This window comes from Streptomyces albireticuli, assembly GCF_002192455.1.
Taxonomy (GTDB): domain Bacteria; phylum Actinomycetota; class Actinomycetes; order Streptomycetales; family Streptomycetaceae; genus Streptomyces; species Streptomyces albireticuli_B.
In genome coordinates this window covers 56,320-111,578 of record NZ_CP021744.1, presented here as the reverse complement: position 1 = coordinate 111,578, position 55,259 = coordinate 56,320, and the positions used below count along the sequence as shown (strand labels likewise).

The 55,259-nt window shown below is 73.7% G+C and carries 56 protein-coding genes, 1 tRNA gene and 1 pseudogene (1 of these 58 running past the window's edge); 29 read left to right on the top strand and 29 right to left on the bottom strand.

The window, feature by feature from the left end; all coding sequences use genetic code 11:
* From SMD11_RS35190 to SMD11_RS00535, 3 genes are all read left to right on the top strand, one after another.
* On the top strand, positions 1-398 hold the 3' portion of the coding sequence (locus tag SMD11_RS35190) for a hypothetical protein (RefSeq protein ID WP_159395155.1). It extends 715 nt beyond the left edge of the window; the window shows 398 of its 1,113 coding nt (coding positions 716-1,113); its start codon lies off the left edge, out of view; it ends in the stop codon at positions 396-398.
* A 70-nt stretch (positions 399-468) separates the two neighbouring features.
* The gene (locus SMD11_RS00540) at positions 469-1,053 is read left to right on the top strand and encodes a Uma2 family endonuclease (RefSeq protein WP_087924504.1); all 585 of its coding nucleotides are present in this window, start codon (positions 469-471) and stop codon (positions 1,051-1,053) included.
* Entirely contained in the window at positions 1,053-1,250 is a 198-nt protein-coding gene (locus SMD11_RS00535; protein ID WP_087924503.1) for a helix-turn-helix domain-containing protein, read from the top strand. Before SMD11_RS00540 ends, SMD11_RS00535 begins: the two co-directional genes overlap by 1 nt.
* Positions 1,251-1,417: 167 nt before the next feature.
* Here the strand turns inward: SMD11_RS00535 and SMD11_RS00530 are convergent, their stop codons facing one another.
* On the bottom strand, positions 1,418-1,858 hold the full coding sequence (locus SMD11_RS00530; RefSeq protein ID WP_234365822.1) for a hypothetical protein: 441 nt from the start codon (positions 1,856-1,858) through the stop codon (positions 1,418-1,420).
* 165 nt (positions 1,859-2,023) lie between these two features.
* On the opposite strand from SMD11_RS00530, the gene SMD11_RS00525 reads away from it, so the two are divergent.
* The 4 genes from SMD11_RS00525 to SMD11_RS00510 all read left to right on the top strand — a co-directional run bounded on the left by SMD11_RS00525 (position 2,024) and on the right by SMD11_RS00510 (position 4,763).
* Positions 2,024-3,283 (top strand): sensor histidine kinase, encoded by a 1,260-nt coding sequence (locus SMD11_RS00525; protein ID WP_087924502.1) that lies wholly within the window; start codon positions 2,024-2,026, stop codon positions 3,281-3,283.
* Positions 3,268-3,924: a response regulator transcription factor gene (locus SMD11_RS00520; RefSeq protein ID WP_087924501.1), complete on the top strand. Its 657-nt coding sequence runs from the start codon at positions 3,268-3,270 to the stop codon at positions 3,922-3,924. Before SMD11_RS00525 ends, SMD11_RS00520 begins: the two co-directional genes overlap by 16 nt.
* Positions 3,925-4,113: 189 nt before the next feature.
* Positions 4,114-4,320 (top strand): helix-turn-helix transcriptional regulator, encoded by a 207-nt coding sequence (locus tag SMD11_RS00515; protein ID WP_199843771.1) that lies wholly within the window; start codon positions 4,114-4,116, stop codon positions 4,318-4,320.
* Complete coding sequence (locus SMD11_RS00510) at positions 4,317-4,763, top strand: protein-tyrosine phosphatase family protein (RefSeq protein ID WP_087924499.1); 447 nt, start codon at positions 4,317-4,319, stop codon at positions 4,761-4,763. The genes SMD11_RS00515 and SMD11_RS00510 overlap by 4 nt, the downstream gene beginning before the upstream one ends.
* A 588-nt stretch (positions 4,764-5,351) precedes the next feature.
* Here the strand turns inward: SMD11_RS00510 and SMD11_RS00505 are convergent.
* From SMD11_RS00505 to SMD11_RS00480, 7 genes are all read right to left on the bottom strand, one after another.
* On the bottom strand, positions 5,352-7,232 hold the full coding sequence (locus SMD11_RS00505; RefSeq protein ID WP_234365821.1) for an ATP-binding cassette domain-containing protein: 1,881 nt from the start codon (positions 7,230-7,232) through the stop codon (positions 5,352-5,354).
* Positions 7,233-7,416: 184 nt separating this feature from the next.
* Positions 7,417-7,833: a lasso peptide biosynthesis B2 protein gene (locus SMD11_RS00500; RefSeq protein ID WP_107421912.1), complete on the bottom strand. Its 417-nt coding sequence runs from the start codon at positions 7,831-7,833 to the stop codon at positions 7,417-7,419.
* Positions 7,830-8,126 (bottom strand): PqqD family protein, encoded by a 297-nt coding sequence (locus SMD11_RS00495; RefSeq protein ID WP_087924498.1) that lies wholly within the window; start codon positions 8,124-8,126, stop codon positions 7,830-7,832. The genes SMD11_RS00500 and SMD11_RS00495 overlap by 4 nt, the downstream gene beginning before the upstream one ends.
* Positions 8,120-9,871 carry an asparagine synthase-related protein gene (locus SMD11_RS00490; protein ID WP_087924497.1) on the bottom strand — a complete coding sequence of 584 codons (1,752 nt, stop codon included), beginning with the start codon at positions 9,869-9,871 and terminating at the stop codon, positions 8,120-8,122. The genes SMD11_RS00495 and SMD11_RS00490 overlap by 7 nt, the downstream gene beginning before the upstream one ends.
* Positions 9,872-9,959: 88 nt before the next feature.
* Positions 9,960-10,121 carry a hypothetical protein gene (locus tag SMD11_RS35185; RefSeq protein ID WP_159395154.1) on the bottom strand — a complete coding sequence of 54 codons (162 nt, stop codon included), beginning with the start codon at positions 10,119-10,121 and terminating at the stop codon, positions 9,960-9,962.
* Positions 10,122-10,261: 140 nt separating this feature from the next.
* Positions 10,262-11,446, bottom strand: coding sequence for a M20 family metallopeptidase (locus SMD11_RS00485; RefSeq protein ID WP_087924496.1), 1,185 nt, complete (start codon positions 11,444-11,446; stop codon positions 10,262-10,264).
* A 15-nt stretch (positions 11,447-11,461) separates the two neighbouring features.
* Positions 11,462-12,205 (bottom strand): helix-turn-helix domain-containing protein, encoded by a 744-nt coding sequence (locus SMD11_RS00480; protein WP_234365820.1) that lies wholly within the window; start codon positions 12,203-12,205, stop codon positions 11,462-11,464.
* A gap of 333 nt (positions 12,206-12,538) precedes the next feature.
* On the opposite strand from SMD11_RS00480, the pseudogene SMD11_RS37165 reads away from it, so the two are divergent.
* Positions 12,539-12,916 (top strand): annotated as a pseudogene (locus SMD11_RS37165) (protein-L-isoaspartate(D-aspartate) O-methyltransferase); the annotation flags it as partial.
* A 245-nt stretch (positions 12,917-13,161) separates the two neighbouring features.
* A complete protein-coding gene (locus SMD11_RS36085; RefSeq protein ID WP_234365818.1) occupies positions 13,162-13,557 on the top strand; it encodes a hypothetical protein in 396 nt (131 codons plus the stop codon).
* A 70-nt stretch (positions 13,558-13,627) separates the two neighbouring features.
* On the opposite strand, the gene SMD11_RS00465 is transcribed toward SMD11_RS36085, so the two are convergent.
* Complete coding sequence (locus SMD11_RS00465) at positions 13,628-14,206, bottom strand: hypothetical protein (protein ID WP_159395153.1); 579 nt, start codon at positions 14,204-14,206, stop codon at positions 13,628-13,630.
* An 8-nt stretch (positions 14,207-14,214) separates the two neighbouring features.
* Positions 14,215-15,201, bottom strand: a complete 987-nt coding sequence (gene cynR, locus SMD11_RS00460; RefSeq protein WP_087924492.1) for a transcriptional regulator CynR — start codon at positions 15,199-15,201, stop codon at positions 14,215-14,217.
* A gap of 176 nt (positions 15,202-15,377) precedes the next feature.
* Here cynR and SMD11_RS00455 point away from each other — a divergent pair, with 176 nt between their 5' ends.
* From SMD11_RS00455 to SMD11_RS00445, 3 genes are all read left to right on the top strand, one after another.
* Entirely contained in the window at positions 15,378-15,992 is a 615-nt protein-coding gene (locus SMD11_RS00455; protein ID WP_087930202.1) for a carbonic anhydrase, read from the top strand.
* Between the two features lie 102 nt (positions 15,993-16,094).
* Positions 16,095-16,565 carry a cyanase gene (gene cynS / locus SMD11_RS00450; RefSeq protein WP_087924491.1) on the top strand — a complete coding sequence of 157 codons (471 nt, stop codon included), beginning with the start codon at positions 16,095-16,097 and terminating at the stop codon, positions 16,563-16,565.
* Positions 16,566-16,658: 93 nt separating this feature from the next.
* Positions 16,659-17,159: a nucleoside deaminase gene (locus tag SMD11_RS00445; RefSeq protein WP_087924490.1), complete on the top strand. Its 501-nt coding sequence runs from the start codon at positions 16,659-16,661 to the stop codon at positions 17,157-17,159.
* A 146-nt stretch (positions 17,160-17,305) separates the two neighbouring features.
* On the opposite strand, the gene SMD11_RS00440 is transcribed toward SMD11_RS00445, so the two are convergent.
* The gene (locus tag SMD11_RS00440) at positions 17,306-17,782 is read right to left on the bottom strand and encodes a hypothetical protein (protein ID WP_087924489.1); all 477 of its coding nucleotides are present in this window, start codon (positions 17,780-17,782) and stop codon (positions 17,306-17,308) included.
* Between the two features lie 332 nt (positions 17,783-18,114).
* On the opposite strand from SMD11_RS00440, the gene SMD11_RS00435 reads away from it, so the two are divergent.
* Complete coding sequence (locus tag SMD11_RS00435) at positions 18,115-20,019, top strand: FAD/NAD(P)-binding protein (protein ID WP_087924488.1); 1,905 nt, start codon at positions 18,115-18,117, stop codon at positions 20,017-20,019.
* Between the two features lie 116 nt (positions 20,020-20,135).
* Positions 20,136-22,553: a SpoIIE family protein phosphatase gene (locus SMD11_RS00430; protein ID WP_087930201.1), complete on the top strand. Its 2,418-nt coding sequence runs from the start codon at positions 20,136-20,138 to the stop codon at positions 22,551-22,553.
* A gap of 85 nt (positions 22,554-22,638) precedes the next feature.
* On the opposite strand, the gene SMD11_RS00425 is transcribed toward SMD11_RS00430, so the two are convergent.
* Both SMD11_RS00425 and SMD11_RS00420 read right to left on the bottom strand, forming a co-directional pair.
* A complete protein-coding gene (locus tag SMD11_RS00425) occupies positions 22,639-23,079 on the bottom strand; it encodes a GNAT family N-acetyltransferase (RefSeq protein WP_087924487.1) in 441 nt (146 codons plus the stop codon).
* A 67-nt stretch (positions 23,080-23,146) separates the two neighbouring features.
* The gene (locus tag SMD11_RS00420) at positions 23,147-24,301 is read right to left on the bottom strand and encodes a hypothetical protein (protein WP_087924486.1); all 1,155 of its coding nucleotides are present in this window, start codon (positions 24,299-24,301) and stop codon (positions 23,147-23,149) included.
* Between the two features lie 205 nt (positions 24,302-24,506).
* Here SMD11_RS00420 and SMD11_RS00415 point away from each other — a divergent pair, with 205 nt between their 5' ends.
* Positions 24,507-24,722, top strand: a complete 216-nt coding sequence (locus SMD11_RS00415) for a hypothetical protein (protein WP_087924485.1) — start codon at positions 24,507-24,509, stop codon at positions 24,720-24,722.
* A 26-nt stretch (positions 24,723-24,748) separates the two neighbouring features.
* Here the strand turns inward: SMD11_RS00415 and SMD11_RS00410 are convergent, their stop codons facing one another.
* From SMD11_RS00410 to SMD11_RS00395, 4 genes are all read right to left on the bottom strand, one after another.
* A complete protein-coding gene (locus tag SMD11_RS00410) occupies positions 24,749-25,867 on the bottom strand; it encodes a DUF5937 family protein (protein ID WP_087930200.1) in 1,119 nt (372 codons plus the stop codon).
* Between the two features lie 103 nt (positions 25,868-25,970).
* A complete protein-coding gene (locus SMD11_RS00405) occupies positions 25,971-26,582 on the bottom strand; it encodes a class I SAM-dependent methyltransferase (protein WP_087924484.1) in 612 nt (203 codons plus the stop codon).
* A gap of 58 nt (positions 26,583-26,640) precedes the next feature.
* Positions 26,641-28,110: a tetratricopeptide repeat protein gene (locus tag SMD11_RS00400; RefSeq protein ID WP_087924483.1), complete on the bottom strand. Its 1,470-nt coding sequence runs from the start codon at positions 28,108-28,110 to the stop codon at positions 26,641-26,643.
* A gap of 284 nt (positions 28,111-28,394) precedes the next feature.
* Positions 28,395-30,632, bottom strand: coding sequence for a tetratricopeptide repeat protein (locus tag SMD11_RS00395; RefSeq protein ID WP_159395152.1), 2,238 nt, complete (start codon positions 30,630-30,632; stop codon positions 28,395-28,397).
* A 179-nt stretch (positions 30,633-30,811) separates the two neighbouring features.
* Here SMD11_RS00395 and SMD11_RS00390 point away from each other — a divergent pair, with 179 nt between their 5' ends.
* The 3 genes from SMD11_RS00390 (at position 30,812) to SMD11_RS00380 (ending at position 33,277) form a co-directional block, all read left to right on the top strand.
* Positions 30,812-31,828, top strand: coding sequence for a hypothetical protein (locus tag SMD11_RS00390; protein ID WP_087924481.1), 1,017 nt, complete (start codon positions 30,812-30,814; stop codon positions 31,826-31,828).
* Between the two features lie 93 nt (positions 31,829-31,921).
* On the top strand, positions 31,922-32,290 hold the full coding sequence (gene folB, locus SMD11_RS00385) for a dihydroneopterin aldolase (RefSeq protein ID WP_087924480.1): 369 nt from the start codon (positions 31,922-31,924) through the stop codon (positions 32,288-32,290).
* Positions 32,291-32,500: 210 nt separating this feature from the next.
* The gene (locus SMD11_RS00380; protein ID WP_087924479.1) at positions 32,501-33,277 is read left to right on the top strand and encodes a hypothetical protein; all 777 of its coding nucleotides are present in this window, start codon (positions 32,501-32,503) and stop codon (positions 33,275-33,277) included.
* Between the two features lie 44 nt (positions 33,278-33,321).
* On the opposite strand, the gene SMD11_RS00375 is transcribed toward SMD11_RS00380, so the two are convergent.
* Together SMD11_RS00375 and SMD11_RS00370 are read right to left on the bottom strand one after the other, a co-directional pair.
* Positions 33,322-33,957 (bottom strand): TetR/AcrR family transcriptional regulator, encoded by a 636-nt coding sequence (locus tag SMD11_RS00375; RefSeq protein ID WP_087924478.1) that lies wholly within the window; start codon positions 33,955-33,957, stop codon positions 33,322-33,324.
* Positions 33,958-34,098: 141 nt separating this feature from the next.
* Positions 34,099-34,413 (bottom strand): hypothetical protein, encoded by a 315-nt coding sequence (locus SMD11_RS00370; protein WP_087924477.1) that lies wholly within the window; start codon positions 34,411-34,413, stop codon positions 34,099-34,101.
* Between the two features lie 263 nt (positions 34,414-34,676).
* Here SMD11_RS00370 and SMD11_RS00365 point away from each other — a divergent pair, with 263 nt between their 5' ends.
* The 4 genes from SMD11_RS00365 (at position 34,677) to SMD11_RS00350 (ending at position 38,208) form a co-directional block, all read left to right on the top strand.
* Positions 34,677-34,955 (top strand): hypothetical protein, encoded by a 279-nt coding sequence (locus SMD11_RS00365; RefSeq protein WP_087924476.1) that lies wholly within the window; start codon positions 34,677-34,679, stop codon positions 34,953-34,955.
* 597 nt (positions 34,956-35,552) lie between these two features.
* On the top strand, positions 35,553-35,936 hold the full coding sequence (locus SMD11_RS00360; protein WP_234365817.1) for a PadR family transcriptional regulator: 384 nt from the start codon (positions 35,553-35,555) through the stop codon (positions 35,934-35,936).
* Positions 35,933-36,496: a hypothetical protein gene (locus SMD11_RS00355; protein WP_087924474.1), complete on the top strand. Its 564-nt coding sequence runs from the start codon at positions 35,933-35,935 to the stop codon at positions 36,494-36,496. Before SMD11_RS00360 ends, SMD11_RS00355 begins: the two co-directional genes overlap by 4 nt.
* A gap of 326 nt (positions 36,497-36,822) precedes the next feature.
* Entirely contained in the window at positions 36,823-38,208 is a 1,386-nt protein-coding gene (locus SMD11_RS00350) for a cytochrome P450 (protein ID WP_087924473.1), read from the top strand.
* 233 nt (positions 38,209-38,441) lie between these two features.
* Here SMD11_RS00350 and SMD11_RS00345 read toward each other — a convergent pair whose 3' ends face one another.
* The 3 genes from SMD11_RS00345 to SMD11_RS36770 form a co-directional block, all read right to left on the bottom strand.
* The gene (locus tag SMD11_RS00345; protein ID WP_087924472.1) at positions 38,442-39,521 is read right to left on the bottom strand and encodes a Rieske 2Fe-2S domain-containing protein; all 1,080 of its coding nucleotides are present in this window, start codon (positions 39,519-39,521) and stop codon (positions 38,442-38,444) included.
* 3 nt (positions 39,522-39,524) lie between these two features.
* On the bottom strand, positions 39,525-40,601 hold the full coding sequence (locus SMD11_RS00340) for a terpene synthase family protein (protein WP_087924471.1): 1,077 nt from the start codon (positions 40,599-40,601) through the stop codon (positions 39,525-39,527).
* A gap of 784 nt (positions 40,602-41,385) precedes the next feature.
* Positions 41,386-41,520 carry a hypothetical protein gene (locus SMD11_RS36770; RefSeq protein WP_267896789.1) on the bottom strand — a complete coding sequence of 45 codons (135 nt, stop codon included), beginning with the start codon at positions 41,518-41,520 and terminating at the stop codon, positions 41,386-41,388.
* A 213-nt stretch (positions 41,521-41,733) separates the two neighbouring features.
* On the opposite strand from SMD11_RS36770, the gene SMD11_RS00335 reads away from it, so the two are divergent.
* Positions 41,734-42,906 (top strand): serine/threonine-protein kinase, encoded by a 1,173-nt coding sequence (locus tag SMD11_RS00335; protein WP_087924470.1) that lies wholly within the window; start codon positions 41,734-41,736, stop codon positions 42,904-42,906.
* Between the two features lie 71 nt (positions 42,907-42,977).
* Here SMD11_RS00335 and SMD11_RS00330 read toward each other — a convergent pair whose 3' ends face one another.
* The 3 genes from SMD11_RS00330 to SMD11_RS00320 form a co-directional block, all read right to left on the bottom strand.
* The gene (locus tag SMD11_RS00330) at positions 42,978-43,403 is read right to left on the bottom strand and encodes a nuclear transport factor 2 family protein (RefSeq protein WP_234365816.1); all 426 of its coding nucleotides are present in this window, start codon (positions 43,401-43,403) and stop codon (positions 42,978-42,980) included.
* A 317-nt stretch (positions 43,404-43,720) separates the two neighbouring features.
* Positions 43,721-46,039, bottom strand: coding sequence for a protein translocase subunit SecD (gene secD, locus SMD11_RS00325; protein ID WP_087924469.1), 2,319 nt, complete (start codon positions 46,037-46,039; stop codon positions 43,721-43,723).
* 131 nt (positions 46,040-46,170) lie between these two features.
* Complete coding sequence (locus tag SMD11_RS00320) at positions 46,171-46,665, bottom strand: hypothetical protein (RefSeq protein ID WP_087924468.1); 495 nt, start codon at positions 46,663-46,665, stop codon at positions 46,171-46,173.
* A gap of 558 nt (positions 46,666-47,223) precedes the next feature.
* Here SMD11_RS00320 and SMD11_RS00315 point away from each other — a divergent pair.
* Positions 47,224-47,460 (top strand): hypothetical protein, encoded by a 237-nt coding sequence (locus SMD11_RS00315; protein ID WP_087924467.1) that lies wholly within the window; start codon positions 47,224-47,226, stop codon positions 47,458-47,460.
* 186 nt (positions 47,461-47,646) lie between these two features.
* Here the strand turns inward: SMD11_RS00315 and SMD11_RS00310 are convergent, their stop codons facing one another.
* On the bottom strand, positions 47,647-48,057 hold the full coding sequence (locus tag SMD11_RS00310) for a hypothetical protein (protein WP_087930198.1): 411 nt from the start codon (positions 48,055-48,057) through the stop codon (positions 47,647-47,649).
* Positions 48,058-48,476: 419 nt separating this feature from the next.
* On the opposite strand from SMD11_RS00310, the gene SMD11_RS00305 reads away from it, so the two are divergent.
* Complete coding sequence (locus tag SMD11_RS00305) at positions 48,477-49,136, top strand: endonuclease (protein ID WP_087924466.1); 660 nt, start codon at positions 48,477-48,479, stop codon at positions 49,134-49,136.
* A gap of 250 nt (positions 49,137-49,386) precedes the next feature.
* On the opposite strand, the gene SMD11_RS00300 is transcribed toward SMD11_RS00305, so the two are convergent.
* Positions 49,387-49,968, bottom strand: a complete 582-nt coding sequence (locus SMD11_RS00300; protein WP_087924465.1) for a hemerythrin domain-containing protein — start codon at positions 49,966-49,968, stop codon at positions 49,387-49,389.
* Between the two features lie 861 nt (positions 49,969-50,829).
* Between SMD11_RS00300 and SMD11_RS00295 the strand changes: the two genes are divergently transcribed.
* The 4 genes from SMD11_RS00295 to SMD11_RS00280 all read left to right on the top strand — a co-directional run bounded on the left by SMD11_RS00295 (position 50,830) and on the right by SMD11_RS00280 (position 53,459).
* A complete protein-coding gene (locus SMD11_RS00295) occupies positions 50,830-51,117 on the top strand; it encodes an acyltransferase (RefSeq protein ID WP_087924464.1) in 288 nt (95 codons plus the stop codon).
* Entirely contained in the window at positions 51,110-52,681 is a 1,572-nt protein-coding gene (locus tag SMD11_RS00290) for a helix-turn-helix transcriptional regulator (RefSeq protein ID WP_087924463.1), read from the top strand. Before SMD11_RS00295 ends, SMD11_RS00290 begins: the two co-directional genes overlap by 8 nt.
* The gene (locus SMD11_RS00285) at positions 52,681-53,253 is read left to right on the top strand and encodes a transcriptional regulator (RefSeq protein WP_087924462.1); all 573 of its coding nucleotides are present in this window, start codon (positions 52,681-52,683) and stop codon (positions 53,251-53,253) included. Before SMD11_RS00290 ends, SMD11_RS00285 begins: the two co-directional genes overlap by 1 nt.
* Positions 53,254-53,385: 132 nt before the next feature.
* Positions 53,386-53,459 (top strand) — tRNA-Met (locus SMD11_RS00280).
* Between the two features lie 99 nt (positions 53,460-53,558).
* On the opposite strand, the gene SMD11_RS00275 is transcribed toward SMD11_RS00280, so the two are convergent.
* Together SMD11_RS00275 and SMD11_RS00270 are read right to left on the bottom strand one after the other, a co-directional pair.
* Positions 53,559-54,506, bottom strand: coding sequence for a glycosyltransferase family 2 protein (locus SMD11_RS00275; RefSeq protein WP_234365815.1), 948 nt, complete (start codon positions 54,504-54,506; stop codon positions 53,559-53,561).
* Positions 54,428-54,910 (bottom strand): glycosyltransferase, encoded by a 483-nt coding sequence (locus SMD11_RS00270; protein ID WP_087924460.1) that lies wholly within the window; start codon positions 54,908-54,910, stop codon positions 54,428-54,430. Before SMD11_RS00270 ends, SMD11_RS00275 begins: the two co-directional genes overlap by 79 nt.
* Positions 54,911-55,259: the final 349 nt, after the last annotated feature.

Genomic DNA, 55,259 nt, shown 5'->3' with positions numbered 1-55,259 from the left:
GGGCGGGGCCCACCACCTGCCCCGAGGGGCGCCGCACCGGCCTCCTGGACCTGGCCCGGGCCCGGCGCGCGCACCTGGTCCTCAAACCCAACGACGACTACGGCGGCAAAGGCGTGCTCTGCGGCTGGGAGACCACCGACCAGGCCTGGCACTCCGCCCTGGGCCGGGCCCTGCTGACCCCGCACGTCCTCCAGGAACGGGTACCGCTGCCCACCGCCCCCTACCCCGACCTCGCCGGCGGCCGGCTGCGCGTGCGGGAGTACGCCGAGAGCACCGACCCCTTCCTCTTCGGCACCGACTCCCCGGGCTGCATCTGCCGCCTCTCGCGCACCTCCTTGCTGAACGTCAGCACCGGCGCCGCCCCCGTCCCCGTCTTCCTCATCACCCCCAGCTCGTGATGAGTCCGTCCAGGTGAAGCCGGAGGAGAGACACTCGGGGTATGACGATTTCGTCATATAGGGTGGAGTCATGACGGCTGATGCCAAGCGTGAGATCTACAGGCACCTGCGTGCTCTCGTCGAGCACTTCACCCCCCCCGCGCCCTTCAGCCCCCATGTCGAGATCAGCGACGGCCAGCTCGTCATGATGATGAGCCCGGCCGGTCGTCACGATCTCGCGGCCTTGCGCATCGAGCGTCAGCTTCAGCCCCAGCTGCCCGCCGGCGTCGTGGCCACCACCTCCGGCGATATCGAGGAAGCCGACCTCGGGCAGCTGCGCCGCCCGGACGTTCTCGTTCTCCCCGAGGCGGCCATGGACACCGATGACGCCATCAGTCCTCACGCTCTTCTCGCGGCCGTCGAGATCGTCTCCCTCTCCAACCCGGAGAACGACTACGACAGCAAGCTGCGCCACTACCCGCAGCTCGGTATTCCGCACTACCTCATCGTCGATCCCCGCGACGGCACGTGCGTCCACTACTGGGCCATCGGCGACAAGGGCGGGACTCCCGTCTACGAGGGCCGTGCCCCGTACGTCTTCGGGGACAAGATCCCGTTCGGTGACTGGGTCATCGACACGGCCGAGCTGCCGCGCTACAGCCGGAGTTCAGGTTGATGGCGGCGGATCTCGTACGGGCGCGGCGCGTGCAACTGGGCATGTCGCAAGCGGAACTCGCCGCCCGCGCCGGGACCGGACAGGCGTTCGTCTCCCGCGTCGAATCCGGAAAAACCATCCCGACCCTTCCTGTTCTCCAGCGCCTCGCGACGGCACTGGAGTGCGACGTGGCCTTGGACTTCCTGCCCCATCGGTGAGTGCCCTCAAGGGCAATCACCGACCGGTGCAACCGCGTCGGACGGAACGCAGGGTGCGCTCCACGAGGGGCATGGGTGCGCGACGGCCCCCTTTGCCGCCACCCCCGGCGCAGCCGGCGCCCCGCCCCCGGGACGGCGGGCACCGGGTGTCCCCGTGCGCCGCCCGCTCAGCGCCCCTTGGCGAAGGCGGCACGCGGCGCGCGGCCGCGCAGGAGGACCGCGGCCCGCACGACGGGCACCATGCACACGGCCTGCGTCACGGCGTACCACGGCGGGCAGATGCCCGGGATCAGGTCCACGCCGACGATGGCGACCGGCAGGATGACGGTGAGGGCGCGCACGCGCTCGTAGGCCCGCCGGGAGCCGCGGGAGGCGGCGGTGGCCAGCCGGTGGAGCAGCACGGCGGCCACGGGCAGCAGGACGGCCCGCACCCCCATGAACGTGTTCACCGCACACCCGCTGCCCGCCACCGCGACGACCGCCAGCAGGGCGAGGGCGCCGAGCCCGCCGTAGAGCCTGATGCTGTTCCTCGCCGCGCCGAGGGCTTCCTGGGCGCGGGAGTCGCCGGGCAGGGACGTCCCGGCCGTGGTGTGTGTATCGGTTTCCATGCCCGCCGACGCTACGGACCGCGCGGACGCGGGCGGTATCGGTGTGGCCGTACGGGCAGGTGGGGCTGGCCCCACTCCTGACCGGGCCGGGGCCGTGCCCCCCTTCCTTCCGGTGCACAGTGGGAGCACCGGAAGGAAAAAAGATGTGGGGGCGAGGGAAGCGTCATGAGAGAGCTGGGTTCGTGGGCGGGGCGCGCCGGTGCGGGGTTCGTGCGGGCGTGTGCCGTGGCGGCGTTGAGCATGCTGGTCCCGGCCGTGTGGGCGGGGGCCGTGGCGCTGGGCATCCGGTGGGGGGCGGCGAACCCGTGGTCGTGGACGGCGCCGCTGGTGCTGGCGTGCACGGGCACGCTCGCCCTGTCCCGCCCCCTCTGCCGGGCGGTCCGCTTCCTCGTGCGCACCTGGACGGCCACCGTCCTTCCGGCCGGGTACCGGCGGGCAGGGCCGGTGACGCGGATGTCCACCGGCCAGTGGTGGAACGGCTTCTCCTACGAGCGCACCCGCCGCGATGCCCTGCGTGACCAGAAGTGGCGCCTGCGCTGGTGTGATCCCGCCACCTGGCGCGATCTGCGGTTCACCGTGATCGTCCCGTTCACCGCGGGCGTGGCCGCGGCCGTCCCGCCCGCCGGGGCCGCGGTGGCGGTCCTGTGGCTGGGCCGGCCGGCGCCCGCCGCGCGCCTTGCCGGGGCACTGGGCCTGGCGGCCGCCCTCGCCGGCGCCCCCTACGCCTGGCGGGTCCTGCCGGTGGTGGCCGCCCGTTTCCTGCGCCCCTCCCGGGCGATGGTGCTGGCGGGCCGGGTGCAGGAGCTGACGGCCCAGCGCGCGGACGCCACCCTCGCGCAGGCCGCCGAGATCCGCCGGATCGAGCGGGACCTGCACGACGGGGCCCAGGCCCGCCTGGTGGGCCTGGGCCTCTCGCTGGCGACCGCGGAGCGGCTGATGGAGAGCGACCCCGCCCGGGCCAGGGCGCTGATGCGCGACGCGCGGGCCGGCGCCGCCACCTCGCTGACCGAACTGCGCGAGCTGGTCCGGGGAATCAACCCGCCGGTCCTCAGCGACCGGGGCCTGCTGGACGCCGTGCGCGCGCTCGCCCTGGACAGCCCCCTGGAAGCGACCGTCACCGCCGGCGGGCACTTGCGCCTGGAGGCGCCGGTGGAGTCCGCCCTGTACTTCGCCACCGCCGAACTGCTCACCAACGCGGCCCGGCACGCCGGGGCCACCCGGGCGAGGATCTCCCTCGCCCACGACGGCACCCACCTCGTGGTCGAGGTCGAGGACGACGGCCACGGCGGCGCCGCCGAGCGCCCCGGCGGAGGGCTGGCGGGGCTGCGCCGCCGCCTCGCGGTCTTCGACGGCCACCTGGAGATCACCAGCCCGGCGGGCGGCCCGACCCACGTGAGAATTTTGGTCCCATGCGCATCGTCATAGCCGAAGACCTCTACCTGCTGCGGGACGGCATGGTCCGCCTCATCGCGGCGTACGGCCACCAGGTGGTGGCCACGGCCGCCACCGGCCCCGAGACCCTCGACGCCCTGCTGACATGGCGGCCGGACGTCGCCGTCGTCGACGTCCGGATGCCCCCGACCGGGACGGACGAGGGCCTGCGCGCGGCGCTGGCCGCCCGCACCGAACTCCCCGGCCTGCCCGTCCTGATCCTCTCCCAGTACGTCGAACAGCTCTACGCCCGCGAACTCCTGGCCGACGGCACCGGCGGCATCGGCTACTTCCTCAAGGAAAGCGTCTTCGACGCCGACCAGTTCATCGACGCCCTCGCACGCGTCGCCGCCGGCGGCACCGCCATGGACCCGGCCGTCATCGCCGGACTGCTCTCCAGCGGAACCTCCCACCGGCGCCTGGGACAGCTCACCGAACGCGAGCACTCCGTCCTCGCCCTGATGGCCGAAGGACTGTCCAACCAGGCCATCAGCCGCCGGCTCTACCTCAGCGAGAGCGCCATCAGCAAATACACCACCTCCCTGTTCGGGAAACTCGGCATCACCGACGACGACAGCGGCAACCGCCGCGTCCTGGCCGTCCTCACCTACCTGAACAACCCGAACAACCCCTGACCGCCCCCGGCCCCGCCCGCCGGCACACCGGGCCGGGGGACCACCACGCCCCCCGGCCGCAGGCCGTGCCCGCGAGCACCCCCCTTGCGGGCACCCCGCAGGCCCCGCGTATCGCAAAGACGCCATATACGGTGGTGGCGTGACCGAGCTCTCGATCGACCGGCACGACAGCGCCAAGGACACGCGGCAGTGACCCCGCAGGAGCCCGGAGACCCGCTCCGCGCACTACGCCTGCGACAGGGCCTGTCCCAGGCCGGACTCGCCGGCGTGACGCACAGCGTCGTCTCCCGCCTGGAAGCGGGCCGCCACTCACCCACCGTCCGGAGCCTGTCCCGGCCGGCCGAAGCGCTGGGAGCCGGCCTCGTCCTCGACCTCACCCCACCGGAGCCCCGGTGAGCGGCCTGTGGAACCCGGACACCCCCGGCGTCCTGCGCCTGCCCTCCGGCCGCCTGGTCCGCGGCCGCGGCCTGCGCCGCCCCCTGCCGGACGGCCCCGCCCCCGCCTACGCCGTCCACCTGCTCGGCACACGGCCCCCCGAGGTTCCCTGGGAGGCCAGATGGCTGCGCTGGCCGGACTTCCGGCTCCCCGCCGACCCCGCCGACGCCCGCACCGTTCTTCGTGAGGTGTGGGAGCGGGCGGCGGGGGAGCGGGTGGAGGTCGCCTGCGGCGGCGGCCGCGGCCGGACCGGCACGGCCCTGGCCTGCCTGGCCGTCCTCGACGGCGTACCGCCCGGGCGGGCGGTGGAGTTCGTCCGCCGCCACTACGACCGCCACGCCGTCGAGACCCCCTGGCAAAAACGCTACGTCCGCCGCTTCCCCGGCGGCCCCGGGGGCCGATAGCCGTCAGCGGTGGGCGATGCGCGGCCGGGCACCGTCTGTGCCGGCCGGGCACTGTGCAGAGGTGGTCAGGCGGTCCTGGGGCATGCCCGGCTCGGCGATGACTTTTCGTAACCGTCCATTGGGTTCAGTCATCGTGACCCCTCTCGGATCGTCTTCTGCGATCTCACGCCGTGCCCAACGAATCTGGCCTGTCAGGAGAGTTGAAGGAAGGGGCTGTAAACACGTTAAACACCTCTGCCGCATCCGGGGAGCAGGCGCGGGCTGGTGAGGCGTTGACTCCATGGCAGCGCTCCGGTGAAAGGCGCCGAAGTTGTGAATACCGCAAAGGGAGATGAACGCAATGGAGCCGATCTACGCCGCACCGCTCGTTCTGAACGCTGGTGATGTCAAGCAGGTGACTCTCGGTACCGAGAACTTCGGTACGGCCGACGGCTTCTCTGTCAAGTCCTGCGTGTTGCGCAGGGCCCACACAGCACAACACTTCAGCCCGCCCCCTTCCGGGAGACGGGCTGAAGTGTGTTCGGGCTGGCATTCCAGCGGGATCCCTTGGCGCTCGCCGGAATTCGATTGTGCGCGGGGATTACTGGGTCACCGGTCTTCTTGGAGTTTGAGGAGTTCGTGGAACAGCCCTTGGTGTGCCAGCTCGTCGTACGCACCCATCTGCTCGATGCGGCCGTGGTTGAGCACGATGATGCGGTCGGCGAGGCGGGTGTTGGCCAGCCGATGGGTGACGAACACGGTCGCCCGTCCCTCGGCGAGTGCCCTGAGCCGGGTGTAAATCCGGTGCTCGGCACGGGCGTCGAGGGCGGCGGTCGGCTCGTCCATCACGAGGACGGGGGCATCGCGATGGAAGGCGCGAGCGACCGCGACGCGCTGCCACTGCCCGCCGGACAGGTCATGCCCTCCCCACCAGGATCGGGCCAGTGAGGTATCCAGTCCGTGGGGCAGCGCGGCGATGACGGTGTCGGCGCCGGCTGCCTCAGCGGCGGCGCGCACGGCGGCGTCGCCGTCGGGGCGGGGCTGGCCGAGGGTGATGTTCTCGCGGGCGGCCAGCGGCCAGCGGGTGTAGTCCTGCGGCACGAGCGCCACCTTGGCGAGCACCCCGGCCGGGTCGGCGTCCGCCAGGTCCACTCCGTCCCACCGCACTGAACCGCTGGTGGGCAGGAAGAGGCCGGTCAGGATGCGGGCGAGGGTGCTCTTGCCGGCGCCGTTCTCGCCGACCAGGGCGATTACCTCACCGCGCTTGAGGTCCAGGTTGATGCCGTCGAGCGCGGGGGCGCGGGCGCCGGGGTAGGTGAAGGAGACGTCCATGGCAGTGATCACCAGCGGCCCGTCCTCGGCGATCGGGACCGAGCCGCGGCGGGTCGTCCACGGCTTGGCCACGGCCAGGAAGCGGGCCCAGTCGTCCAGGGACAGCGAGGTGCGGAACAGCCGGGCCCCGGCGCGCACCGTCGTCGCAAGAGCCGCCATAGAGGTCCTTACCGCCAAGGCTGCGGTCCCCGCGACCGCAAGCTCCATCCGGCCACTCGCTACCAGGAGCACGAGCACGCCCCAGGTCGCAGCGGTGCCAACCGCGGTGAGTGCGTCACCGATCCCCTGCACCACCAGAGCCTGCCGGGTGGCCTTGAGCTGCTCGGCCTCCAGGCGGCCGGAGACGACGCGGTACTGCCGGATGAGGAAGGCGGCCATGGTGCCCGCGCGGACCTCGTCGGCGGTGTTGCGCTCAGTGGTGTACGACCGGAACACGTTGCGGAGCCGGGAGTCGGCGAGGTTGCGGTGGTGGGCGGCGTGCTCGATCCGAGCGCCGCGTACGGCGCCCCACGCGCAGGGGACGACGGAGAGGACCAGCAAGGGGAGCATCACCGGGTGCAGAAGGGTGACGACCGTCGCTGCGGCGGCCATCCGTGCCGCCGCGGACGTGAGGAGCTGGGCGTCGAGGATGAGGTCGCCGGTCTTCTCCGCGCCGTCGGAGGCGGCGGCGTGGGCGTCCTCGAAGTCCGGGTTCTCATACGCCACCAGCTCGGCGGCGGTCGCCGTGGTGATGACCTCAAGGTCGGCCTCGCGCACGGCCTTCGGTGCGAGCCGGGCGGCGGACGCGCGGGCTGCAGCGTCCAGCAGGTAGCGGCCGGAGGCCGCGAGGGTGAGGACCACCACGGTGGTCAGGTTCTCGCGCAGGCCGGCGGCGATGTCGCCTCCGGTGAAGACGGTAGCCAGCACGCGGGTGGTGGCTGCGAGCGCGGTCGCGGTGAGGGCGGCGGCGCCGATCTGGCAGATCAGCAGGGCCAGCACGGCCCGGCGGTCGGTGCGCCAACCGAGCCGGGCCGCCTCGGCGAGGGTGTGGGGCAGACGGCGTGCTATGGCCCACGTGGACAGGTTGACGCTCGCCTCGAAGTGCCGGTCGGAGGCCAGGCACATGACCGGCGGCTGGCCCGCGGCGGCGACGGGCGGCGAGGATACGGAAGAACTCACGAACCCCATCAGGGAGCTGAACGAGGCCGCTGGGCAACGGGATTGTTCCGGCAGGCCCGCGTCGCCGCTGGTCGACCGGCCCCTGCCGTCAGCCACCCCGTGCGCTTTCATTCGATCGAGTGAATCCGTGGTCCGGGGTGGGGAGGCTCGGGCCAGCCCCGGACCACGGCAGCCCAGGGCCTCTCTACGGCTCGGCGAGGACTGGCATCCAGGGCCGGTCGACGGCGTCGCCGATGTCCCGGCCGACCGCGCCCTCGGGGACCTCCGCCCAGGCGTGTGCGGCGTGAGGCATGAAGCGGGCGCCGTGTACCCAGCGGGCCTGGCGGCAGGTGAGGGCGGTCGCGATGACGGTAGCGAGACTGATCTCGGCGCACGCGATCCGGCCCGGCCACCACGAGGGAATCACCGCCTGAACCGCGGTGTAGAGGGCTTCGAGCCGGGCCAAGCGTGCGTACGGCAGGCCGCGCAGCAGCCGCACGGCGGCGAGCTTCCAGCGCAGTGGCAACGGACTCACGGCCAGGGAGAGGGCGAGCGCGAGGGCGGCCACCAACCGGTCGCGCCATGGAGCGGTGGGCCGGGCGGTGGGGACCATGACCGTCATCGACGCCACCGCTTTCGCCGTGCTCGCCGCGGCCGGTCGGTGTCGACGAGCACGCCGGCAGCCACCAGATCGTCGACGAACGCGACAATCTGACCGCTGACCTGCTGTGGGTCCTGGCCGGTAGGGACGGCGATCTCATCGGCGAGCCTGGCGGTGCCACCGCGGACGGTGATCGCGTGCCAGATCCGGGAAGCGTCCTGATCGAGCATCAGCCACGTCTCCCGCTTCACGTCGATCACCGCCGTGCCGTCCGGCCCCGTGTTGTGGTGAACGTGGAGGGCGGGGATCAGCACGCTGCCACCTCCCTCCTGGTCGTCTGACCACTGAGCCACCAGCACGTCACGATCAACTGGTGCAGGTCGGCGATCACCGTGGCGCTCTGCCCCCGGGCCGTCTGAGCTAGCGAGGTACGGACGGCTGCGGGGTCGATCAGCCCAGCGGCCGCGAGCGGACTGGAAGCGGTCAGTTCGTCGAGCCGATCCCGGTGCCGGGCCAGCCCGGCGATGCGCTGGGCGGTGAACGAGCCTTTCGACCGGCGGGAGGTCAGCCAGTCCGGGAGCTCGGGCAGCGCGGCCCGTAGCAGCGGCTTGTAGGCCACCAGACCCCGCCGGGCGAGGGCTGGCACGCCGAACGCGGCCCGGACAACCTGGTTGTCCAGGTACGGGTACACCGGCCGGATACCGAGCGCGTGGCCGTATGGGGCCCAGCCGCGGGCCGAGGTGCCCACCGACCGCAGGGCGGCCCACTGGTCGAACTCGTCCGCCAGCTCCGGCTGCTGGTCACCGGCGGCCTGCCGCAGCAGCGCGGCGACCTGGTGACGGCCGTCAGCGGTCAGCCAGGACGCTCCGGCCCCCAGACGGCACCACGACCATCCGGCAACCGTCGTCTGTGGTGTGACCGGACCGTGTTCCAGGGTCTCGGCGGCACGCTCCAGAGCACCGCTGCGGCCGAGGTCAGCGGCGTGCTTGAGGGCCTTCCAGTACGGGCCCGGCGCGGTGTTACGGAGCCGGGCGAATGCCGCCACCTGTCGGTGGGCCTCGCGGCGGTGGCCGTCCTGCAGGAGGCGGACCCAGCAGGAGCTGGAGGCGTCGAGGACGATGTCCCCGCCATGCCCGGTCAGGTGAAGCGGCAGCCCCTGCACGGGGCGCAGGTAGGCAGCGTCCATGGCGTACATGGCCGCCGCCAGCACCGGCTCCGCCTCGGACGGCTGTCCGGCGGGGAAGCCGAACGGCAGTTGCTCGTCGCCTCCGGTGGCGACCGTGTGCCGGGCGCCGGTGTGCTCGGCGATGCGGGAGGCGAATGCCATATCCTCCCCGCTGGTGTAGCCGTCGGTGTAGGTCACCGCGTGCACGGTCCCGGCGTCGGCAGCGAGTACGACGGCCGCCGAGGAGTCCAGCCCACCCGACAGGTCGGCGCCCACCGCGCCGCCGCTGACGCGGACGCGGTGCTGGACGGCGTTGGTGAGCGCCTGCCCGAACCGCACGGCCCCTTCGCGGAGCTCGTCGACGGGATCGACACCGTTGACATCGACGAGTTGCGGCGGTGCCTCTGGCGCGAGCAGCAGTCCGAAGCCGCCGGGCACCACGCGGATCTGTTCGTACGGGGTGCGGTGGGGCCAGTGGTGCTCGCCCACGGTGAGCCTGGCCGCCACCAGCGGCAGGTCCGGCGTGAGCCGCCTGTCCTGCTCCAGCAGCCGAGCCTGGCTTGCCCACGCGGCCTCGTTGCCGCGCAGCGTGTAGTAGACGGCCCGGGAACCGGCCAGGTCGCCGCACACGAACCGCTGCCGCCCGTTGTCGGCGACCACCCAGTACGAGCCGGGCCACCGGGTGAGTCCGGCCCACTGGCCCACCCGCGTCGCCGGTAGGGCGGCCCTCAGCTCCTCCTGGGTGACGGGGCAGTCGCCCACGACCACGAGGCCAACCGGCCCCTCGCAGGCCACCTGTACCCGTGTGCCGGGAGCCCGGCGCAGGTCGCCCAGCCCTTCGATTACTACTCCATCGACGGCGGCTGTGCCGCCGGTCAGCCACTCCTGTTCCATCTGCTTGCCTCCCCTTCGACCAGCTCCGTGACGCGCCCGGGGGCCGGCTGTCGTGCGGCCGGCCCCCGGGGTGCTCGGTGAGGACGTGTCAGCCCTCGAAGTAGTTGTCCTTGTCCGAGTCGTTGAACGTCTGGCGGCCCAGGGTGAGGGTGGCCACCGGGTGGGTGCTGATCTGCGGCGCGAAGGTGACGCGCGGCGTCGCCGCGGGCTTGTCCTCGACGGGCTTGATGGTGACGGTCTGCTCGGCCATAGCCGGCCTCCCTTGTCATCGGTGGATGTGGAAGTGGTGCTGTCTCCATGTCACCGCGATCGAAGATCCGTTCCCAGAGACGGAGCTGGGGACTTGCTGGGAGTGGATCTGGGAGAAATATGGGATGCGCCTGGGAGGTGTCAGCCCGCCTTGAGGAGGTTGAGGACGGCCCGCTGGTAGACGGCGTAGACCTGGGGCAGCTCGGCGAGGTGGGCACGTTCGTCGATGCCGTGCAGCCCCTCGTACGGCACCCCGAAACCGGCCGTGGCCGGGATGCCCTCACCGGCCAGCAGGTTGCCGATGTTCGACGGCCCTGCGGTCTTCGCCTTGACCGCAAGTCCCATCTCGGCGGCGGCGCCCAGCAGGGCGGCGGCGGGCTGCTCGTCCTCGGCCAGGCGGAACGGCGGCCAGGCCGCGACCGGAGTGACCTCGGTGGACGCAGGGGCAGGCAACTCCGCGTCGAGCTCGGCGACCGCCTTGCGGACCAGCGTCTCGGCGTCGTGCGCGTCGAAGCCGGGGGTTGTGCGTACGTCCACGTTCAGCTCGCACCGGTCCGGGGTGACGGAGAAGCCCTGGCCTCCGTGGACGGAGGTCACCGACAGCTTCGGCGGCAGGGGAAACCCCGACGCCCCGTCCACACCAGGCAGTTCCGCCTCGTCGAGAAGCCGTACGAGGTGGGCGGCCCGGGTGATCGCACCGACCACGGTCTTGCTGGATCCGGAGTGCCCGGAGGGGGCGTGCACTGCGAGGGTGGCCCGCCACAGGCCCCGGCCGCCGACCACGACCTCGTCCAGCCCGGGGTAGCCGATCATCACCCCGGCAGGGCGGGCCGCGCGCGGGTCGGCGAGGTAGGCGCGGGCACCGCCGAAGCCGCCGGTGTGCTCGTCGACGTCCAGGAGCATGGCTAGCCCGCCGTTCAGGTCAGCGGCGCGGGGCATGAGGTCGTCGGCGATGTGGCAGAACATGGCGACGGCGAGCTTGGAGTCGGCCGCCCCGCGGCCGAGCAGCCAGCCGTCCACCACGTCCCCGCTGGCCGGCGGGAAGGACCAGGCGTTCTCGTCGCCGTACGGGGCGGTGTCCACGCAGGCATCCAGTGTCCACCACTGGCCCGGCCGACCCCCCGAGATCTCCACGAGCAGCCCCACCAGCTCACCTGCGTCGCCGTACAAACGACGGTGAGGTACGGCGCGGTCGTTGAGCCAGTCCTCCAGCACGCCGAGGACCGGTCCATAGTTGTCGATCCCACCTCGGCTCGGCCGCCGGATCAGTTCCTGGGCGAGCTCGATCACGGACGCCATCCGAGCCTGCTGAAGGTTCTCGCTCACGCTTCTCCCACCACATCAGTTGTGCCGGACCGGCAGCGCGCGGACGGCCTCGATCGTCTCCACCGGCCGCGCCGAAGCACACGCCTCCCGCCCATGGTGGACCAGACCCACCGCGGCCTCGCGACTGAGTAAGACGCCGCAGTCGAACCCTTCCGCGCCGTGGAAGGACGGCAGCGGCACGACCGCTTGTGTCTCCGAGGCCACGAAGAAGCGTTCCAGCGCTGCTGCCGGTTCGACCATCCCGATGTGGAGCGTCTTGACGCCGTTGCGGCGGGCGGTCGGGTCGCGCAGCTCCAGCAGCCGCACGAGGTGGTCGGCGAGCGTGCGGTGCCGGGGTGGGCCGTAGAGCACCCGGTAGTGGACCAGGTCCGGGTGCTGGGCCACGGCCGTTTCGATCGCCGCCAGATACGCCTTCTCCCGGCTCCGGCTGCCGGTGACGACCAGCTGTTCGCGGGCGCTGGAGGCGACACTGACCATCGCTTCGATCAGGTCGGTCCAGCGGGTGAGCACCTTGACGACCACCGCCGTGCCGGAGGTCTCCAGCACGCTGGTGGCCTCTCCGTCCTGGTGGGCGAACAGCACCTCGGGGCGTTCCCGGTACAGCTGGCACAGCCCAGCCCGGTTCTTCGCCCCGGTCCGGCGCCGGCCGGTCTCCCACGCGCTGAGCAGACTCGCGTCCGTCGCGCCCCCAGTGATCTCGTTCAGGTTGTCGGCGGCCTCCTCCAGCGTCAGATTCCTTGCCGTACGCGCACGTCTCAACGCCGACTCTCCGCCTGTCAGCCCGGCCACAGTCATCCTCCCGCCTGGTGATCCGTGGTCGGCTCAGCACATATGGATTCCACCGCGCGTTCCCCCTTCATCGACCGCCCTCGTACTCATCCCCGCATACGGCTGGGCGCATCCCACACGGCAGCGAGCGAGGCTCGATCACTAATGGCGGCCCGGTCGGCGAATACACCTGAGGCCGGATGGCACCACCACGCCGCGCTCGTCATCTGAGCGCGTCAACCTGGCGCCTCGTCCACTCGTGTCCCTCACCCACTCGGAGCAGTTGAGGAACGCGTCCCGATCATCCACGAAGGAGTGACACCGATGACCACCGCCATCGCCGCTTCCGTCGCTGCCGCCGCTGAGAAAGTCCCTGAGCGGCACTACACCCACAACGGCGACCGTGGCCCGACCATCCACCGCACGAACCCCGTCTTCGTCCACCGGGACCTGACCTACCTCGACGTCCGGCCGGGCATGAAGGTCGGCGACGTCGGCACCGGCCTGACCGGCGGCCTGCTCGCCGGACTCGTCGGCCCGACCGGGTCGGTCACCAGCCTGGACATCGACCCGTTCCTGACCTGCTGGGCCAACCGCATCCACGCCGAACGCGGGCTGAACAACATCCGCTGCTTCACCACGGACGGCACCGCCGGACACCCCGAGCGGGGCCCGTACGACCGCCTCGGCGCCTGGTGCACCCCGCCCCTGCTGCCGAAGGCGTGGGTGGACCAGACCGTCGAGGGCGGCCTGATCGTCGCCACGCTGCCGGTCGCGGCGGTGCCGAGCCTGGCCATCGGCACCAGGATCCGTATCCGTGACGGCAGCCGCACGTCGAGGAGATCTTCCCCGGCACCTACATCGAGACCGCCGGCTCTGCCCGGACCGACTTCTCGGTCCCGGCCCGGTGGGTCGACTGGGAGAACCGCGTCCCGGCCGCCTCGTGGGTGTCGATCGCCTGGCGCGAGCAGGACGACTGGCTTCGCACCGGGGCCCGTACGGTCCTGGACCAGCTGCGAGAGCCCGGCCACACCGAGCAGTACCAAGGCGAGAAGATCGACTGGTCCAGCCTGCGCGTCTGGCTGGCCGCCACCGGTTCCCGGCTGACGATGACGCAACTTCAGGCCGATGTCCTCGGCCTGGGCCACTCGACCCGCGACTCCGCCGCCGTGGTCCACAAGGACGGCCGGATCCTCGCCGACTCCGCGTCGCTGACCGTGCTCCGGGGCTGGCTCGCCGCATGGGAGGACGCCGGGCGCCCCGCCCCCGACTCCTACACCCCGGCCCTGGACCCCGGCATGGACAGCGACGTCCCTGGCTGGGACCTCCGCCTGACCCGGTAGGACCCGCTGCCGGCGGACGGTCCCGGGCGCCGCCGCCGGCCAGGGCCACGGCCCCGCCGCGCCCGCACCCTCACGCCAGCACCGCCCCCACCACCAGCACCGCCGCCAGACCCGCCACCGCCGTGACGCCCGCCACCCCCGCGCACCCGGCCAGCAGCACCCGCAGCACCGGACGCCCCCGGGCCACACGCTGGTTGGCCGCCCGGGCCGGCAGCGCCGCCGCGGCGAGCGCGGCCGACAGCACCAGCCACCACCAGCCGTACACCGCCGGCGCCCCCGTCCCGCCCAGCGCCGCGGCCACCGCGCCGCCGCCGGCCACCGCGGCCGCCGCGACGGCCGGGCACGCTGCCACCGGCCACCACCACGCCCCCTTGCGGCCCCAGCGGCCGCCCGCCCGCCGGGCCAGGGCGAGCGCGGGCAGCACGAGCGCCGCGGCCAGGACCAGGGCCACCACCCCCAGCAGGGCCAGCAGGAGGGGCAGGACCAGGACGAACAGCGCCCCGCCGTCCTCCCCTTCGGGGTGCGGGTGCGTCATCCCCCACGCCCACAGGGCCATCACCGCCACGGCCGCCTCGGCCAGCAGCGCGGCACCCCCCACCACCAGCGCGGCCGGCGTCCACACCACCTCACCTGTCCCGTTCGCTCTCACGCCCGCGATCATCCCCCGCCGCCGGGCGCGCCCCGCTCCCCGGGTTCCGCCCACCCCGCCTCCCGCACCCACTCACGGGCCAGGGTGGCGAACGCGGCGGCCGCGGCGCTGCGGTACGCGCTCTCCCGGCGCAGCAGCGCCACCGTCCGGGCGGGCAGCGGCGGCACCAGCGGCACGGGGCGCAGCGCCGGGTGGCCGCGGGTGATGGCGTCGGGCAGCACGGTGGCCAGGGCGGTGCGCTGGACGATCTCGGTCAGCGCGTTGATGGAATTGGCCTCCACCGCGATAGGCGGCTGCACCCCCTGCCCGGCGAAGTAGGCGTCGATGTGCCCGCGGGTGGCGAAATCCCCGCTGAGCAGCGCCAGTTGATGACCGCCGAGCTCCCGCACCGGCAGCTCCACCACCGGGCCCCGCTCTGTCTCCCGCTCCTGCTCCGGGTCCTCCGCCGTCACCGGCTCCGCCCCGCCCGCCCGCGGGTGGCGCGGCCCCACCACCAGGCTCAGCGTCTCGGTGAACAGCGCCACCCCCTCCACCCCCGGCAGGTGCGCCCCGCTGAACGCGATCCCCAGGTCCACCTCGTCGGCCAGCAGCGCGGACTCGATGCGGTCCTGCGTCAGCTCCCGCACCTCCAGGGTGATCCCCGGGTGCCGGGCGTGGAACCGCGCCACCAGCGGGCCGATCAGGTACGCGGTGAACGTCGGCGTCATCGCCAGCCGCAGCGCCCCCACGCTCAGGTCCCGCACGTCCAGCACGGCGCGTTCGGCCGCGGCCAGGTCCTGGAGGGCGGCCCGCGCGTAGTGCGCGTAGGCCCGGCCCGCGTCGGTCAGCCGCACCGTGCGCCCGGTGCGGTCCAGCAGCTGTGTCTTCAGGGCCCGCTCCAGCTGCCTGACCTGCTGGGAGAGCGTGGGCTGCGAGATGTGCAGGGCCTCGGCGGCCCGGGTGAAACTCGCGTGCTCGGCGACCGCGAGCAGATACCGCAGATGACGCAGTTCCATGACCTGCCTCCACACCCCCACACCCCGCACGCCCCCGGGCTCCCGCACCCGGCCCGTGCACCTATAGACACGACCAATAGAAGTCATGCCTTTCACGACTTGGACACTATAAGCACAGGTCATGCACAGTGGACGACGTCGGCCCCCACCGACACACCACCCACAAGGGAGTGACCATGCACCACCTCGCCGAGGGAGTCCACAGCTTCCAGCGGGACGTCTTCCCCGCCCGCGCGGAGCTCTTCGCGCACCTCGCCACCACCCACCGCCCCGGCACCCTGTTCATCAGCTGCTCCGACGCCCGCGTCGTACCCGAGCTGATCACCCAGCGCGAGCCGGGCGAGCTGTTCGTCATCCGCACCGCCGGCAACCTCGTCCCCGCGCACACCCCCGCCGCCGACGCGGTCGCGGCGAGCATCGAGTACGCCGTCACCGTCCTGGGCGTCAGCGACGTCATCGTCTGCGGCCACTCCGCCTGCGGGGCCATGACCGCCCTCGCCGACGGCCACGACCTCACCGCCGTGCCCGCCGTCGCCGACTGGCTGCGCCACGCCGACGCCGCCCGCGCCCGCACCACCGCCCACGACGCCCAGGAGGCCGGGGACAAGGTCGCCGCGCTCGTCCGCGACAACGTCCTGGCCCAGCTGGCGAACCTCGCCACCCACCCCAGCGTCGCCCGCGCCCTGGCCCGCCGCGAGCTGACCCTGCACGGCTGGGTCTACGACATCGGCTCCGGCACCGTCGAGGAACTCGACGCCGCGAGCGGCCGCTTCACCGCCCTCGCCGCCTGACCCACCCCCCGAACCACCCACCCCGAACCCACAGCGGCGCCCCCGTGCGCCCCGGCACCCCGCCGGGGCGGGAGCGCCCGTACCCGAAAGGACCCCTTTCCCATGATCCACGCCCAGTTCGACGCCACCGCCCGCGAGCAGCTCGCCGCCCAGGCCGTCGCGGCCAAGACCGCCAAGGACCTCTCCTGGCAGGAGGTGGCCGACGCCGCCGGCCTGTCCGTCGCCTTCGTCACCGCCGCCGTCCTCGGCCAGCACCCCCTGCCCGAGGCCTCCGCCAAGGCCGTCGCCGCCCTGCTGGGCCTGGACGACGACGCCGCGGCCCTGCTCCAGGCGATCCCGACCCGCGGCTCCATCCCCGGCGGCATCCCCACCGACCCGACCATCTACCGCTTCTACGAGATGCTCCAGGTCTACGGCACCACCCTCAAGGCCCTGGTCCACGAGCAGTTCGGTGACGGCATCATCAGCGCGATCAACTTCAAGCTGGACGTGAAGAAGGTCGCCGACCCCGAGGGCGGCGAGCGCGCCGTGATCACCCTGGACGGCAAGTACCTGCCCACCAAGCCCTTCTGACCCACCCCCCGCACCGGACACAAAGGCGGGCGGGCCGCCGGCCCGCCCGCCCCCCTTTCCTTCCGCACCGCCGCACCACCCGGGGAGCCTCCTGTGGACTTCATCCAGCGCACCATCGACCTCGCCCGCCGCAACGTCGAGGAAGGCGGCCGCCCCTTCGCGACCGTCATCGTCAAGGACGGCCGCGTCCTCGCCGAGAGCCCCAACCTCGTCGCCCAGACCAGCGACCCCACCGCCCACGCCGAGATCCTCGCCATCCGCGAGGCCTGCACCCGCCTGGGCACCGAGCACCTGACCGGCACCACCATCTACGTGCTCGCCCACCCCTGCCCGATGTGCCTGGGCTCCCTCTACTACGCCAGCCCCGACGAGGTCGTCTTCCTCACCGGCCGCGACGACTACGCCCCCCACTACGTGGACGACCGCAAGTACTTCGAACTCGGCACCTTCTACGCCGAGTTCGCCAAGGACTTCACCGACCGCCGGCTCCCCATGCGCCACGAGCCCCGCGCCGCCGCCACCGACGTCTACCGCGCCTGGCAGGAGCGCAACAACGGCGAGCGCCGCGTCGCGGGCGCCCCCACCGCCGCCTGACCACCCGCACACCCGCCCCGCGCACCAGCGGCGATCAGCAGCGATCAATGGCGATCGATGGCGATCAGCAGCGATCGGCGGGAGCCGGCAGGAGTAAGCCGGGAACCGGCGGGAAGCCGGACAAGGGAACGCGCCCGGCAGCAGCCTCACACCCGTGCCCGCACATGCTGCCGGGCCGCGTTCACCAGCTCCTCGATCAGCTCCCGGGCCTCTTGCCGCCGCCCCTCCAGTTCCTCCCGGCTGTCGATCTGGTGGAGCTTGCCGACCCGCTCGAACGCCCGCCACGCCAGGGCGGTCAACGCCTCGTCGTCGGTAAGCATCTGCACCCGGAAAAGGGCCTCCTGCGCCTCGGAGCGCAGCTCGTAGGAGCGGCGGCGGGCCTCCGCCACGTCGTCCGGCGGCGGATCCTCGTGCTCGCAGTGCCAGCGGTGGATGAGGCTGCGCCGGTAGTTGACCAGGGCGCCCGCGTACGAGCAGTAGGCGTCGAACCTCTCCTGGCGCAGCCGCTCCTGGCGGGCGGAACGCTCGCCGCGCGCGGTCGCCCGCTGCTGGAAGGCGTGGGTGATCCCCGCGCCCAGCAACGTCCCGAGCACGGCTATGACACTGGCGGCGACGGCTTCCACCCCGCCACCTGATCACACCACCCGCCCCGCACGGCACACTTTTCCCGGCCAACCCCACACACCCCACCGCCCCCTGCCTCTCCCGGGATGCCGCGGGGCCGCCCGGGACACCGGGCCCGCACAGGCCGCGCGGGCCGCGCCGCGCAGGAGATTCCCCCAATCTCCCCTTCCCCGGCGAGATCTTCTCCTAGAGTCCACGCCATGCCCGGCCCCGCCCGGCCGCCGCGCGCGACAGGTGTGCCCCTGCCGTGCGCCCGTTCCGGCGGCCGCCCGGCACAGAAGAAAAGCAGAGCGAACAGAGAAACACGAGGACGACGAGGAAGCAGACGGCGGTGCTCAGGATCGGCATAGTCGGAGTCGGCCCCCGCGGGCTGTCCGTACTCGAACGCCTCGTCGCCAATGCCCGCGCCCACCCCGGCCCCCCGGCCGTCGTCGAGCTGTTCGAGCCCCGCGGCTTCGGCTCCGGCCAGGTCTGGCGCACCGACCAGCCACCCGCCCTGATCATGAACATCGTCGCCTCCCAGATCACCGCGTTCGCCGACGACACCGTGCCGATGTCCGGCCCCGTCCGCCCGGGACCGAGCCTGTACGGGTGGGCCGTGGCACTGGCGGCCGGCCGCATACCCGGCCGCTACCCGCCCGAGGTCCTCGACCAGGCCCGCCGCACCGGCCCCGGCAGCTACTGCCGCCGCTCCTTCTACGGCCACTACCTCGAATGGGCCCACCGCGAGGTCCTGCGCCGCGCCCCCGCCCGCCTGACCGTGCGCGGCCACCACACCCGTATCGTCGCCGTCACCGACACCCCCCAGGGGCGCCAGCGCCTGACCTGCGAGAAGGGCCGCACCTTCGACGTCGACCAGCTGGTCCTGGCCACCGGCCACACCGGCGTGCACCCCACCGGCGAGGAAGCGGCGCTCGCCCGCTTCGCCGCCCGTACCGGCGGGCGCTACCAGCGGCCCGCCAGCCCCGCCGACACCGACCTGGACGCCCTCGAACCGGGCCGCCCCGTCCTCGTCCGCGGACTCGGCCTGTCCTTCTTCGACCACATGGCCCTGCTCACCACCGGCCGGGGCGGCACCTTCACCCGGGAGGCCGGCGGCCGCCTGCGCTACCTGCCCTCCGGGGACGAACCCCGCCTGGTCTGCGGGTCACGCCGGGGCATCCCCCTGCACGGGCGGGCGGACAACGAGAAGGGCGACGGCCGCCACGAACCGGTCTTCCTCACCACGGCCGCCGTCGACGCCTTACGGGAACGGGCACGCCCCGCCGGGGGACTGGACTTCCGCCGCGACTGCTGGCCGCTGATCGCCAAGGAGGTCGAAACCGTCTACTACACCCGCCTGGTGGCCGAGGCCGCCTCACCGGCCACCGCCCAGGAATTCCACGCCCTCTACGTCACCGCCCCCTGGTCCGGTGACGCCGAACGCCAGATCCTGCGCAAGTTCCACCTGCCCGAGCACCACCGGTGGGACTGGGCGAAGACGGCCCGCCCCTGGGATGCCACCGCCCTGGCCTCCCCGCCCGCCTGGCACACCTTCCTGCGCGCCCACCTGCTGGCGGACGTGGCCGAGGCCCGCCGGGGCAACCTCACCAGCGCCCTGAAGTCCGCCCTGGACGTCCTGCGCGACATCCGCAACGAGATCCGCGCGGTGATCAACGACGGCGGCATCGAGGGCGAGTCCTACCGCACCGACGTGCGCGGCTGGTTCACCCCGCTGCACGCCTTCCTCTCCCTGGGACCGCCCTGGACGCGCATCGAGGAACTGGTGGCCCTCCTCGACGCCGGCATCGCCGAGGTCGCCGGCCCCCGCTTCACCGTCACCCCCGACCCCGGCAGCGGCCGCTTCACCGCACACTCCGCCGTCCCCGGCCACACCTGGCACGCCACCGCCCTCCTGGACGCCCGCCTCCCCGCCGTCGACCTCGCCCGCACCACCAGCCCCGTCCTGGCCCACCTGAAGGACCGGCGCCGGCTCACCCCCTTCACCCTCCCCACCACCCCCGCGGGCACCGGGGACAGGACGAGGAGGTACGTCACCGGGGGAGTGGCCGTCACCGCCCGCCCCTTCCGCACCCTGGACCCCGACGGCACGGTCCACCCCCGCCGGTACGTGTACGGGGTGCCGACCGAAGGGGCGAACTGGGTGACCGAGACCGGCATCCGCCCCTGCGTCGGCTCCGTCACCGTCGGCGACAGCGACGCCATCGCCCGCAGCCTCCTGGGCCTCCCCACCTGACCCCCGGCCCCCGCCCGGACCCCCGGGCACCCGGGCGTCCCCCGGATGGCGCAGAGGCCGGCAAGCGCCCACGCCCCCCACCCATCACTGTGGAGGATGTGACGGACGACGAACCGATGACGCTCTTCCCCGAGAGCCCCGAGGACCCGTTCTCGGTCGCCGGCGCCGCCTCGGCCGTACTGGACCACCAGGCGAAGGTCGTGGGCTGGGGCCACCTGGCCGAAACCCTCCTGGGCCACCGCACCGCCGACGTGATGGGCCGCCCCGCACTGGAGACCCTCGTCCACCCCGACGACCACGGCCTCGCCGCCCGCGCCGCCGCCGAGTGCCTGCGCAACCCCGGCTGGTTCGGCCTCCTGCCCGTCCTGCACGCCGACGGCCACCGCACCCACCTGGGCCTGCGCGCCCGCCGCGTCACCCGCACCGGACGCGACCCCGAATGGTTCCTCGTCGCCGCCCCCGCCCAGGACGTCATCCAGTGGGAGACCGACCGCTCCGTCCTGGACAACCTCTTCCGCCGCTCACCCATCGGCCTCGCCGTCCACGCCCCCGACCTGCGCATCCTGCGCGTCAACCGGGCCCTGGCCCGCATCGGCGGCCTCACCCCCGACCAGGCACGCGGCCACCGCATGGCCGACTTCCTGCTCCCCGACGACGCCCGCACCGCCGAGGACCGCCTCCGCGAGGTCCTGGCCACCGGCCGCCCCACCATCTTCACCGAACAGTCCTGCCGCCTGCGCATCGAACCCGCCCGCGCCCGCTTCGTCTCCGTCTCCGCCTTCCGCCTGGAGGACTCCACCGGACGGACCCTGGGCGTCGCCCAGCTGGTCGAAGACGTCACCGAACGACACCGCGCCCGCCTGCGCCTGGCCCTCCTCGGCGAAGCCGGCGCCCGCATCGGCACCACCCTGGACGTGGCCACCACCGCCCGCGAACTCACCGACGTCATCGTCCCCGACCTCGCCGACTGCGCCACCGTCGACCTCCTCGACCCCGTCAGCCGCGGCGAGGAACCCTCCCAGGACGGCTTCGGCCCCGTCCGCCGCACCGCCCTGTCCTGCGACGTCCCCCACGCCACCGACGCCCTCAACCCCCTGGGCGCCCTCATCCACTTCGCCCCCGACACCCCCCAGGGCCGCTGCCTCGCCGACCAGACCCCCCTCCTCGTCCCCCACCTGCGCACCCCCGGCGACCTCACCACCGTCGCCCAGGACCGCGCCCCCCAAGCCGCGGCCCTGGGCGTCCACTCCGTCATGATGCTGCCCCTGGCCGCCCGCGGCCTCGTCCTGGGCCTGGTCACCCTCTGGCGCTCCCGCAGCCCCGAACCCTTCGAGGACGACGACCTCACCCTCGCCGCCGAATTCGCCGCCCGCGCCGCCGTCTCCCTCGACAACGCCCGCCGCTACACCCGCCAGCACCTGGCCGCCCTCACCCTCCAGCACCGCCTCCTGCCCGGCGACCTGCCCGACCTCCCCGCCGCCGACATCGCCCACTGCTACATCCCCGCCGGCGCCGTCGAAGGCGTCGGCGGCGACTGGTTCGACGTCATCCCCCTCTCCGGCGCCCGCGTCGCCCTCGTCGTCGGCGACGTCATCGGCCACGGCATCGACGCCGCCGCCACCATGGGCCGCCTGCGCACCGCCGTCCACACCCTGGCCGAACTCGACCTCGACCCCGAAGAAGTCCTCTCCCACCTCGACGACCTCGTCCACCGCCTCGCCGCCGAACAGGAAAGCAACAGCCACGACTTCCCCCAGGACCAGGTCACCGGCGCCAGCTGCCTCTACGCCGTCTACGACCCCATCTCCCGCTCCTGCTCCCTCGCCCGCGCCGGCCACCCGCCCCCCGCCGTCATGACCCCCGACGGACACGTCACCTTCCCCGACCTCCCCGCCGGACCACCCCTGGGCCTGGGCGGCCTCCCCTTCGAGACCACCGAACTCCACCTCCCCGAAGGCAGCCTCCTCGCCCTCTACACCAACGGCCTCATCCACACCCCCGACCACGACATCGACACCATGCTCGACCGCCTCGCCCACCAGCTCGCCGTCCCCGCCCGCACCGTCACCCAAGCCGCCCACGCCGTCGTCGGCGCCCTCCTGCCACCCCACCCCGCCGACGACGTCGCCCTCCTCCTCGCCCGCACCCGCGTCCTGCCCGCCGACCGCGTCGCCACCTGGACCCTGCCCGCCGACGCCCGCGCCGCCTCCCGCGCCCGCACCCTGATGACCGGGCAACTGGCCACCTGGAACCTCGACGAACTCACCTTCACCACCGAACTCGTCGTCAGCGAACTGGTCACCAACGCCTACCGCTACGCCCCCGGCGGCCCCGTCACCCTGCGCCTGATCCTCGGCCCCCACCTCATCTGCGAAGTCTCCGACACCAGCAACACCGCCCCCCACCTGCGCCGCGCCCGCACCACCGACGAAGGCGGCCGCGGCCTGTTCCTCGTCGCCCAGCTCACCGAACGCTGGGGCACCCGCTACGGCCGCGAAGGAAAAACCGTCTGGACCGAACAACGCCTGCCCTGACCGCACGGACCCCCGGCCACCCGTATCAACCGCCCCGGCCGCGGCCCCGCCCGTACGCACCGCCCCGGCCCTGGCGCCCCGCCCGCTACAGCTTCTTGGCCAGGAGATACTCCGTCACCCCCGGCGGATAGCCGGCCACCTCACCGACCACCGCGTACCCCTGCCGCCGGTAGAAACCCGGCGCCTGGAAATCCCAGGTCTCCACCCGCGCGTGAGCACACCCCCGCTCCCGCCGGGCCAGGTCCTCCGCCCGCCGCAGCAGCTGCGCACCCAGCCCCCGCCCCCGCTGCCCCGCGTCCACCCACAACAGCTCCACGTGCAGCCACCGCCCCCACGTACGCCCGGTGATCCCCCCGGCCACCACCCCCTGCCCGCCCAGCGCGTACAGCTGGAGCGGGAGCTCCTGACCGGCCGGCGTCCCCCGCAGCGCCGCCATCGCACGGGAGGCGGCCGTGTTGTCCGACTCCAGCCGCTCCCCGAGCCACTCCTCGCGTTCCTTGCTGACCACCGCGTCGAATCGCCACATGGGCGGGACCCTACGAGCCCGCCCTCGCCCCGGCCACTCACCCCGCCCCCCGTGCAGGCCCGCGGGGTCAGCCGACGGGGGCCACCGGTGCGCACCCCGCCCGCGCGGCGGCGGCCCTGACCCCGTTGGCGAAGACCCGCTCGGGCCCGGGTGAGGCGGCCCGGGCCATCGCCGCGTCCAGCTGCTGGAAGAAGACGATGCCCCCTTCCCCGCAGCCGGCGCGCACGAGCGCCGACCGCGCCCCGACCGTCCCCTTGCCGCGCCGGCCCGGGCCGGGCGCCGCCTCGCCGCCCATGCCGTCGAAGAGGGCCTGGAGACGCGGCAGCCCGCTCACCGCCACGAACTGCCCGGCGGCCCTGGGCTCCCCGCCGCGCGGTGCGGCGGTCACCGAGCAGATCTGCAACCGTCTGTCGCCGCCGGTCTGGTTCCAGACGTAGGCCTCGCCCTCTCCGGCGCGCAGCCCGGTGATCTCGCAGACCCCCTGGGGGAAGGGCGACGACTCCGCCGTCCGGGCCTTGTGGCCGTCCTGTTCCGGGGTGGGGAAGGGCGTCTTCAGACGCAAGGCCCCGGCGGGGGCGCACCCGGCCTCGCGCATCCCGCGGCCGGCCGCGGCCAGCAGCATCTTCGCGATGTCGCCGGTGCCGAGAGTGGCGACGACGCTGTGGGAGGTGCCGGAGGCGGAGACGCCGGTGCTGCGGGTGCGCAGGGTCACCGCGGCGGGGCGCCCCTCCACGTCGCACTCCTTGGGCAGGACGAGCATCCCCCGGTCGGCGTCGGCCAGCCCGGGCAGGTCACCGGGCAGCCGCTCGGCGCTCCCCTGGAGGAACTCGCCCAGCCAGGCGGCGCGTTCGGCCGCGGGCCCCGGTACCGGCCCGTAGCCGACGCTGACCACGTCCTCGTAGCGGATCGTCTCCCCGGAGGCGGTGCTGGAGGTGCGGACGGTGACGGTGCAGGTGCCGCGCGGGCTCCCGGCGGACGGGGCGGCCGACGTGGCGGTACGGGTGCCACCGCCGGAGAACGCCTGCTTCCCCAGGAACCCCGGCCCGCTGTCCTGCTCCCACGCACCCCAGCAGTAACGGTCCTTCTCCGCGAACGGGCCCACACCCCCCGCCCAGCAGCCGGCCCCCGCGGCCAGCACCAGGGCCACCCCGCCGATGACCCCCTTGCGGTACCGGCGGACCCACGCCCCCCGCCGCCCCTCCCGCGGTGCTTCCTCGCTCATCCCTGCCCCCTCGTCGCACGGTCGTCGAACCGGGTGATCACCCTACGACGCGGGTGCGACAGCGCCGGCGGCAGTGGAAGCGGGGGAGGGGAGCGGGCCGGGCCGCCGCCGTCCGGGCGGGCGGCCCGAAAAGGGGGCTTCAAGTCGTCGACGCCATGCCCGAGTTGAGGCAGGCCGCTGCCGGTGCCCTGGCACAGTGGGTGCCATGAGCAATGGCGACATCGTGGGCCCCGACGCCTACCGGTCCGGCGGCAGGCCGAATCCTCCCGTGCGCTGCGTCAAGTGCAAAGGCATCACCGTCATCACCACGCACGCCAAGAACCCGCGGACCGGGCAGTTCGCATGGCGGCTGACGTGCCTGGAATGCCGGGTCGCCTGGCCGATGGACCAGCACGGCGGCGAACCCGACGAATACATCTGACACATCTGACACCCCCGCCCGGGGCGTCAGCGCAGCACGCCCTCCAGGAAATCGCTGCTCAGCCGCGACACCGCCCGCACGTCCAGCTGGTACAGCACGTACCGGCCGCGGCGCCGGGTGACGATCAGCCCCGCCTTCCTCAGCACCGCCAGGTGCCGTGAGACCTCCGGCGCGCTGATGCCGAGGATGTTCGCCAGTTCCCCCGTGGTGTGCGGGGAGCGGGCCGTGCTGCGGCACAGCTGCATCCGCACCGGGTGGGCCAGGGCCTCCAGGCGCAGCTTGAGCACCTCGACGGAGGCCGGGGCGGGCAGCTCGGGCGAGCCGACGGGGTAGTGGACGACCGGGCGCCAGCCCGGCCGGTGCAGGATCATCAGGTGCGGCCAGGCGAAGTGCGAGGGGACGAACGTCAGGCCCACCCCCACGGCCGGGTCGACCGCCGTGGCCTGGCACTCCGCCAGTTTGTCCGCCCGGATCCGCCGCCCCTGCCCGTCCTCCTCCAGCACCATCGCGGGCGACACCGCGGTCAGCGCCTCGGCCAGCCCCTTGCGGCGCAGCAGCTCCGTCTTGTGCCGGACGTCGGCGGCCAGTACCCCCCGCACCCGCTGCCAGACGTCCGCGAAGAAGGCCTCGTCGCAGTCCTCGACCAGCCGCCGCACCCACGCCCGTACGGCGGTGGGGTCCTTGAGCAGACGGCCGGTGAACTCCCACTGCTGCGGGCCGCGGGCCGCCGCCAGCTCCAGGGCCCGGGCCCGGGTGGCTGCGTCCGTCAGCGGGGAGGGGCCGCCGGTGGCGTAGGTGGCCAGGGAGGCGAACTCCAGTGCCGCCGAGACGAACTGCTCGTCGTCCAGCCGGTCCAGCAGGTCCAGGTCCTCCGCGAGCGTCGCCCCGGCCCGCCGGTCACCGCCGCGCACCCCCGCGAAGGGCATGAACAGGTCGGAGAAGGTGTTGCGCCACAGGAAGTCGGCCTCGTGGAGCCGGCCCGCGAGGTCCCGGCCGAGCGAGGCGGCCGTCGCCGAGGCCCAGCCGCGCAGCCCCGGGTGGTGACCGGGCTCGGCCAGGGCGTGCAGTGCCAGGTTCAGCTCCGCCAGCGGCGACGTCTCGAAGACGATGCGCTCGGGCGGCAGCCCCGCGATGTCGATGCTCACGCTCATGCCCCCATCGTGCCTGCCCCGCCACCATGGGCCCGCACCGATTGACGCCCCGCGCCAATCCACGGCCCCCACCACGAAGGGGAAGGAAACCCGCAGGTCACAGGGGCTTGTCCCAGACGAGGGAGTACCGCCACAGCAGATGCCTGCGCACCCGGCACCCGGGCAGCAGCCACCGCGCCTGGCGGCGCACCTCGCCCCAGCTCATCACCGGCTCCCGCACCGGCATCCCCGCCGGGTCACGCTTCCCGCCGTGCCGGCGGGCGAGCACCCGCGCCGCCGGCACCCCCGCACCACTGACGACCCAGTCCCACACGGTCCGCGGGCGGGTCAGGCCGACGACCACCAGCCGCCCGCCCGGCGCGAGCAGAGCGGCCATCGCCCCCAGAGCCTCGGCGAACGCGACGTGATGGACCACCGCCACCGCACTGACGAAGCCGTACCCGCCCTCCTCCAGCACCCCCGGCGGCGGGTCGAGGAAATCGGCCTCCACGAACCTCACCGACGGCCACCGCCCACCGCCCGCACGCGCCTGGCGGATCATCTCGCCGCTGCGGTCCACCCCCGTCACCACCCGCGCCCGCGACGCCAGAGCGCGCGCCAGCAGCCCGTCCCCACAGCCCACATCCAGGGCCGCCGCACACCCCGGGGGCACCGCGGCGAGCACCAGCCGGTGGTAGTGCACATTGTGGTTCCACACCTCCGCACCCATCGGCCGACCGTACCCCCTACGCCCCGCCGGCACCGCGCCGGCCAGGGTGGGGGAACGGTCAGGGGGTGGGCCCCCGCTGCCCCCGCCGCCCGCTCGCGGCCAGGATGGACCGGCTGGTCGGCACCCGGGTGTAGAAGACGTCGCGCGCGGCCGGATCGGCGATCGTGCGCCCCTTGGCCAGCAGGACCGCCCGCGCCCGGTCCAGCCAGGGCCCGGCGTCCCCGGCCCGGCCCGCCGACAGGAGGATCTCGTAACGGGTGAAGTACACCTCCTCGGAGCGCAGGGCCGGCATCTCGCCCGTCTCGGCGAGGCGCTCCACCGCCCCCTCGCTCAGCGCCAGTGCCGAGGGCCCGTCGCCGAGCCGCCAGGCGCCGTGTGCCCCCAGCATCAGCGCGGCGATCTCGCTGCGCTGGAACCCGGTGCGGCGGCACTCCTGGACCGTCTCCGCGAACAGCTCGCAGGCGCGGGCGACGTCCCGCAGGCCGTAGGAGGGGTGCATCAGCAGCTCGCCCAGATAGTTCCGCAGCAGGGGCAGGAGCGAGACGTGCGGTGTGGCACGCAGCTGGTCCCAGCCCGCCAGGAGCGGCGGCGCCGCCTGGCCGGGGCGGTCCCATTCGAGGTACAGCTTGCCGAGCAGCCCCAGGTTGTAGCCCTGGTGGGTGCTGGCGGCCGCCCGCGGCGCGAGCCGGCCGACCGCTTCGGTCAGCAGGGCTTCGGCTTCCTCGAACCGTCCCGCCGCGGTCAGCAGCTGGCCGAGGAAGTTGGTCATCTTCGCGTACGGGCCGGGCGTGTGCCGGGGCGACAGCCGGTCCAGGGACGCGCGCAGCCGGCTCTCGGCGGTGTCGAAGGCACCGCGGTCGAACGCGGCGACACCGATGTGGCCGGTCAGCCGGGCGAGCGTCAGGGGAAGCAGCTCCGCCTCCTCGGGGCGGACGAAGGCCCCCGGCGAACGGGCGGCCAGTGTCTCGGCCCGTTCGAGCATGCCGGTGCCGCGCTTCATGTCCCGGCCGACCGTGCAGTGCCCGAGATCGGTCAGCGCCTCCAGCTCGGTGAACACGTCCCCCGCCGCACGGGCGAGGCCGACCGCCTCGGTGAGCGCGGCGAGCGCGGCGTCGAGGCTGTGGGTGACGACCAGGTGCTGGCCCGCCATGTGCCGGGCGGCCGCCCGCAGCGCCCGGTCGGCTGTGCGCGCGGCGGCCGCCTCGGCCCGCGCGACGAGCGTGTGCACGGGCACGGCCGGCCACGGCTCGATGCCGACGGTGCCGTCCCCGTCGCCGTCACGCCACCACAGCTCGGACGCGCACAGCAGGACGCGCAGGGTGCGCACCCGCAGGCTGTCGGCGCCGGTGCCGTGGGATACCGGGCCGAGGGCGTCGAGGGATTCCAGGACGGCGATGCAGGCGCGGACGACCTCCTCGCCCGGCTCCCGCCCGTAGCGTGCCGCGGCCGCCACCAGGGCCCGTTCGCAGTCCTGAAGGCCACGGTGGCCGGCGGGGCCGGGCGGCGGGCCAGAGGCAGCGGCGGTCATGCGCACCTTCCGGGTCGAAGCGGCGTGCGGTCGGCGTGCGGTTCGGCGTGCGGTCGGCGGTACGGCCCGGGGCCTGGATCCCCCCGGGCCTGGATCCCCCCCCCCGGGCCCGGAGGGACACGGTGCCCGGGGAGGATCCTTCCCACCGAAGACGGCAGCGACCCGTGCTCCGGGCCGGACCGCCATCAGACCGCGGTCGGGCTGCGATCAGACCGCGATCAGACCGCGATCAGACCGCGATCAGACCGCGATCAGACCGCGATCAGTCTGCGGTCGGGCCGTGGTCAGTCGGTGCTCCCGGCCGTCAGCCGTTCCGCTTCCGCCACCAGCCAGGCCGGGGGAACGAAGTCCGCGTTCCCCCGGGACTTCTCGGCCGCCCCGCGCAGGTGCCGGGCGGCCTCGCCCGCCTCGCCCGCGACCATCGCCCCCGCGGCGCGGGCCAGCAGGCCGGCGACCTCGGCGCCGGTCGCCGCCGCCCGCTCGAAGGCCGTCCGCGCACGCTGGGCGGCGGAGAGGGCCTCGGCGTACCGGCCGACCGTCCAGTGGGCCCAGGCCAGGTTGTACAGGCAGATCCCCTCGGTGCGGGGCGAGCCCACGGCGGCGCCGTCGGTGTGCGCCTGGAGGAACTCCGCCTCCGCCCGTTCCACGTCCCCCAGCCCCAGGAAGGCGACGCCTTGGACGTTGTGGACGTACCCGAGCGCCTCCGTCACGCCCACCTCCTCGTAGAGGGCGATCGCCTCCCGGGCCATGGCCAGGGCGCGGCGCCAGTCGCCGGAGGCCAGGTGCGCGCAGGCCGCCGAGTCGTCCGCCTGGGCGCGGCCCAGGCCGTCGGAGAGCTCCAGCGCCCTGGTGCGCATCGTGTCGGCCACCTCCAGCGCCTCCCGCACCTCACCCCGGTAGCTGTGGGTGAGGCTCAGGCTCATCAGCGCGCGCAGCAGACGCTCGGGGTCGCCGAGCCGCTCCTCGAGCTCCACCGCCCGCCGCAGCGGGCCGATGGCCTCGTCGAGCTGGTTGAGCTGGCGGTAGGTGTCGCCCAGGGCGAACAGCGCCTGCCCCAGGCGGTGCTGGTCACCCAGGCGCTCGGCGAGCCCGGCGGCCTCCTCCAGGACCTGGGCGGCCTGGCGGTGCGGGCCGCCGACCAGCAGCGCCACCCCGAAGCCGACCAGGTGGGCCATCCTGGTCGCGTCGTCCTCCAGCCGCCCGGACAGCTGCTGGTGCATCTCCCTCGCCGCGCCCACGGAGCCGCGCCAGGTGAGGAAGTAGTCGATCTCGTCCAGGACCGCCGCGGCCGGTTCGTAGTCCTCGGCGCGTATCCGGTGGGCGAACTCGTAGCGGTGCAGCTGTACGTCCTCCACCGACCGCCACTCCTCGCGCGGCGGCTTCTGCCGGGCGTACCAGTCGGCCACCCGGCGGTTGAGGGAACGGCAGCCCAGCAGGCCCTCGCGCGGCAGCTCCCCGTAGATGAAGTCGGCGTCCATGGGGTGCAGCGCGAACATCCGGCGGGCGCGGTCGACCGTGACCATGCGGCCGTGCGAGGCGAGACGGGCCAGAGCCGCCGGAACGTCGACATCCGGTGCCAGGGGCCCGAGCACCCACGAGGCGGCGTCCCGCGCGACCGGGCGGCCGAACGCGGCGAGCACCTCCAGGACCAGCCGGCTCTCCGCGTCCAGCCGCTGGAACCGGTCCTGGGCGAGGTAGGCGATGACGTCCCCGCGCTCGACGAACGTATCGAGCACCTCGTCCAGCGTGGGCAGCGTGAGATAGTCCTCGCTCAGCGCACCCGCGATCAGCTCCAGGGCCCGCGGCACCCCGTGCACACGGCGCACGGCGCGTTCCAGATCCTGCCGGGAGGCGCGCACGATGTCCGTCTCCCCGTCCGCGTCGAGCTCGCACAACAGCTCGACCGCGTCCGGCACCGGCAGCCCCTGGTCGAGGTAGAGACGGGCCTGGTAACGGCGCAGCTCCGGGGGAAGGGCGAGGGGCACCTGCGTGGTCATCAGGATCCTGGCCCCGTGCCGCGTTCTGAAGAAGGCGTCGAAGAAATCGGTGAGTTCCCGGTCGCACAGCTCTCCCCGGTCGTCGAGCCGGTCCTCGAAGTTGTCCAGCAGGATCAGGTAGGGCCCGCCGGAGAGCGCGGCGAACAGCTGCGCCACCTTGTCGGGCGTGCCCCGCTGGCTGGTCCACACCTCCAGCAGGTCCTCCAGCACGGCTGGGCCCGGCAGCCTGGCGCAGTCATGGAAGATCCGCTCCAGGGAGATCCCGGACGTCCGGCTGCTGACGTTGACGATCCCCGCCCACGCACCGCCCTCCCCGCCGCCGGCCAGTTGCTCGGCCACCTTGGCGGCCAGCGCGCTCTTGCCGATCCCGCGCCGCCCGATGACGGCCACCAGGCGGGCCCGCGGGTCGCCGAGACGGGTCACGACCTCGGCCCGTTCACGCGTGCGGTCCTTGAACGTCTCCAGACCGTAGGCGACCGGCATGCCGATGACCCGGCACCCGGGATCCGCAGTGCGTCCCCGCATAGTTCCCCCTCGACAATCCGCGGGCCACCACTCGGGCTCCGGCCACGGGACCGGCGCGCGCCCCGGACTTCGTCCGTACCGGCTACGCCCCGCGCCCGAACCCTTACCCTGAACTATCGCAGCCGGACTACCAGTTGGTACGCGCAATGGAGCACCTTTGCGTACGGGGGAGGCGGACGGTGACCGATCGCGGAAGACTGCCCTGGCGGCCGTCCTGGACGCGCCGCCTGCGGCCGCCCAAGGACATCGCCGTGCTCACCCTCGCCACCCTGGGCGGCCTCGCGCTGGTGATGTGGGGATGGCTGATGCAGGGCGAGGACTACACGCCGGGACTGCTGCTCCAGTTCGGCAGCTCCCTGGTCCTCATCGTGCCCCTCATCGTCCTCGGCCGGGTGTTCGAACGCCGGATGCAGAGAACACAGGACGCCCTCTCCAGCGACCTGGCGGACATCCAGGCCCAGATGCGCGCCACACACGCCCGGCTCGACACCCTCGGCGAGACCAGCAGGGACGGCCTCCTCGACCGCCACCGGCGGCGGGAGGCACTGCTCCGCGAAGCCGAACGGGCCCCCACCGCACCACGCCTGGCCGCCCTGCTCGACGAAGCCGCCGGCCTCCAGGCCGTCGACGACGCCGGCATACGCACCCGGCTGCCCGGCTCCGACCTGTGGCTTCGCCTGGACCTGCGCCGCACCACCACCGCACCCCACCCGCCGCGACCCGCCCGGAACACCGAAGCGGCCCTTAACCTGACACTGGAGGACCGGGGCGGCACCGCGGCCTCCGCGACCACCTGGGCACGCGACGAGCAGGCATCCGCCGCGGCCCGCCGGCTCACCGCCCGGCGCACCGGCACCGCCTCCACCGGCCCCGCGGCCGCAGCCCTGCGCGACACCGACGCACTGCTGCGCCTGCTGGTCGCCACCCTCCGGACGGCGATCGCCGCCCGCACGGGACAGGAACGCCAGGACCTCGGCCGGCTCATCGAACTGCCCAACGAGCAGTGGGCCATCAGCGCCGACGGGCTGTGGTGCCGGCAACGCTACTTCCACATACGCACCGAGCAACTCCTCGACGCCCGCCAGGACTGGCGCCGCCACGCCCTGGCCAAGCCCTGGGTGGACCGCGAACACTTCCTCGACGCCTACCGCACCGCCCACGCGCTGCTCTCCGCCCCGGCCCCCGCCCCGCGCTGAACCCCGGCGCACACCACCTCCCTTGTCCCCGGGCACGGGCCTTGGACAGGTCCCCGCCCGGCCCCGGCAGCCACGCGCAGAAAGGCCCCTCCCATGACCTCTACGGACACCGTCTTCATCCGCGGCCTGGAGATCCCGGCCCTCATCGGCGTCGACGCGTGGGAACGGCAGGTGCGGCAGATCGTGGTGATCAACCTTGAGCTCACCACCGACATCACACCGGCCGCCGCCCGCGACGACCTGCGCGACGCGCTGGACTACAGCGCCGTCGTACGACGCCTGAAGGAGTTCGTCGGCGCGAGCACGTTCCAGCTCGTCGAGACCCTCGCCGAGCGGACCGCGCGGACGGTCCTCGACGAATTCCCCGTGCGCCGGCTGCGGCTGGAGCTCGTCAAACCCCGGCCGAACAGCGGCGGGCACACGGTCGGCATCATCATCGAGCGCGGCGCCCCCGCAGAATAAGTGCCTCCGGCCGGCGCTCACCCGCTGACCACAGACACCCGCCGGCCTGGCATCGAACGCCCGCCACGGCCTCCTCCGTGCCGCCACCGGCGCCGCCGGAACTCATGGCAGGCATCATCCCCGCCGCCTTCGCGCAAGTGGCGGCCAGGGGCCCGGGGATGCGGGGGCCCGCCGCCCGGTCGCGCGCGGGCGCGCACTAGCGTTGCGGCCATGTCCCGACGACACTCCCGCCGCACCGCGCACGGGGCCCTGGCCGCGGCGGCGCTCTGGCTGACCGCCGGCTGCGCCGGCGCCCCGGCCTCCCCGGGCGCGGCGGACCCCCGTACCCAGGCGTCCGCCCCGCCCGCCGCCGAGGCCCGGGCCGCCGGCGCCAGGGAGACCACGGCGACCGCGGACGCCTTCCGCCGGCGCGTGCCCGCGCTGGCCTTCCACCGGCAGGCGGAGCGGGACATGTGCGCGGCGGGGGAGAAGGACACCTTCAACCACGGCCGCGACACCTACCGGTTGCGCTGCACCCGCACGCTCCTGCTGTACTTCGGCGCGGACGGCACGGTCGAGGACCGGATCCGGGAGGTGGACGCGGCCGTCACCGCTGTGGTCCGCGCCCGCACCGGCGACGCGCCGCGCACCGACCGGCCGACGGAGACGGCGGCCGCGGCCCTGCGCTACTACACACCGCGGGGCGAGGACGGGTCCGCGCCGTCGCTGACCTACCGGTGGTCCGCCGGGGGCGGCGCGCAGAACACCTTCACCGCGCGGGTGGACTGGGAGGACCCGCTCCAGGACAAGGCCCGCTTCTCCCTCTCCGCCCCGGACAGCGGCGGTTTCTGCCAGGAGAGCACGGGCGGGCCCGTACCGGCCCGGGTGCGGGCGGGGGAGTGCCGGCCCGTCGACCAGAAGGCGGAGACGGCCCGCATCCGGGCCCGGCACCCTTACGCGTTCAGGCTGACGCTGGAGGACAGTTACTACGAGCTCGGCTGGGACTGAAAGGGCCGCCGGGGCGTGGGGGCGGATCCGGCCCCCGCCGCGTCTCACGCGGGCGCGTAGTCCCCGAGGGAGGGCTGGAGCAGGCCGAAGACGCAAGCGGCGTCCTCGGTGACGCGCGCGGCGATGGTTTCGGGTGCCTGGCCGGCCAGGGTGAGTTCCTGGATGCGCTGGAACAGCACGCGGTGGGCGGCGCCGAGCTGGGCGGCGGCCGCGCGCGCGGTGATGTCCTCGGCGGCGGCGCCGGTGGCCTCGGCCAGGGCGCGGGCGAGCGCCTCCTCGCGCAGGTCGTGCAGTTCGCGCAGGCGGGTGGTGAGGGTGGGGCTGTCGGCGATCATGCGGGTGAAGTCGGGGCCGGCGAACCCGGCGACGGGGTCCTGGCGCCCGGCGGCGTCGAGGAAGGCGCGGCGCAGGGCGGCGAGCGCCGTCTCCCCGGGGGCGCGGCCGGCCAGGACGCGGGCGAGGCCGGCGGTGAACTCCTCGTGGTGGTCGAAGGCCAGGTCCTCCTTGCGCGGGAAGTAGTTGGTGACGGTCTTCTTGGCCACGCGGGCGGCGTCGGCGATGTCGCTGATGGTCGTCTGCTCGAAGCCCTGCCGCAGGAAGAGGCGGGTCGCGTGGTCGGAGATCAGCTGCCGGGTCTCGCGCTTCTTGGACTCGCGGAGTCCTGTCGGTTCGGTGCTCATGGAGTAAATATTACATCCATGGCAACTTTGCGCTTGACGCATGACGGGGTGCCCCCGGGGCCCCCTCGCGTCACCGCCCCCCTCGCCCGCCCGGCCGCCCGTCCCTCCGCCCAGGAGAGGCAGGCGGCCGGGGGCCGTCCCTCAGCGGCCGAACTTCACACTCCCGAACGAGGAACTGCGCGGCGCCTGCCCCCCGGGCGCCAGCCGCAGCGCCGTGCCGTTGCACTTCTTCCCCCGGTAGACGGTCGCCTGCACCCCCGTCCCGTTGTGGGCACCGCGGGCCTCCTGGCTCATCGTCAGGCACTTGCCGTCCGGCGGGTTGTCGACGAAGAAGGGCTTGCCCTTGGGGCCCACCCAGGAGAACGACCCCTTCGCGGCGACCGCCGTGCCCGTGGGCAGGGCCACGGCGAGGGCGAGGCCCGCGAGAGCGGCGATCACAGGACGGAAAAGACGCATCACTGATCCTTTATCTCGGTATCACTCGATGACGGAGAAATGAGGCGAAAGCCTCGTCACGGTCAACGACGCTCGGCCCGGCGCGACACGCGACACGCCCTACGCCATCCGCGTCACCGGCGGGCCCCCGGCGGGACCCCGATGGGGCCGCGCTCCCATGCGCCCGGGACACGGGCCCTCCTACGTTGGGAATCCGGCGCTCCACCACCGGCGCCCCGCACACCGGCGGGGCCGGGAGCCCGGCACGCGAGAGGAACCCCCTCATGAACGCACGAACCCTGCGGACCGCTCCCGCGATCGCCCTGGCCGCCGCCGGCCTCCTGCTGGGCGGCGCGGCGGGAACGGCCCTCGCCGCCCCGCAGCAGGACACCACGGGCACGAGCGCGACGGTGCTCCAGGAGCGCCCGTCCGGCAAGTACGGCCCGTACTCCTCCTACAAGGCCTGCCACAAGGCGGGCAAGCACGGTCAGGACCACGGTCGCTGGCACCACTTCACCTGCAAGAACGAACACCACAAGTGGTGGCTGTACACCTACCGCTGACAGCGGAGGGCAAGGCCCCGCAGGCCGGGCCCGGGACACGCCACGCAGCCCACACGGTGCGTACGGGTGTCCCGGGCCCGGCCGTACCCGCGCCGCCCGCGGCCCGCGCGGGTACGGCGGGCCGGCCGGGCCCGCCGGCCGGGCACCCGCCACCTGCCCGGTACCGCCGCGTGCGCCCCTGAACGGACCACACCGCCCCCACGCTCCCCGGTGTCCCCGCCCCAAGGCGCTACGCTCCGAAACGCGTGCACCCGCACCGACCGTGAGGAGGCGTCATCAGCGAATACACCACCCCGTCCCAGGCCGAGGGCGAACGCCTGCCGGAGGACGAGGACGAGTCCCAGGCCAAGGAACACCACCACCCCGACACCACCCGCACCACCCCCTCCCAGGCCGAAGGCGAGCGCACCACGAACGACGAACCCTGACCCGCCCGGCCGCCGACGAGGGCGGCCGGGCGGCCGCACGGCGCAGGGACCGGCGACGGTACGGGGCTGCCCGGCCGGGCGGTCCGCGCTCCAGCCCCGCCGCGGGCGGCCGCGGACTCCTCACCCACTACCTTGCGCCGCATGACAGTCCCTCACTACCATGCACCGCATGACAAAGGGGCTGCCCGCCACAGGTGACCAGCGCCGCAGCCAGCTCCTGCGCGGCGTGCTCGACCTCTGCCTCCTGTCGCTGATCGAAGAACGCCCCCGCTACGGCTACGAGTTCACCGAAGCCCTCACCCGCAGCGGACTCGAACTGGTCAGCGACGGCAGCATCTACCCGCTGCTCGCCCGGATGGAACGCACAGGCCTCATCTCCTCCTACCGCGCCCCCTCCGCCAGCGGCGGCCCCCCGCGCAAGTACTACCGCCTCACCGAAGCCGGACACACCGAACTGACCGGCGGCCGGGCCGTGTGGCACGCCTTCACCGGACACGTGGACCACCTCCTGACCGACACCGGCCCCCGACCCGCAGAGGACGGCACACCATGACCCACGAGCGCATACTCGCGGTCTGCCGCAGCAACTGGGAGTACCGGGGGATCGACGACGCCTCCGTACGGGAGATGCTCGAGGAGCTCGCGCACCACCTGTGCGACGCGGAAGCCGCCGGCCGCACCGCGCGGGACGTCGTCGGCGGCGACGTCCGGGCCTTCGCCGCGTCCTGGGCCCGGGCCCGCGCCCCGCTTCCCCGCCGGGCCCTGCGCACCACGGCACTGGCCTGCTCCGTCCTCGGCTGCCTGCTGCTGTTCGCGCACCTGATCCAGTGGACCGCCCACCTGGCCGTGACCGCCGACCGCGTCGCCTTCTACGCCGTCCTCACCGCGGTCACCGTCGTCTGGGAAACACGCCGCGGCAGCCTGGGCCTCGGCAAGAGCTGGGCACTCTCCCTCGCCGTCGCGCTGCCCGTCCTCCTGCTCGCCAACCGGCTCGCCGGCGACGCGACACTGCTCACCACACCCCTGTGGGCCACCGCCCTGCTGCTCCTGCCCGGCCTGCCCTACGCCGTCACCGACACACGGGCCAGGAAGAACACCCCCGCCACGGGCTGACCCGCCCCCGAAGAAGGGCCGGCGGCCCTTGCCGGGGGAGAGGCGGCCCGCACCCCCTCCCACCGCCCCACCGCCCGGGCGCGAGGCACGCCCGGCGAGCGCCCGCGAAAATCCCCCCGCAGCAGGGGAGTTGCCGCAAGTGAGAAGAGTGCACCCCACGGTCTCCCGAAGGTAACGAGTGGGAGAAAACGGGAGAATCCCGAGTTTGGTCATCCGGAATGGCGGAAAACCTAGCGGCGCGATCCCTGCGTTCCCACCCGCTCCACACCACCCCGCGCACCCAACCGCCCCACCACCGGCAGACCACCCCGCCCGAGGGACCGCCCATGCCCGAAACGTACGCCGCCGCAAACGCCCCCGGAGCCCTCCCCCTCGTCGGCCACGCCTGGCCCCTGCTCCACCGCCCCATCCCCTTCCTCAGCTCCCTCCCGCAATACGGCGACCTCGTCGAGATCCGCCTCGGACGCGTCCGGGCCCACGTCCCCTGCCACCCCCAGCTCCTGCGCCGCGTCCTGTCCGACGACCGCACCTACGACAAAGGCGGCCCCCTCTTCACCCGCCTGCGCGACCTCGTCGGCAACGGCCTGGGCAGCTGCCCCCACCGCGACCACCGCCGCCAGCGCCGCCTCCTCCAGCCCGCCTTCCACCGCACCCGCATCGAGACCTACGCCCACGTCATGACCGACGAGGCCCTGCGCCTGAGCGCCACCTGGCAGCCCGGCCAGACCGTCGACGCCTTCCCCGCCATGTTCGAACTCGCCCTGCGCACCGTCACCCGCACCCTCTTCTCCTCCCGCGTCGGCGACGACGACGTGGCCCGCCTCCAGCACTCCTTCGAAACCGCACTCGCCGGCCTCTTCCGCCGCATCTTCGTCCCCGCCCCCCTCCAGCACCTCCCCCTCCCCGCCAACCGCCGCTACGCCCGCGCCCTGGCCGACCTCCACGGCTCCGTCGACCACCTCATCGCCGGCTACCTCAGCACCGACGAGAACACCGGCGCCGACACCAGCCCCGACACCCACCACGCCCAGGACCGGGAAGACCTCCTGTCCACCCTCATCGCCGCCCGCGACGACGACACCGCCCTCAGCGACGGCGAACTCCACGACCAGGTCATCACCATGCTCCTGGGCGGCGCCGAAACCGTCGCCGCCGCCCTGACCTGGGCCCTGTACGCCCTGACCCGCAACCCCCGCGTCGCCCACGACCTCCACGACGAGGTCGACACCGTCCTGGCCGGCCGCCCACCCGCCCACCGCGACCTGCCCCACCTGCCCCGCACCGGCCACATGATCAGCGAAACCCTGCGCCTGTACCCGCCCGCATGGCTGTTCACCCGCATCACCACCCGCCCCCTCAACCTCGCCGGCCGCTACCTGCCCTCCGGCACCACCCTCGTCATCAGCCCGCCCGCCCTCCACCACAACCCCGCCCTCTACCCCCGCGCCGCCGACTTCTGCCCCGACCGCTGGAGCGAGGAACGCCCGGGCCTGCCGCCCAGAGGCGAGTTCACCGGCTTCGGCGCCGGCGCCCGCCGCTGCCTGGGCGACACCTACGCCGTCGCCGAGGCCACCTTGACCCTCGCCACCCTCGCCCAGCGATGGCGGATGGAATGCGCCCCGGGCACCGACATCCGCCCCGCCCCCCTCTCCGCCGTCCACCGCCCCCGCCGCCTCCTGCTGCACCTCACCCCCCGCACCCGGGTGGGCTGAGCCGGCCTCGGCGCCCGGCCCGGACGTATCCCGGGGGCGGGCCGGCGTGCTCCCGGGCGGCATGCCACGCACGGGCAGGCGGGAGGCCCGGCGCCGTTGTGCCAGGCGGTCACGCAGGGCCCGTCGGCACGGCCGCGGGCACCCGGGGTCACGCCGGGCCGGAGCCCGCGGACCGCTGCCCCGTCATCGCCTGCCCGCGCCCGCATTCTGTTGAGGCGGGGCGGGACATCCCCTCAGAGCTTGCGGTGGGCGTCGTAGGCGTCGGGAGCCTGGCTGTCCGCAGGGGGGTAGAACTGGCGGGACCACTTGCGGTGGGCCCCGATGGGGCCGTCCCCGGAGGCAAGTTTCGCAGGCGTGGCGAAGCGCTTGTGGTGGAAGATCCCCAGATCGCGGGCCGCGTCCTTCTTGGTCTGCCAGAAAATGGCGTACTGGAGCGCGCGCAGCGCCTTGTGGCTCAGCCATTCATACGCCGGGCCGCGGTGGTGCGGGGGATCGAGGAGTTCGAGGCTGGACGCCAGGCTGTAACGCATGCGGCCGGGCCCGGTCGGTGTGGCGAGCAGCCAGTTGACCGAGTAGAGCCCGAATTCGGGCATGGATACGTTGATGTTGGCGCCCGCGAGCCCCGGGAACTGGTTGATGAACTCGCTTTCCACCACCGCGGGGCCGATCCTGCGCCCGGCCTTCATGGTCACCCAGCCGAATGGGCCTTCGTATTTCGGGGGAGTCAGGACCTCGAGGTTGATCAGCCCGTGCAGGTACGTGAGGTGGGGGTAGTCCACGACGTTCTCCGAGACGTCCTGGGGGTACCCGCAGAGGTCGGTGATCTGGTAGACGGGATCGCGGGCGTTGTCGAGGCCGGTAAGGCCGGCGGCTACGTCCCAAGTCGGGGCGCCTCCCTCGTGGTGGTGCCAGACCCAGACGATTCCCCACCTTTCCTGGACCGGAAGCATGGGCAGGGAGAGCTTCGGGGCCGGGCCGTAGGGGCTGTGGACGCAAGTCCCGTCCGTTGCGTAGCGGAGGTTGTGGAGCGGGCACTGAAATTCCTCGCCCAGGACCTTCCCGTCGAATCCGAGGTGCGCGCCGAGGTGCGGGCAGTAAGGCCGGGTGGCCCTGAGTGTGTCACTCTCCGTGCGGTAGATGACCAGGTCCTCTCCCATGTAGGGAACGGTGTGGGTAGCGCCGGGCTGCCACGCGTCGGAGAACCCGGCGCAGAACCATCCGTCGGGGTAGGGGAGGGCCGGCGGTCCGCTCTTGTCGCCGGGCAGGACCGTGTCCGGGTACCGGTTGACTCGCAGGGGTGGTTTCTTGCGCATCTGTCACCGCCCTTCCGGTCGTTCGCCGTCGACAGCGGGAGTGAGAAACCCTTCCCTGCGTTTGTAGCGCAGGCACGATTCCTGCCAGCGGTAGTAGCCGGACAGCCCGTCCTCGAGAATCCGGATGCCGCGCAGGACGTCGTCCTTGCAGGCCGCGTGCGGGTCTTCGGGGACGCCCGTCAGCCTCCGCAGCCGGTCGGCGACCCTGGTGAAGTCACGCAGGCGCTGCTCGACCATGTACGCGACGTGGTTCGCGGCTTCCTGAAGGCTGAGATCCCGGTCGTGCCGCAGCACGAGGACAAGGTTGTGGGGGTTGCGGTAATGAAGGTCCTTGCGGACCGTGAAGGTGTCGTTCGACCACAGCCATAACTCGGCCGCCATGTCGCGGAGTTCATAGAACAGGCCGCGGTGGACGTGATCGGGGATGTTGGCTCCCTGCAAGCCTTCGAGAGTGTCGATGCTGGGGCGGGTGGCACCATTGACAAGACGCAGGCGCAAGTATGCGTCGACACCCTGGAGTTCCTCTGCCGACCGGTTGTCGACTTCCCTCCGCATGGCACACAAATACTGCCTGACGTGATCCGCGAAGCGCCTGCGCGGATGCTCAGGGAAGTAATGGAAGAAATCACCCCACAAGTCGGCCAGGGCGCGGGCGTGCGGGAGGGAAATCCTGGGGTCGTCCGACGGCGGTGGCGGTTTCCCGCTCAAGACGTAGTCGAGCTCGGCTTTTCCGTGCAGGAAGACTTCCGGGTTCCGGCCCTGCGGCCCGTCGTCGAACATGTCGTCCCACAGGAAGAGCCATGCCACCCACTTGGCCTGGAGAACAGCGCCGAGGGTATCCGTGCGCGGGCACCACCAGCCGGAGAACAGCCCGGACTGCATGTCGGTCATCCGCTGCCGCGCCGCCTCGCTGTTCAGCAGGCCGAACCTCTCGGACCACCTCCGCGCTTCCTGCTCGGCCAGTGCGTGGTCCGGGTTCAGGGCGACCGGCCAGGGGATGCGGTACTCGGGGATCCGGTAGCGGGTCATGGCCTCCATGTCCTGCTCATGCGTGTCTTCGAACAGCATGGGCTTGGACACAGGGAGTCTCCTGACGTCGTGAGCGACTGCCGGCCGGGCAACGGGAAGTGGCCGGGCGGCCGCACCGAGGTCTTGCCGAAGCCGCTGCGGAGGGACCTGGCCACAAAGAGTGCGCTGAATTGCAGCTCGGAATCGATGACCTTGCCAGGGCGGGAATCTTGCTGGCGTGATGCCGGTTTCTCCCGGGCGATCCGGAAAGTATCCGGCCGCGAGTTCTTCCCTGAAACGCCTTCAGTTTCTACGCGTATGCTGACGGATGCCACGCGGGTCAGCAAGGCGCTCACTGTCGGCGCTCGAAGCACACCCGCTTTGCCGTTGTGCGCAGTGGCACACCGCATGCATCCCGCGGGACGGAATGCGAGACCCGGCTCCTCCTTCCGCGTGCCCCGGCGCGGCACGACCGTGGGACTGCCTCCTCCCGCCAGGGCGCCCCCGGCCAGAACCTGCCCGTGGCGACCCTCCATCCCTCGGCCGTCCCGCGCGGCGGCGCCACCGGCCGCACCGCCCGGTACGAGGGCCTCTTGGCGGACCGGAAGACCGCCGCCAACTCCTGTGTCCCGCCCCCCCGGGCGAGCACCGACACCCGTGTGGGGGAGCACCCTTGGGGGACGTCCTCCAGGCCCACCCCCAGTGCGGCACGGTGCGCCACGGTGGTGGCAGAGTCACCCCGGACACCGGGCCGCGACGGCCGGTGAACGGGAACGCCCGCCGCGGGGGCTGAAACCGCGACGGGCGGACCGAGAAGAGTGGCCGTTCGGGGCCTACTGGGTATAGGCCCCGCCGGTCACCCCTTGCCCGTCACGACCATGATCAGTCCGATGACGGTGACGAACAGCTCCACCCAAGGTGCAGCTGTTCGTACCGCGGACTTCACCCGGTCCCAGCGGACAGGCGTTCTCGGCTTCCGGTGTCGCACCATGGGCGCGCCTTCCCTGTCGCCCCCGCACCTGAAATCGGGCCAGTTTCAGGGGAGTTGACGCCCCCCGGTGGCGCGGCCCGAACCCCCGGCGGTTGCGGCCGCCCCCGCCCGGGCCACCACCCCACCCGGCGGCGAGACCAGGCGCCCGGCCCCGCCCGGCCGTCACCCCGCGGCACCGGCACCCGGCCACGGCACGTGACGTAGGTTGACCGCGTGACCCCCACCGACAAGCAGCGGCTGATAGCCGACCGGTACCTCCTGACCGACCTGATAGGACGCGGAGGCATGGGCGCGGTCTGGCGCGCCACCGACCAGCTGCTGCAACGCACCGTCGCCGTCAAGGAACTGCACCTCGGCGCCGACGGCCACCGGCGCGCACTGCGCGAAGCACGCACCATCGCCCGCGTCTCCCACCCCCACGTGGTCGGCATCTACGACCTGGTCGCCCACGAGGACCAGGTGTGGATCGTCATGGAACTCGTGGACGGCCCCTCCCTCGCCGACCACCTCACCACCGCCGGCCCCCTGCCCCCGGCCCGGACCGCCGAGATCGGCCTCCAGCTCCTCGACGCCCTCACCGCCGTACACGCCGCCGGCGCCCTGCACCGGGACATCAAGCCCGCCAACGTGCTCCTGCGCGCCGACGGCAGCGTCGCACTGACCGACTTCGGCATCGCCGCCCTGTCCGACGGCGAATCACTGACCGGCACCGGCGAGGTGATGGGCTCCCTCGACTACATCGCCCCCGAACGCCTGCACAGCCGGCCGGCGGGCCCGCCCAGCGACCTGTTCTCCCTGGGCGTCACCCTCTGCGTCCTGCTCTGCGGCCGCACCCCCTTCGCCCGCCCGACCCCCGCCGCCACCCTCCACGCCGTCGCCTACGAGCAGCCCGACACCTCCGGCTGCACCGGCCCGCTGCGCACCCTCGTCGAAGGCCTGGTGCGCAAGGACCCGGACGAACGCCTCTCCGCGCCCGACGCCGCCGACGCCCTGCGCGAGGTCCTCACCCCCGGACCCGCCACCCGCACACACACCCTGCGGGCACCCACCCTCCCCCCGAGACGCAAGCCCCGGCGGCCGCGCCGGGCGGCGGTGCCGCTGGCCGTCCTCCTCCTCGCATCCGGCGCGACCACCGCGTACCTGATGACGGGCCACAAGACACAGCACGCGGCGACCGCCACCCCGCCCGAACCGAAGCCGATGATCCCCGACGAGGTGATGCGGACTCCCGACGACCGCAACCAGTACTGGGTGTTCTCCGGCGACCGGTACGCGCTGATCGAGCTCGCCGACGCACCCCGCACCGACAAGCAGGTGACCGGCCCCCGCCCGCTGACCGACTGGAAGAACAGCCTCCGACGCCCCCGGGAAAGCACCGGCACCTGACCGCGCCCTCCAAACCGCCCTACGTCACCCACAGCCCCGGCACCCGGGGCCCCCGGCCGCTCCCGGCTGCCTCAACTCATCAGCCCGGGCGCGAAGTAGTCCCGCAACCGGGCGATCTTCCCGTCACGGATACGGAAGATCTGCACAAGGGAGACGACCGTGTCCTCCCCGCCCCCGCCCCCGTCCCCGTCCCCGTCGAAGACCGTGTCGATCTCGGCGATGAACACATCGGGGCTGGAGGTGGTGTGCAGGACGTACCCGGACTTCTCCAGATTCGGCCCGGGGGCGTCCGCCGTCTGCCGCTCGTAATACGCCGCCATCGCGCCGCGGATCGCCTCACGGCCCACCAGCCGCCGTGGGAACACGGCGCCGGCGGGCATGAGCGGCGCCTCGAAGACGCCGTCCTCGGTGAAGGCCTCGGCCAGGGCGTCGGCATCGCGCGTCATGGAACCGGCGTAGACATAGGCCTGGAAGATCTCCTGCGGCGTTCTGGACACGACGGCCTCCCGGGACGCGGGCACGGATGCGGAAGACCACATCATCACAGCGACGCCCGCGAAGGCGTGGTTTTCCCTCGACGATCACACCACGCGGGACGCCCGGCCGGTGGTCTCCCGAGGCGGGCGCCGAAGAGACCCGGCTCGCGGTCCTGCGCGGCAACAGCGCCCCGGGCACGTCGCCCGTCACGGCCGGGCGAGGCCGGCCCCCGCCCCGGACCGCCGACAGCACACCAGGCCCCGGGGGCAACCCCCAGAGGAGGCGCACCGGTGCGGCACCCGGCCGGTGGAACAACCGGCCGGGCGCCGCACCCGGCTCAGACCACCGCGCCCGACCCCTTCCCCGCCCGGGCGCGCACCGGCGCCGGGCCGCCGGGCCGGCGGCCCTCCAGGGTCACGGCGAGCGGCGCGGCCGTCAGCACCGTCGAGGCCATGCCGAACACGACGCCGCACAGCAGCGCCAGCGAGAAGTCGGCCAGGGAATCACCGCCCAGGACCGTGAGCGCCGCCAGGACGAACAGGACACCCATGCCCGTGTTGACCGTCCGCGGCAGCGTCTGGACGACCGCGTCGTCGACGACCGACGCCAGCGAGCCGCGCCCCGCCGCCTTCGACCGCCCGCCACGGGGTGCCCGCCGCATCTCCCGGACGCGGTCGAAGACGACCACCGTGTCGTTGACGGAGTACCCGATGACGGTCAGCAGCGCCGCGAGGAAGACGCTGTCGGCGGGCTTGCCCAGCCAGGCGAACAGCCCCAGGACCAGCAGCACGTCCTGCACCATCGCCGCGACCGCCGCCGCGGCGAACGTCCAGCGGAACCGGACACTGAGATAGACCAGCTGGGCCGCCACCGCCACCCCCAGCGCGATCAGGGCCTTGCCCCGCAGCTCACCGCCCAGGGCGGGCCCGATCCGCTCGTCACGCTCGACCGTGACCGCCCCGCCGTGCGCCTCCAGAGCGGCCCGGACACGCCGCTGGTCGTCGTCCGTCGCCTCACCGGTGCGCACGACGATGTCCCCGTCACCCGCCTTCTGCACCACCGCGCGCGGGAAGCCCGCCTCAGCGACAGCGGTACGCGCCTTCTCCACCTCCAGCGGACGGCTGGTGGCGTACTCGGTGAGCCGCCCGCCGGTGAACTCCACCCCCAGCTGCACACCCCGCACCCCGATCCCGGCCACCGCCAGCGCCAGCAGCCCCGCACTGACGGCCAGCCAGGTACGGCGCCGCCGCATCGGACGCGGCGCCCACCGCGCCAGGAACGCCCGTACGCGCCCGCCCGACGCCACCCCGGCCAGCCCCGGCCGCCGCCGCACCCCCTCCCACCGCAGCGCCCTCTCCGCGAGGACCCGGGTGATGACCAGCGCGGAGACCATGGACGCCGCGACACCGACCGACAAGGTCACACCGAAGCCCTTCACCGGGCCCGTCGCGAAGAAGAACAGCAGCCCGGCCGCGAGAAGCGTGGTGACGTTGGAGTCGAGGACCGCGCTCCACGCCTTCCCGAAACCCCTGCGCAACGGCCCGCGCGGATCCGCCGGCCCCCGCCGGCCGGCGGGCAGCCGCGCGTACTCCTCCCGGGTCCGCTCGAAGACCAGGACGTTGGCGTCGACGGCCATGCCGACGGCCAGCACGAACCCGGCCAGGCCGGGAAGCGTGAGCGTGGCACCCAACGCCACCAGCGCCGCGTACGAGATCAGCCCGTACAGCCCCAGCGCGACGGTGGCCAGCACACCCAGCAGCCGGTAGACGGCGATGACGAACAGCGCCGTGCCGGCCAGACCGACGACCGCCGCCCAGGCACTGGCACGGATCGCCTCCGCCCCCAGCGTCGCCCCCACCGTGCGCTGCTCGACGACCTCGACCGGCACCGGCAGCGCACCCCCCTTGACCAGCGCCGCCAGTTCCCGGGCCTCGGCGGCACCGAAACCGCCGCTGATCTGCGCGCCGCCACCCGTGATCCCGGTACGGCAGGGCACGCCGCGCTGCATCGCCGGGGCCGAGACGACGCGGTCGTCCAGGACGATGGCCACCCGCCGGGAGGCCTCGCCCGGCGCCGCGCACGCGGCGGCGCCGGTGACGTCCGCCCAGGCCTTCTCCCCGCTGCCCTTGAAGGACAGCGCGACCGTCCACCCGCCACCCGACTGGGTGTCCAGCACGGCCTGGGCGTCCTTCACCTCACGCCCGGTCAGAGCGGGGGAGCCCAGGCGCAGGACGCTCCCCGGGGCGTCGGGATCGGGCAGGACCCGGACACCGGGGGCCGTTTCCCCCTCCGTGGGGGCGGTGGAGGCGAGGACGGGGTGGAAGGACAGCTGGGCGGTGCGCCCGATGACCTCGACGGCCTCCTTGGGGTCATGGACACCGGGCAGTTCGACGATGACGCGCCGCTCCCCGGAGCGGGTGAGCGACGGCTCCGCCACACCGAGCGCGTCGACCCGCTGGCGCAGCACCTCCAGGACCCGGTCGGTGGCGGCGGAGTCCGCGCGGGCACCGGGGGAGTCCCCGGTCTCCAGCACGATATGGGTGCCGCCCCGCAGGTCGAGGCCGAGGCGGGCGGGGGTGGTCAGGGCGAAGTACAAGGACGCGGCGACGACGGCGAGCGCGATCAGCGCACGCCACAACGAGGCGCGGGACGACATGGGTTCTCCACTTCACGGCATACGCGGGACAGACGCCGCGGCCACGGGCACGCTCCGGCCGGCTGCCTGCCTGCCGTGAGGGCGTGCGGGCATGCCGGGGGAGCGGGGCGGGCCGGCGCCTGAAGGGGTTGTCAGCTGCTCCGCGTGAAGGGAGGGCCGCGTGTGCGGCGTGAAGTGAGGACCGCGGGGGGCGGCGCGCGCTCCTGCCGCGGCCCGGCGATCTCGCCGGGCCGCAGCGGGAGTTCCAGGGGCCCGGTGACCGGCCCCTGCGTGAGGACCGGCAGGGTGTGCGGCCGCGGGCTGTGCAGGACCGCGTGCGCCTGCGGCGCCGAGACCCGGGAAAGGCCGTCCACCCCCCAGTGGACACCGGCCGGCTCCCCGTGGGCCTGCGCGCGCCCGTCCAGGCCGCCCACCGGGGCGGCGGACAGGGACGGCACCGAGGCGACGGGCCATACGGCGGAGGGGGACGGCACTGTGGTGACGGCCGGTACGGCGGAACGGGAGGGCGGCGCGGTGGCGGCCGCGGTGGCTGTGGGGCCGGCCAGGAGCACGAGGAGCAGGGCCCACAGCCCGGCCAGGGCCGTGGCAACGGCGGCCGACGGCGCCCGGCGCACGCGCTCGCTCACCCGGCCTCCCACCCCTTCATCCCCGGACACGCCCGTACCCGGGCCGGCCGGCCCCACGGCAAGCCCCCACTCACCTCACCCTAACCCCCGATGCCGCCGAGTTCCCCGGGTATCGAAGGCGCCTCCGCGCCCTGGCGTCTTCGTTGTGAAGGAAAGAAAGTGATCTTGCCTTCGATGCTGGTGGTGACGGGGTGGTGCTCCGGTTGCCGGCGGCCGGCCTGCCGACCGGGGGAGCGAGGCATGAGGGAGCCCTCGGTGACGGCCGGTCCCGTCGGCCGGCCTGCCCACGCGCCAGGAAACCGCCCGCCTGCGCCCGGACCGGATCCCGCCCGGTCCTTCCCTGCCGCGCGCCCCCTGGGGCCGGTGCCTAGGCTGGCGGGGCGGGAGCGGAAGGGGCGCCCCGGGAGCCCGGCATGTTTTCGCCGGCCCGGGCCGGAAACGCGCGCTGTCGAAGAACCGCTTCCCCCTGGAGGACACGATGACCGACGCACCCGAACGGAACGCCCCGCGCCGTACACAGCGAACGCGCGCTGAGGACCCCGGCAAGGGGGCCCGGGCATGACCGGCCGGCGTGGCGAGGAACCCGCGGGCCACGGCAAGGCCGTCCCCCGGGACATGCAGGACCAGCAGGCGGGCGGCGCACCGCAGTACGGCCCGCAGGGCCCGGGAAATCCCCGGGCCCCGGAGAACACCGAGAGCACCGAGAACACCGAGAACCCTGAGGATGCCGAGGATGCCGGCGGGACGGCGGGCACCGGGGAACCGCAAGGCGACGAGGACGAGCCCCCGGACTGAAGCCGGAGGCCGCCGGGAAACCGCCGCGAGACCGGAGCGCCGGACCTCGGACCGCCGCCTCCCGCTCCCGCAGCAGACGCGGCAGAACAACATGCCCGGCCCGGCAGCACCTGACCCAGACCCCGGCACCCCGAGAGGCGACCGGAAGCACCGGGAAGCAACCGGAAGAACCGGGAGCGCCCCGCCCTACCCCGCGTCCTCCACCCGCAGCCGCACCTGCTCCTCCAGCCGCTCCAGACTCCGCTCCAGCGAGGCGAGCACCACCTCTTCGCCGGGGTCGTGGCGCTCGTCGGCGAAGGCCAGATGCACCGTCACCTCGCTGGCACCGCCGCCGGTGCCGGAAACCTGTAGCCAGCCGGTATAGGCGCCGCTCTCCCGCGTCCCCCACTCCAGCCGCAGCCGGTCGGTCCGGGCGCGGAAGAGCGCGGGCTCGTCCTGGCCGGTGCGGTCCTCGTGCACGGTCACCTCCGGCAGCCGCTCCGCCCGCACGTGCAGCTCCTCCGGCAACCAGCTGCCGAGCCAGTTCACGTCACCGGCCTGGTCGAAGACATGCTCGGCCAGCGCGGGCATCGTCCGGGAACGCTCGTATTCGCTCATGCCACCGGCCTGCCCCGCGACCGTGCCCCCGCGGTGCACAACCACCCGTTCGCCCCGCACACCCTCCGCCCTTCGGCCTCCGCCGACGCACCCGGCCGGCGGACCGCGGCAGCATCCGCGCGCCCCGTCTGGCCGCGCGCCGCACGAGTCGACGCAGGCACGCGCGGCGACCGACCCCCGCCAGCGGCATCGCCGGTCCGCCGCACGGCCGGCCCCCGGTGCTTTCTCGCCGGGCAGGCGGACGGCCGCCCCCCCGGGGTTCTCCTGGGGCGGTGCCCCACAAACAGGGCAGCGGCCGTGACCAGGGGATAGGCGGCCCCGCCCCCAGGTGGCCCCTCCGGGTGACCGAACGGGGGCGGGTGACGCGACGCCGGGGCGCCCGCCGCCCGGACGGGCCCGCGGCAGCACACACTCGCCGTATGAGCACCGGCGACCAGCGGACCGCGGCCACCTTGCTGCGGATGTACGGGCGGACGTACGCCGAGGAGGCGGGCATCCGGCTGCGGGACACCCCGCAGCCGCTGTACCGGCTCCTGGTACTGGCCTGCCTGCTCAGCGCGCGGATCCGCGCGTCCGTGGCGGTCGAGGCCGCGCGCTGCCTGGCCGAGGCCGGGATGAAGGATCCGCGGCGGATGTCGGAGGCGACCTGGCAGCAGCGGGTGGACGCGCTGGGCAAGGGCGGCTACCGCCGTTACGACGAGCGCACGGCCACCCAGCTCGGCGACGGCGCGCGCCTCCTCCTGGACCGCTACCGCGGTGACGTCCGGCGGATGCGCGAGGCAGCGGACGGCGACGCGGGGCGGCTGCGGAAGCTGCTCCAAGAGCTCCCGGGGCTCGGCCCGGCCGGCGCGGACATCTTCCTGCGGGAGGTCCAGGGCGTGTGGCCGCAGGTCCACCCGTGCTTCGACGGCAAGGCCGCGGAGGGAGCCGCACACCTGGGGCTGCCGCGCGGATCCGGCGCGCTGGCACGGCTGGTCAGCCGTCAGGACGCACCCGCGTTCGCCGCCGCCCTGGTGCGGGCCGCGCTGGACAAGGAGATCGCAGACGAGGTGAAGGAAGCGGTACGCGAGGGGAACTGACCAGCCCCCGAAGGACGGCGACGGCGGCCCGGTGCCACCGCGGCCCGGCCGGCCCGTGCCACCGGTACAGCGGTCTTGGCGAAGCCGCGCCCGCGGCGGCACGCGGCCGGCGCCCGGCGGACGTCCCGGCCTTCGTCCCTGCCTTGCGGGAGGCCATGTCCGGTCGTTTCCCGTCCCGTTCAGCACTCACCGTGCCCCACCCGCGGCGGCCCACCGCGGGACCGGGGCCGCCGATCGGGGGCCGGGGGGCTCAGCTCCTGCCCAGCACCTTGCGCATCGCGTCACGGGCGCGGTCCGCCACGGCGGCCGGCGGGCCGAGCACGGCGTTCTTGGCAGCGGATCCCGTCCCCGGGTGCGGGCGGGTCGGCGCGACGGCCTCCGCCGCGCGCACGGCCTTGGCCAGCGTCCGGAGCCGGGCGGGATCGCCGGCCTCCAGCAGCCGGGTGAACTCGTACGTCTCCTCGGCCCGCGCGTGGGCGCGCACGGCCTCGCGCAGGGAGGTGAACTCCTCGACGAAGGCGGGCCCGTCGGGGTCCAGGCCCTCCAGGCGCTTGAGCGACCGCTTGGCCGCGTCCTCCTCCTTGAGCCGGTCCGCCACCACGTGCTCGCCGCCTTCCGCGGCCCGCCGGGCATAGGGGTGGACGACCTCCTCCTCGGCGGTCTCGTGCACCGCGAGCAGGTGGACGAGATGCCGGAAGGCATGCCGCCGCTCCTCGCCGGTGCGCTCCAGTACCTCGTCGAGCAGCGTCCGGATCTCCTGGTGCTGACCCGTCAGCAGGGCCACGACGTCATCGCTCTCCGGCCGTTGGCCGGCAGTGTCCGGGTACCCCATGGGTGTCCTCCTCGGGGATGTCGGTCGTATGTGTCGGCACGTGTGTGCGGCTACCCCGGAACACGCCCCCGACACAGCGCATCGGCGCTGGTCCGGATGGAGCACGGACCGAAGGCCCCTGGAGAGCGGGTGTGCCAGCTTGGCGGGGGTGACCGGCACGGCCGCGAGCCGTACGGACCGGAGGGACGCTGAACGCCATGCACAAGATGTACGAGGTGTACGAGGTCTACAGGCAAAGGACCCCGCCCGTCCCGGTACCGCCCGAACCCACACCGTCACCCGGCACCGGGCCGGGCCCCGCACCGCCCCCGCGCCCGGGCCCCGGCCACCCGGACCCCGTGACCCCGCGACCACCGCGGCCCGAACCCGGGCCGCCCCCGCCACCACCCCCACCCGGCCCCGACCCCTGGCCCGAACCCACCCCACCCCCCGGCCCGGGCCCCCACCCCGAACCGGCCACCCGCACCCCGCGCGAAGCCGCCGCCGGCACAGCCGGGCAGCCCACGCCCGTTCACGACGTCGAGCAGGCTCACCGCGGGTGACGCGCCGCAGGGGGCCCGTACCTCCCCGCGCACCGCCACCGAACCGGTCAGCGGCCGCCGGCTCCCGGCCGACGAACACCTCCCGGCAGCCACGAACCCCCGTGGCGCCCCGAAGCCGACCCCGCGGCCGTCGACGCGATCGGCCACGAGATGGACATGGGCGACCTTGGCGGCATGCACTTCTTCGTCTGCCCCGCCTGCCCCGGCATGCCCTACGCCCACCGCTTCGACTGCCGAACGACGCCACGCCCGTGCATTTCTGATTAGAAAACCGCATCATCAATGCGAGTGACGTATCCCGTGCAGGTAGGGTGGGGCCATGGGATTGGGTCTGGAGGAATCGCTGCGGCTGACCGTGGCCGCGCTGATGCAGGCGACGGGGGAGTCGCAGCGGGCGGTCGCCGCCGTGCTGGGGCTGACGCAGACACAGATCTCGCGCCGGCAGGCGGGAGCCACCTCGTGGAGCCTGCGTGACGCCGACGTGCTCGCCGCGCACTACCAGATCGCCGCGCTGGACCTGCTCGCGGGCCCGACCCGGGCGTGCGAGGCACTGCCCGCCGCCCGCCGCCGCGGCACCCCCGCGCAGAAGGGCCGCTCCGGTGAGTGACTTCGACGCGATCGACTCGCTGCTCGCCGCCGTCGGCCCGCAGGCCGCGCTCCCGGCACCGGAGCGGCGGCGTGAGCTGCGCGAGTACGCCCGCTTGTCGAAGGCTCAGGTCGCCCGGGCTCTGGGCGTGAGCCCGAGCACGGTCGCCGGATGGGAGAAGGACCGGGACCCCGCCGACGAGACCCGCACCAAGTACGCCTACCTGCTGGACGGCCTGGCCGCGAAGCTCGTTGCCGAGACCGCACCGGAAACCGCCCCCGGACCCGAGGCCGCACCCACCGACGAACCACCCGCCCCACCGGCCGGCGAGGCCCCGGCCCTGACCGACGCCCCCTCACCGGGGCCCGCCGGCCCCGTGGAAAGCGGCGACGACGTGGAAACCCTCACCACCCCGGAGCCGTGCGTACTGTGCGGCCACCCGGCCAGGCACCAGGTGGAGGGTTTCGCCCAGCACCTGGACCCGGCCGACTGCCGGACCGCAGCCACCACCGCCACGCCGCCCGCCAACCCCGCCACGACGCCCGTACGGCCCGCCGCCCCTGAGACGGGAAAGCCCCCGGCGCGCCCGTCCGGGCGTTCCCAGGGGCCGGCCCGCCGCGCGTTCCAGGAAGCCGCCGGGCCCGCCGACCTGATCCGCGAGTCCGTCCAGGGCGCGCTCGCCGAGCACCACGGCGACGTCGACGCCGCGACCGCCGCTCTGCTGAAGCGGGCGATCCCGGACGCGATGCGGCTGCTGGACGAGACCCGCAAGGGCGCCCGCTACGACATCGTCGCCCACCCCTGGATCCCCGACGTCCTCCGCAAGCAGACCTCCCGCGGCCCGGACCAGATCTGGGAAGCACGCCCCAAGTGGACCCGCCACGACCTGCCGCCGGGCCGGCACGAGGTCACCGCCCTCGACATCAACGGCGCCTACCTCTCCGCCCTCAAGACCCACCTCCCCCTCGGCCAGCTGGAGCACTCCACCGGCCTCACCCACGACCGCCGCCGCGCCGGCGTCCACCTCATCACCCCACCCGCGTGGGAGCACGAAGCGATCCTGCCCAACCCGGTCGGCAACCGGGACGAGCCGGGCCCGCTGTGGGTCACCGAACCCACCCTGCGCCTCCTGCTGCGCCTGTCGGGTCCGAGGTACGGGCTGTGCGCCCCGCCGGAGGTCCACGAGTCGTACACCTCCGGGGCGACGGAGAACCTGCTGGAGAAGTTCCGCATCGCGCTCAAGGACGCCCGCGACACCGCGATCGAGCGGGACGACGAGGTGACACTCGAATACGTGAAGGCGATGTACTCCAAGTTCGTCTCCACGATGGGGGAGTCGAACTACAACCGGGAGCTCTACCGCCCGGACTGGATGCACATCATCCGCTCCCAGGCGTTCGCGAACCTGTGGCTGAAGGCCCTCAAGGCCCACGACGAGGGCCTCACGGTCGTCCGCGCGATGGGCACCGACGAGCTCCACGTCATCGGCGACTGGCGGCGTGTCTTCCCCGAAGGCCGCGGCGTTACCGAAGTCAAGGTCAAGGACACCTACACCGCCGGCACCGCGGGGGAGGGGGAGGAGTAGTGCCGCAGGAGAACATCGAATTCGGGAAGTTCGGCGCCCGGGGCATCAAGGGCAGCGAGGCCGTCGCCCGCAAGCTCGACGAACTCGCGGGCGGTATCGCCACCCCCGTCACCGCCAAGCGCGGCCTGACCGCGCGCCTGCACTACCTGACGAAGTCGGCCAAGAGCCGTCAGGCCGCCAGGAACGCCGGCCTGACGGTCACCGACCGGACCCTGAAGGCGTGGCTGGAGGGCAGGCGCCGCCCGACGAAGGCCAACCTGGAGCGCATCGACGCCGCCTACCGGGCGGTGCGCCGCCAGAACGTCGCCCGGCACCTCCTCAAGCGCCTCAACGCCAACGGCGGGACACGGGTGGAGATCCACCCCTTCAACCAGTCCCAGGTCCCCCGCCCGCTCCAGCGGGTCGTGGAGTACCGCACCATGAACATCCGCCGCTGGGACAAGATCGTCATCCCCTGGGCGGCGGGCGACCACCCGGCCCTCGACACCGCCTGGACCACCGATGTCCTCCCGGACCTCGGCAGCCAGTGGGGCCAGTACGAGTACGTCACCAACATCGGCTTCGCCGCGTAGAACCCCCGCGCCACGCCCGCCCACGACGGCGGCAGCCGGTGCTCAGCCCCCTCTCGCCCGCAAGAAGCGCCTCACCCGAGCGGAAAGTGGTCTCCGGTACCCGCCGCGATGGCGTACGGTGGGGACTACCGACGCGGGGTGGAGCAGCTCGGTAGCTCGCTGGGCTCATAACCCAGAGGTCGCAGGTTCAAATCCTGTCCCCGCTACTGCTGGAGCAGGGCCCGGATCCGGACGGATCCGGGCCCTGCCGCATTTCCGGCCGCATGAAGCCACCCACGCCTCCGCGGACCGCTCCCGCCCAGCCGTCAGGACAGCCCCCCACCGCCTTCCCGCCCGCCCGCGGCCGCCCCGCTCATGACGGGCCCCTCCACCGCGCGTTCGGTCTTGGCCCAGTGCCTGCGCCGGGCGAGGATCTGCCACACAGCGCACCAACCGGCCGCGAAACCGAGGTACATGCACACCATCACGGCGGGGGACCAGCAGACCGCCTTCCACAACGGCAGATCGTCGGTGCGGCGCCAGTACAGCACCATCGACACCAGGTAGGCGGCCAACGGCAGCGACTGCCAGGCCAGGACGTTCAGCCACACCGCGCCGTGCACCAGGCGGGGCATCCCGGCATCGTCCCCGCACCACGCGCGCGCGAGCGCGTAGTTCTGGACGAGGGAGGCGGGAAGGGTGACGAGGTACGGGACGAGCAGGTAGCCGGTGAGCTCGACGCGGCCCGCCAGGCCGACCGAGGGCCGGGCCCACAGTTCCGGCAGGCGCCTGATGGCGCTCATGTGGCCGTGGTACCAGCGGGTGCGCTGACGCAGCAGGCGCCGCGGGCAGGTCAGCCCCTGCTGGGAGACGAAGGCCGTGGTGGTGGAGGTGACCGTCCAGCCCCGGGCCGCGAGGCTGATGCCCAGGTCGAGGTCCTCGGTCAGGGAGTCCGACCAGGGGCACGGCCCGACGCTGTCGAGGGCGGAGAGCCGGCTGAACTGACCGTTGCCGCCCATGCTCACCGTGCCCGTGGCGATCCGGCCGAACTGGGTCAGCGCGCTCAGCGCCCAGAACTCGAGATCCTGCAACCGCAACGCCCAGCGATGTCTGCCGCGGATGCGCACCGCCAGCTGGGCCCCGCCCACCGCCGGGTCCAGGAACCGCTCCGTCACCCGGCTCGCGGCGCCCGGCGTCATCCGCCCGTCGGCGTCCAGCACACACACCAGCACCCTCCCCGGGTCCAGGCCCTCCCTCCTGGCGTGCTCGCGCACCGTGCGCAGCCCGGCGTTGAGGGCGGCGCCCTTGCCCCGCCGGGCGGCGTCCTGCGGACCAGCGTGAGACGGCCACCGCCCACGGCGCGCGCGAGGCGGGCGGTGGCGTCGTCACTGCCGTCGTCGACGACGATCCGCACCCCCGGCTGCCCTTCGAGCAGGCAGCGCAGCGTGTTGGCGATGACACGCTCCTCGTTCAGGCACGGAACCAGGACGAAGACGCTCCAGCCGGCCGGCAGCGCGACCGGCCGCCGCCCCCGCGCCGGCCTCAGCTGCCCGCGCAGGGAACCGTCGGCGCGGCGGGCGAGGACGACGCCCAGGACGAGAAGCGAGACGTTGTAGACGCCGGTGAACACGGCGATGACGACGGCGGCATACCGGGTGATCGTGTCCAGTACGGCCACGGCGAGCCTCCCGCGGGTGCCCGGCCCCGGAGCAAGACCCCAAGCGGCACCCCCTTTTCACCACTCTCGCCCCACCTTTCGGGGCTACCCGGACGCGGCACCGGATCCACCCCGGCCCCTACGCCTCCGGGGGCCGACAGCCACCCCCCGACGCACTCGGACACCCCCCGGCGCACAATGCGCGCCCCAGCCACAGCGGCCCATGCCCACGCGTCCCACGACACCACCGGCCGTACGGATGAACCCTCCCGCCCCTGCGCCACTCACCGGCCGGCACCGGCCGCCCGCTGCCCATCGCCTTCACGGAGGGCCCGGGCCGGTACGTCCCGTCCCGGGTTCCCCCTGGGCT

What these genes read in the sequence shown, in the direction of transcription:
- SMD11_RS00375 (WP_087924478.1), bottom strand. Translation starts at nt 33,957, where the DNA reads ATGAGCACCGAACCGACAGGACTCCGCGAGTCCAAGAAGCGCGAGACC.
- SMD11_RS00300 (WP_087924465.1), bottom strand. Translation starts at nt 49,968, where the DNA reads ATGGGGTACCCGGACACTGCCGGCCAACGGCCGGAGAGCGATGACGTC.
- SMD11_RS00525 (WP_087924502.1), top strand. Translation starts at nt 2,024, where the DNA reads ATGAGAGAGCTGGGTTCGTGGGCGGGGCGCGCCGGTGCGGGGTTCGTG.
- secD (WP_087924469.1), bottom strand. Translation starts at nt 46,039, where the DNA reads ATGTCGTCCCGCGCCTCGTTGTGGCGTGCGCTGATCGCGCTCGCCGTC.
- SMD11_RS00420 (WP_087924486.1), bottom strand. Translation starts at nt 24,301, where the DNA reads ATGAGCGAGGAAGCACCGCGGGAGGGGCGGCGGGGGGCGTGGGTCCGC.
- SMD11_RS00345 (WP_087924472.1), bottom strand. Translation starts at nt 39,521, where the DNA reads ATGCGCAAGAAACCACCCCTGCGAGTCAACCGGTACCCGGACACGGTC.
- SMD11_RS00535 (WP_087924503.1), top strand. Translation starts at nt 1,053, where the DNA reads ATGGCGGCGGATCTCGTACGGGCGCGGCGCGTGCAACTGGGCATGTCG.
- SMD11_RS00315 (WP_087924467.1), top strand. Translation starts at nt 47,224, where the DNA reads ATGACCGGCCGGCGTGGCGAGGAACCCGCGGGCCACGGCAAGGCCGTC.
- SMD11_RS00380 (WP_087924479.1), top strand. Translation starts at nt 32,501, where the DNA reads ATGTCCCGACGACACTCCCGCCGCACCGCGCACGGGGCCCTGGCCGCG.
- SMD11_RS00540 (WP_087924504.1), top strand. Translation starts at nt 469, where the DNA reads ATGACGGCTGATGCCAAGCGTGAGATCTACAGGCACCTGCGTGCTCTC.
- SMD11_RS00455 (WP_087930202.1), top strand. Translation starts at nt 15,378, where the DNA reads ATGCACCACCTCGCCGAGGGAGTCCACAGCTTCCAGCGGGACGTCTTC.
- SMD11_RS00305 (WP_087924466.1), top strand. Translation starts at nt 48,477, where the DNA reads ATGAGCACCGGCGACCAGCGGACCGCGGCCACCTTGCTGCGGATGTAC.
- SMD11_RS00500 (WP_107421912.1), bottom strand. Translation starts at nt 7,833, where the DNA reads ATGACGGTCATGGTCCCCACCGCCCGGCCCACCGCTCCATGGCGCGAC.
- cynR (WP_087924492.1), bottom strand. Translation starts at nt 15,201, where the DNA reads ATGGAACTGCGTCATCTGCGGTATCTGCTCGCGGTCGCCGAGCACGCG.
- folB (WP_087924480.1), top strand. Translation starts at nt 31,922, where the DNA reads ATGACCTCTACGGACACCGTCTTCATCCGCGGCCTGGAGATCCCGGCC.
- SMD11_RS00355 (WP_087924474.1), top strand. Translation starts at nt 35,933, where the DNA reads ATGACCCACGAGCGCATACTCGCGGTCTGCCGCAGCAACTGGGAGTAC.
- SMD11_RS00400 (WP_087924483.1), bottom strand. Translation starts at nt 28,110, where the DNA reads ATGACCGCCGCTGCCTCTGGCCCGCCGCCCGGCCCCGCCGGCCACCGT.
- SMD11_RS00350 (WP_087924473.1), top strand. Translation starts at nt 36,823, where the DNA reads ATGCCCGAAACGTACGCCGCCGCAAACGCCCCCGGAGCCCTCCCCCTC.
- SMD11_RS00530 (WP_234365822.1), bottom strand. Translation starts at nt 1,858, where the DNA reads ATGGAAACCGATACACACACCACGGCCGGGACGTCCCTGCCCGGCGAC.
- SMD11_RS00295 (WP_087924464.1), top strand. Translation starts at nt 50,830, where the DNA reads ATGGGATTGGGTCTGGAGGAATCGCTGCGGCTGACCGTGGCCGCGCTG.
- SMD11_RS00490 (WP_087924497.1), bottom strand. Translation starts at nt 9,871, where the DNA reads ATGGAACAGGAGTGGCTGACCGGCGGCACAGCCGCCGTCGATGGAGTA.
- SMD11_RS00430 (WP_087930201.1), top strand. Translation starts at nt 20,136, where the DNA reads ATGACGCTCTTCCCCGAGAGCCCCGAGGACCCGTTCTCGGTCGCCGGC.
- cynS (WP_087924491.1), top strand. Translation starts at nt 16,095, where the DNA reads ATGATCCACGCCCAGTTCGACGCCACCGCCCGCGAGCAGCTCGCCGCC.
- SMD11_RS00395 (WP_159395152.1), bottom strand. Translation starts at nt 30,632, where the DNA reads ATGCGGGGACGCACTGCGGATCCCGGGTGCCGGGTCATCGGCATGCCG.
- SMD11_RS00310 (WP_087930198.1), bottom strand. Translation starts at nt 48,057, where the DNA reads ATGAGCGAATACGAGCGTTCCCGGACGATGCCCGCGCTGGCCGAGCAT.
- SMD11_RS00360 (WP_234365817.1), top strand. Translation starts at nt 35,553, where the DNA reads ATGACAAAGGGGCTGCCCGCCACAGGTGACCAGCGCCGCAGCCAGCTC.
- SMD11_RS36770 (WP_267896789.1), bottom strand. Translation starts at nt 41,520, where the DNA reads ATGGTGCGACACCGGAAGCCGAGAACGCCTGTCCGCTGGGACCGGGTG.
- SMD11_RS35185 (WP_159395154.1), bottom strand. Translation starts at nt 10,121, where the DNA reads ATGGCCGAGCAGACCGTCACCATCAAGCCCGTCGAGGACAAGCCCGCG.
- SMD11_RS00425 (WP_087924487.1), bottom strand. Translation starts at nt 23,079, where the DNA reads ATGTGGCGATTCGACGCGGTGGTCAGCAAGGAACGCGAGGAGTGGCTC.
- SMD11_RS00405 (WP_087924484.1), bottom strand. Translation starts at nt 26,582, where the DNA reads ATGGGTGCGGAGGTGTGGAACCACAATGTGCACTACCACCGGCTGGTG.
- SMD11_RS00520 (WP_087924501.1), top strand. Translation starts at nt 3,268, where the DNA reads ATGCGCATCGTCATAGCCGAAGACCTCTACCTGCTGCGGGACGGCATG.
- SMD11_RS00415 (WP_087924485.1), top strand. Translation starts at nt 24,507, where the DNA reads ATGAGCAATGGCGACATCGTGGGCCCCGACGCCTACCGGTCCGGCGGC.
- SMD11_RS00370 (WP_087924477.1), bottom strand. Translation starts at nt 34,413, where the DNA reads ATGCGTCTTTTCCGTCCTGTGATCGCCGCTCTCGCGGGCCTCGCCCTC.
- SMD11_RS00365 (WP_087924476.1), top strand. Translation starts at nt 34,677, where the DNA reads ATGAACGCACGAACCCTGCGGACCGCTCCCGCGATCGCCCTGGCCGCC.